At 58.7% G+C, this 51,424-nt stretch carries 46 protein-coding genes and 3 pseudogenes; 11 read left to right on the top strand and 38 right to left on the bottom strand.

Annotation, left to right across the window (positions count from 1 at the left end; genetic code table 11):
• The 7 genes and pseudogenes from M0D66_RS35225 to M0D66_RS35195 form a co-directional block, all read right to left on the bottom strand.
• Nucleotides 1-971, bottom strand: a 971-nt coding sequence (locus M0D66_RS35225; protein WP_266212700.1) for an ESPR domain-containing protein, incomplete at its 3' end; no start/stop codon positions are given.
• A gap of 789 nt (nt 972-1,760) precedes the next feature.
• A pseudogene (locus M0D66_RS35220) lies at nt 1,761-3,304 on the bottom strand (IS3 family transposase).
• 260 nt (nt 3,305-3,564) lie between these two features.
• The gene (locus M0D66_RS35215; RefSeq protein WP_266212699.1) at nt 3,565-3,912 is read right to left on the bottom strand and encodes a hypothetical protein; all 348 of its coding nucleotides are present in this window, start codon (nt 3,910-3,912) and stop codon (nt 3,565-3,567) included.
• A gap of 401 nt (nt 3,913-4,313) precedes the next feature.
• A complete protein-coding gene (locus M0D66_RS35210) occupies nt 4,314-4,478 on the bottom strand; it encodes a DUF3563 family protein (protein WP_266212704.1) in 165 nt (54 codons plus the stop codon).
• A 1,371-nt stretch (nt 4,479-5,849) separates the two neighbouring features.
• On the bottom strand, nt 5,850-7,172 hold the full coding sequence (locus M0D66_RS35205) for an ATP-binding protein (protein ID WP_266212698.1): 1,323 nt from the start codon (nt 7,170-7,172) through the stop codon (nt 5,850-5,852).
• Nucleotides 7,169-7,882 carry a response regulator gene (locus tag M0D66_RS35200; protein ID WP_266212697.1) on the bottom strand — a complete coding sequence of 238 codons (714 nt, stop codon included), beginning with the start codon at nt 7,880-7,882 and terminating at the stop codon, nt 7,169-7,171. Before M0D66_RS35200 ends, M0D66_RS35205 begins: the two co-directional genes overlap by 4 nt.
• Before the next feature lie 1,176 nt (nt 7,883-9,058).
• Nucleotides 9,059-11,980: an AIDA repeat-containing protein gene (locus M0D66_RS35195; protein ID WP_266212696.1), complete on the bottom strand. Its 2,922-nt coding sequence runs from the start codon at nt 11,978-11,980 to the stop codon at nt 9,059-9,061.
• Nucleotides 11,981-12,505: 525 nt separating this feature from the next.
• On the opposite strand from M0D66_RS35195, the pseudogene M0D66_RS35190 reads away from it, so the two are divergent.
• A pseudogene (locus M0D66_RS35190) lies at nt 12,506-12,985 on the top strand (IS5 family transposase); the annotation flags it as partial.
• A gap of 80 nt (nt 12,986-13,065) precedes the next feature.
• Here the strand turns inward: M0D66_RS35190 and M0D66_RS35185 are convergent.
• The 8 genes from M0D66_RS35185 to virB11 form a co-directional block, all read right to left on the bottom strand.
• Entirely contained in the window at nt 13,066-14,367 is a 1,302-nt protein-coding gene (locus M0D66_RS35185) for a DUF1173 domain-containing protein (RefSeq protein WP_266212695.1), read from the bottom strand.
• Between the two features lie 22 nt (nt 14,368-14,389).
• Nucleotides 14,390-16,060 carry a type IV secretion system DNA-binding domain-containing protein gene (locus M0D66_RS35180; protein ID WP_266212694.1) on the bottom strand — a complete coding sequence of 557 codons (1,671 nt, stop codon included), beginning with the start codon at nt 16,058-16,060 and terminating at the stop codon, nt 14,390-14,392.
• Between the two features lie 2 nt (nt 16,061-16,062).
• Nucleotides 16,063-17,523 carry a hypothetical protein gene (locus M0D66_RS35175; protein ID WP_266212693.1) on the bottom strand — a complete coding sequence of 487 codons (1,461 nt, stop codon included), beginning with the start codon at nt 17,521-17,523 and terminating at the stop codon, nt 16,063-16,065.
• Nucleotides 17,524-17,534: 11 nt separating this feature from the next.
• Nucleotides 17,535-18,134 (bottom strand): phospholipase D family protein, encoded by a 600-nt coding sequence (locus M0D66_RS35170; protein ID WP_266212692.1) that lies wholly within the window; start codon nt 18,132-18,134, stop codon nt 17,535-17,537.
• Nucleotides 18,135-18,356: 222 nt separating this feature from the next.
• On the bottom strand, nt 18,357-19,010 hold the full coding sequence (locus M0D66_RS35165; protein WP_266212691.1) for a hypothetical protein: 654 nt from the start codon (nt 19,008-19,010) through the stop codon (nt 18,357-18,359).
• Nucleotides 19,007-19,348: a hypothetical protein gene (locus M0D66_RS35160; protein WP_007182899.1), complete on the bottom strand. Its 342-nt coding sequence runs from the start codon at nt 19,346-19,348 to the stop codon at nt 19,007-19,009. Before M0D66_RS35160 ends, M0D66_RS35165 begins: the two co-directional genes overlap by 4 nt.
• On the bottom strand, nt 19,338-20,108 hold the full coding sequence (locus M0D66_RS35155; protein WP_266212689.1) for a lytic transglycosylase domain-containing protein: 771 nt from the start codon (nt 20,106-20,108) through the stop codon (nt 19,338-19,340). Before M0D66_RS35155 ends, M0D66_RS35160 begins: the two co-directional genes overlap by 11 nt.
• Nucleotides 20,095-21,066: a P-type DNA transfer ATPase VirB11 gene (gene virB11, locus M0D66_RS35150; protein WP_266212703.1), complete on the bottom strand. Its 972-nt coding sequence runs from the start codon at nt 21,064-21,066 to the stop codon at nt 20,095-20,097. The genes M0D66_RS35155 and virB11 overlap by 14 nt, the downstream gene beginning before the upstream one ends.
• Between virB11 and M0D66_RS35145 the strand changes: the two genes are divergently transcribed.
• Complete coding sequence (locus M0D66_RS35145; protein ID WP_266212705.1) at nt 20,975-21,319, top strand: hypothetical protein; 345 nt, start codon at nt 20,975-20,977, stop codon at nt 21,317-21,319. The genes virB11 and M0D66_RS35145 overlap by 92 nt on opposite strands.
• 47 nt (nt 21,320-21,366) lie before the next feature.
• On the opposite strand, the gene M0D66_RS35140 is transcribed toward M0D66_RS35145, so the two are convergent.
• From M0D66_RS35140 to M0D66_RS35095, 10 genes are all read right to left on the bottom strand, one after another.
• Nucleotides 21,367-22,620 (bottom strand): TrbI/VirB10 family protein, encoded by a 1,254-nt coding sequence (locus M0D66_RS35140; protein WP_266212688.1) that lies wholly within the window; start codon nt 22,618-22,620, stop codon nt 21,367-21,369.
• Nucleotides 22,617-23,393, bottom strand: coding sequence for a TrbG/VirB9 family P-type conjugative transfer protein (locus M0D66_RS35135; RefSeq protein ID WP_266212687.1), 777 nt, complete (start codon nt 23,391-23,393; stop codon nt 22,617-22,619). Before M0D66_RS35135 ends, M0D66_RS35140 begins: the two co-directional genes overlap by 4 nt.
• Before the next feature lie 17 nt (nt 23,394-23,410).
• On the bottom strand, nt 23,411-23,821 hold the full coding sequence (locus M0D66_RS35130; protein ID WP_266212686.1) for a TrbG/VirB9 family P-type conjugative transfer protein: 411 nt from the start codon (nt 23,819-23,821) through the stop codon (nt 23,411-23,413).
• A 1-nt stretch (nt 23,822) separates the two neighbouring features.
• Entirely contained in the window at nt 23,823-24,530 is a 708-nt protein-coding gene (locus tag M0D66_RS35125; protein ID WP_091810190.1) for a type IV secretion system protein, read from the bottom strand.
• Nucleotides 24,524-25,486, bottom strand: coding sequence for a type IV secretion system protein (locus M0D66_RS35120; RefSeq protein WP_266212702.1), 963 nt, complete (start codon nt 25,484-25,486; stop codon nt 24,524-24,526). The genes M0D66_RS35125 and M0D66_RS35120 overlap by 7 nt, the downstream gene beginning before the upstream one ends.
• A 625-nt stretch (nt 25,487-26,111) precedes the next feature.
• On the bottom strand, nt 26,112-26,762 hold the full coding sequence (locus tag M0D66_RS35115; protein WP_266212685.1) for a type IV secretion system protein: 651 nt from the start codon (nt 26,760-26,762) through the stop codon (nt 26,112-26,114).
• Complete coding sequence (locus M0D66_RS35110; protein WP_200653566.1) at nt 26,759-27,043, bottom strand: hypothetical protein; 285 nt, start codon at nt 27,041-27,043, stop codon at nt 26,759-26,761. The genes M0D66_RS35115 and M0D66_RS35110 overlap by 4 nt, the downstream gene beginning before the upstream one ends.
• 21 nt (nt 27,044-27,064) lie before the next feature.
• Complete coding sequence (locus M0D66_RS35105) at nt 27,065-29,584, bottom strand: hypothetical protein (protein WP_266212683.1); 2,520 nt, start codon at nt 29,582-29,584, stop codon at nt 27,065-27,067.
• Between the two features lie 199 nt (nt 29,585-29,783).
• Nucleotides 29,784-30,068 carry a VirB3 family type IV secretion system protein gene (locus M0D66_RS35100; RefSeq protein ID WP_266212682.1) on the bottom strand — a complete coding sequence of 95 codons (285 nt, stop codon included), beginning with the start codon at nt 30,066-30,068 and terminating at the stop codon, nt 29,784-29,786.
• A 14-nt stretch (nt 30,069-30,082) separates the two neighbouring features.
• Complete coding sequence (locus M0D66_RS35095) at nt 30,083-30,466, bottom strand: mating pair formation protein (RefSeq protein ID WP_266212681.1); 384 nt, start codon at nt 30,464-30,466, stop codon at nt 30,083-30,085.
• A gap of 435 nt (nt 30,467-30,901) precedes the next feature.
• Here M0D66_RS35095 and M0D66_RS35090 point away from each other — a divergent pair, with 435 nt between their 5' ends.
• On the top strand, nt 30,902-31,189 hold the full coding sequence (locus M0D66_RS35090) for an Arc family DNA-binding protein (protein WP_266212680.1): 288 nt from the start codon (nt 30,902-30,904) through the stop codon (nt 31,187-31,189).
• Nucleotides 31,190-31,255: 66 nt separating this feature from the next.
• Here M0D66_RS35090 and M0D66_RS35085 read toward each other — a convergent pair whose 3' ends face one another.
• The 8 genes from M0D66_RS35085 to M0D66_RS35050 all read right to left on the bottom strand — a co-directional run bounded on the left by M0D66_RS35085 (nt 31,256) and on the right by M0D66_RS35050 (nt 39,187).
• On the bottom strand, nt 31,256-32,251 hold the full coding sequence (locus M0D66_RS35085) for a fatty acid desaturase (RefSeq protein WP_266212679.1): 996 nt from the start codon (nt 32,249-32,251) through the stop codon (nt 31,256-31,258).
• The gene (locus M0D66_RS35080) at nt 32,217-32,936 is read right to left on the bottom strand and encodes an autoinducer binding domain-containing protein (protein ID WP_266212678.1); all 720 of its coding nucleotides are present in this window, start codon (nt 32,934-32,936) and stop codon (nt 32,217-32,219) included. Before M0D66_RS35080 ends, M0D66_RS35085 begins: the two co-directional genes overlap by 35 nt.
• A 14-nt stretch (nt 32,937-32,950) precedes the next feature.
• Complete coding sequence (locus M0D66_RS35075; protein WP_266212677.1) at nt 32,951-33,214, bottom strand: hypothetical protein; 264 nt, start codon at nt 33,212-33,214, stop codon at nt 32,951-32,953.
• Nucleotides 33,215-33,514: 300 nt separating this feature from the next.
• Nucleotides 33,515-34,591: a hypothetical protein gene (locus M0D66_RS35070; protein WP_266212676.1), complete on the bottom strand. Its 1,077-nt coding sequence runs from the start codon at nt 34,589-34,591 to the stop codon at nt 33,515-33,517.
• A gap of 585 nt (nt 34,592-35,176) precedes the next feature.
• Nucleotides 35,177-35,878 (bottom strand): tRNA 2-selenouridine(34) synthase MnmH, encoded by a 702-nt coding sequence (gene mnmH, locus M0D66_RS35065; RefSeq protein ID WP_266212675.1) that lies wholly within the window; start codon nt 35,876-35,878, stop codon nt 35,177-35,179.
• Between the two features lie 266 nt (nt 35,879-36,144).
• Complete coding sequence (locus tag M0D66_RS35060) at nt 36,145-37,323, bottom strand: YhcG family protein (protein ID WP_266212674.1); 1,179 nt, start codon at nt 37,321-37,323, stop codon at nt 36,145-36,147.
• Nucleotides 37,320-37,586: an HU family DNA-binding protein gene (locus M0D66_RS35055; RefSeq protein WP_266212673.1), complete on the bottom strand. Its 267-nt coding sequence runs from the start codon at nt 37,584-37,586 to the stop codon at nt 37,320-37,322. The genes M0D66_RS35060 and M0D66_RS35055 overlap by 4 nt, the downstream gene beginning before the upstream one ends.
• A gap of 194 nt (nt 37,587-37,780) precedes the next feature.
• On the bottom strand, nt 37,781-39,187 hold the full coding sequence (locus M0D66_RS35050; protein ID WP_266212672.1) for a replication initiation protein: 1,407 nt from the start codon (nt 39,185-39,187) through the stop codon (nt 37,781-37,783).
• Between the two features lie 1,066 nt (nt 39,188-40,253).
• Between M0D66_RS35050 and M0D66_RS35045 the strand changes: the two genes are divergently transcribed.
• Together M0D66_RS35045 and M0D66_RS35040 are read left to right on the top strand one after the other, a co-directional pair.
• Complete coding sequence (locus tag M0D66_RS35045; RefSeq protein WP_266212671.1) at nt 40,254-41,465, top strand: ParA family protein; 1,212 nt, start codon at nt 40,254-40,256, stop codon at nt 41,463-41,465.
• Nucleotides 41,462-42,439, top strand: coding sequence for a ParB/RepB/Spo0J family partition protein (locus M0D66_RS35040; protein ID WP_266212670.1), 978 nt, complete (start codon nt 41,462-41,464; stop codon nt 42,437-42,439). The genes M0D66_RS35045 and M0D66_RS35040 overlap by 4 nt, the downstream gene beginning before the upstream one ends.
• 1,127 nt (nt 42,440-43,566) lie before the next feature.
• On the opposite strand, the gene M0D66_RS35035 is transcribed toward M0D66_RS35040, so the two are convergent.
• From M0D66_RS35035 to M0D66_RS35025, 3 genes are all read right to left on the bottom strand, one after another.
• On the bottom strand, nt 43,567-44,691 hold the full coding sequence (locus M0D66_RS35035) for a hypothetical protein (protein ID WP_266212669.1): 1,125 nt from the start codon (nt 44,689-44,691) through the stop codon (nt 43,567-43,569).
• A gap of 142 nt (nt 44,692-44,833) precedes the next feature.
• Complete coding sequence (locus tag M0D66_RS35030) at nt 44,834-45,283, bottom strand: hypothetical protein (RefSeq protein ID WP_266212668.1); 450 nt, start codon at nt 45,281-45,283, stop codon at nt 44,834-44,836.
• A complete protein-coding gene (locus tag M0D66_RS35025; RefSeq protein WP_266212667.1) occupies nt 45,280-45,447 on the bottom strand; it encodes a hypothetical protein in 168 nt (55 codons plus the stop codon). The genes M0D66_RS35030 and M0D66_RS35025 overlap by 4 nt, the downstream gene beginning before the upstream one ends.
• A 636-nt stretch (nt 45,448-46,083) precedes the next feature.
• On the opposite strand from M0D66_RS35025, the gene M0D66_RS35020 reads away from it, so the two are divergent.
• The 6 genes from M0D66_RS35020 to M0D66_RS34995 all read left to right on the top strand — a co-directional run bounded on the left by M0D66_RS35020 (nt 46,084) and on the right by M0D66_RS34995 (nt 49,719).
• Entirely contained in the window at nt 46,084-46,725 is a 642-nt protein-coding gene (locus M0D66_RS35020; protein ID WP_266212666.1) for a hypothetical protein, read from the top strand.
• Complete coding sequence (locus M0D66_RS35015; protein WP_266212665.1) at nt 46,722-47,141, top strand: hypothetical protein; 420 nt, start codon at nt 46,722-46,724, stop codon at nt 47,139-47,141. Before M0D66_RS35020 ends, M0D66_RS35015 begins: the two co-directional genes overlap by 4 nt.
• A complete protein-coding gene (locus tag M0D66_RS35010; protein WP_266212664.1) occupies nt 47,077-47,988 on the top strand; it encodes a hypothetical protein in 912 nt (303 codons plus the stop codon). Before M0D66_RS35015 ends, M0D66_RS35010 begins: the two co-directional genes overlap by 65 nt.
• Nucleotides 47,943-48,368, top strand: a complete 426-nt coding sequence (locus M0D66_RS35005; RefSeq protein ID WP_266212663.1) for a hypothetical protein — start codon at nt 47,943-47,945, stop codon at nt 48,366-48,368. The genes M0D66_RS35010 and M0D66_RS35005 overlap by 46 nt, the downstream gene beginning before the upstream one ends.
• A 267-nt stretch (nt 48,369-48,635) precedes the next feature.
• Nucleotides 48,636-49,064, top strand: coding sequence for a hypothetical protein (locus M0D66_RS35000; protein ID WP_266212662.1), 429 nt, complete (start codon nt 48,636-48,638; stop codon nt 49,062-49,064).
• The gene (locus tag M0D66_RS34995; RefSeq protein ID WP_266212661.1) at nt 49,012-49,719 is read left to right on the top strand and encodes an ATP-binding protein; all 708 of its coding nucleotides are present in this window, start codon (nt 49,012-49,014) and stop codon (nt 49,717-49,719) included. Before M0D66_RS35000 ends, M0D66_RS34995 begins: the two co-directional genes overlap by 53 nt.
• Here M0D66_RS34995 and istB read toward each other — a convergent pair.
• Nucleotides 49,625-50,395 carry an IS21-like element helper ATPase IstB gene (gene istB / locus M0D66_RS34990; protein WP_266212660.1) on the bottom strand — a complete coding sequence of 257 codons (771 nt, stop codon included), beginning with the start codon at nt 50,393-50,395 and terminating at the stop codon, nt 49,625-49,627. The two genes, M0D66_RS34995 and istB, sit on opposite strands and share 95 nt — an antisense overlap.
• Nucleotides 50,392-51,369: pseudogene (locus tag M0D66_RS34985) on the bottom strand (IS21 family transposase); the annotation flags it as partial. The gene istB and the pseudogene M0D66_RS34985, both read right to left, overlap by 4 nt.
• Between the last annotated feature and the right edge of the window lie 55 nt (nt 51,370-51,424).

Genomic DNA, 51,424 nt, shown 5'->3' with positions numbered 1-51,424 from the left:
GCGTCGATCGAAAAGGCACCCAAGGCGTTGGTGCCAGTCACGTTGGTATCCGTGTTCGCGACGAGCGCCCCCCCCGCGTTCTGCGTGACTGCCGTCGCCGTGCCGCCCGCGGACACGGACAGCGTGCCGCCGTTGTTGATCTTGGCATCCGAGGCTATGCCGCCGGCCGATACCACCTGCAGGCCCCCTGCATTGATCACCATGCTGCGGGTCACACCACCATTCAGGACCTGCGACACGCCACCGTTGTTGATCGTTGTCCCGACAACCGTCCCTCCCAGCACCTGCTGCAACCCCTGCTCTATCGTGGTTCCTGAGACGTTCCCGCCAGACACCACCTGCACACCGCCATCGCCGATATCCGTGTAATCGACATTCCCCGCATAGACGTATTGCCTCCCACCCCAAATCCTGGCGTTGCTGACGCTCCCTCCAGACACATTCATCACACCATCTGCATTTCTTCTGTCATACGCGTTAGTCACGGTCGCATATTCAACTTTTCCCCCGTACACATTCAGGACACCGTTGTCCATGACCACGGTGTCATAGGCGCTTCCGTTATATACGTTTTGCACTGCATATTGCGGTGGCACACCAAGATATGAGGTTCCCCGCAAAATGGTACCACTTGCGGCGTTATAGTCACCAACAGTACTACGTATCGTTTGAGTTCCCCATGAGATCGTTGTACTAATGGCAGTTCCACACATACCGGCATACTGGCAGTCCACAAGCTGCACCCCGCCGTCGTCTATTGACTCGTTGTATACCGTTCCGCTGAAGACGTCAGAAGTGTAGTTCGCAAAGGCCGGCTCCCCGGTCAGGATCACGATTCCAAGTGGCACCAACGCTGTCATAGCGCGAAGTTTTTTTCCTTTTCCGCTTCTACTCCGACCTCGTACAGTTTCCGCCACCGCTATCCATGTTCTCCGATTAGCATTCCATATGATCTTATGAATGACATTCATGTTTTTCTTCCTCGAACTCGTTAACGGGTGCCGTGGACTTCACGGCAAACACCCCGTCGAAAGCTCTGCGCGACTGGGAATCGCCGGAACAGGACCCACTCCTGCCGTATCGCGCTATGCGACATGGATACAGTGGTATTTATAACGGAATCGAAAGCTCTGCGTAAGCAGAACATTGTTTCGCGATGTGTCGCCGAGCCTGTCGGGCGGGTGCCAACGCATCGAGAGTGGTACGCCGGAATCGACATCGCGATGCAAAGTGACTCTGGCCAGTCACGACTCTTCCCGTTGACTGGCTGGGTCTTGCGGATTTATGGTGTCGCCGACCCAACAGCAGTCGATGTAAGAATCGCGAGTTCAACTCCCCCGTCGACCGAATTTGGGGTAATGCACACATAGCCACCACAAGTGCCTGTGATGATCAGCCTTTACCCCGCAAGGCTTTCAACTGGTTCTCTCTCGATTGGCAAAGGTCAAGTGAGGGCGTCGTGCCGTGGCCGAAAACCCGATCAATGGACCCGATTCTGGATTTTGACAGGACGCTTTCCGGACATCAGAAGCCCCATTGACCGAGTAGCTCGAGCCAGATGACACTTTCGGCGCCTACGTGCGCCCTACCCCAGACAGGGGAGCGACGCGAACACAGCGCGGCCACAGTCGGTGGTATACGAAATCGGCTTAGCGTGGTTTAAATTCCGTTTCCTGAGGCCGCCTCTATAATGATTATAGGTATCCTCCCGAACCGTTGCCGGCGGTTGTCAACGTACTTGTCGCGTCACTTCATGCGGACTACTTTAGTTCTTCCGGCTGCATGCGCTCCGGATTGAGCCAGACTTCATCCTTCAATTTCCAGTTGCGCGTCGATCGGGACCAACGCCGTGGATTGCGCTGCCTGGCCTCTGCATAAACGACCTCACGTTGCGCAAGCACTGCGGTCGCCACACCGTTATGGCGCTGCACCGGCGTGACGAATTTCAGACCGCTGTGTTTGTGCTCATGGTTGTACCAGCGCACGAACTGCTGCGTCCAGGCCCGTGCCTCATCCCCGTTGCCGAACGCCTTGCGTGGGTAGTCGGGCCGGTACTTGCAGGTCCGGAACAACGACTCCGCGTACGGGCTGTCGTTACTCACACGCGGCCGGCTAAACGAGGCCACGACTCCCAGGTTTTCCAGGGTGGCGAGCATCGTCGCACCCTTCATCGGGCTGCCGTTATCCGAGTGCAGCACCAGGGGACGTCCTGCCAGGCCCTCAGCCAGGCTGGCACGCTGCATCAGCAACGCGGCCAGTTCCGCCGATTCGGCTTCATGCACTTCGTGAGCAACAATCTTGCGGCTGAACACGTCCAGAATCATGTACCAGTAGTAGTACTGGCCCTTGACCGCCGCCGGCATCCACGTGATGTCCCACGACCAGACCTGGTTCGGTGCCGTCGCACAATGACTGGTAACCACCCGGGCCGAGGGCTTGCGCGCACGGCCCCGGTGGTGCTGCTGCGAATCGCTGCGCAGCACGCGGTAAAAGCTCGATTCCGACGCCACATACACGCCGCGATCCGCCAGGCTCGGCACGATCTGGCTGGGTGGCAGGCTGGCAAACTCCGCACAGTTTGCGACTTCCAGAATCTGCTGCCGTTCGGCCTCACTCAGTTTGTTTCGCGGCGGCAGCCGCCCGGTCATCGTGCGGCCATCGGCGAGCACCGCGTCGCCGTTACCTACCCAGCGCCGAAACGTGCGCAGGCTCAGGCCCAGCTCGTCGCAGGCCTGCTCCAGCCGGCAGCCTGACTGCGCCGCCTCTCGTATCAACGATATGCATAACAGGCGATCCGGGACGTTGATCAATCGTCCTCTTGGTCTCCCCAGATCGCCTGGGTTTTTTTTCTCAGAATCTGCAGCGCAGCCGCTTCCGCCAGCGCCTTCTCCTTGTGCTGCAATTCCTTTTCGAGCTGCTGGATGCGCTTTTTGTCGTTCTTCGACTGCTGGCGCTGCTCGCGTGCCTGCTCCGTGGCATTCGCATTGGCCGAACAACAAGCGGCCCGCCAGGCGGCTATCTGTTCGGGATAAAGACCCTTTCGACGGCAATACTCGGCCAGCTCCGCTGCATTGAGCGGCGCGCTCTCCAGCACTACTGCAAACTTGTCCTCCGAAGACCATCCTTCGGAATTCTTCCCATCGCCAGGTACGACCTACCCTTGTCCTTTCGCCTGTCGGCGCCACGTGTACAACGTCTGTTCGGTAATTCCCGTTTCCTTGGCCAGCGTCGACACCAGCGCGTTTTCCGGCGGCATCATGCGCCGCACTAGCGCTTCTTTTCTTTCTGCTGAGTAGGCTTTCATTCACCCTGATTTTACCGCCCCCGGACCATGTCTATAGGAATCAGATAACACGACAAGTAGTTTGACGCCGGGAGGCGACGCTGCTGGTTGAATGAATTTTACAAAGTAACCTGAATAAAAGCGGTCGCCGTACTTCCACACGTCGAAAATGCTGAATAAGATACGCCGCTTGCGAAGGTACCCTTTCTAAATGCATCTTCCCGAAACTTTCGGACTTTCAACGGCCACGTCTGGGCACACATCAAACTCTCCTCCTTAATCTAGCGATCGCTCGACCTCGCCAGCATGGCAAGCACTTGTTGGTTGACAAGGGTTACGCCGTAACCACGTAACTCCCCCGTCATCGGCTCACGTTTCCGTGCAGCTGCGGCATTGTCACCGGCACAGCCCGTAACCGCGATCGGGTCAGAAATTGACGTTTTTTTGTACAAGTTGGCCCTATTGGTGATCCGGCGCATCGTAACCTGCCCAGCAGCCGTCATTTTCTTCAGCACGGTACGCACTTCTGCTAATTGTCCAACAACGAGTTCCACCAACATGCGGAGCGTGTATTCCCGGTCGTCCTGCATACGCTCCAGCAATCGCTGCTCTGATAACACGCGTTTCATAATTCATCACTGAAATAAAGCGCAGACAGTAAGGCTACGCTGATGTGGATCGACGGCCGCCTTATTCAACGGAGCCAGCCGGCAAGCCGAAGCCACCGACACAAAGCGGGCCAAGAGTTTGACGCGCTGTGAACCACTGCGCTGGTGAAGAGGTCGCGGGCGGCCCGCCACGTGACAATCTCGGAACAATATCTGGATCGGAATGGCACGTGACATCGCTTGTCCTGATTCGCGGGTAGACGTGCATCCGCCTAGCGGCTCGGCGGCAACCACGTTATCACGTTGTTTTATTGTATGTTGACTAGTGACGCCTAGGCCTGACGATATTGTTTCTCGTCATTTCACCGGCGATCGCATTGGCCGAGCGTTGTCGACGCTCAAGCCACGCTCCGATTCGCCGCTCATAGGTCATGTCCGCTCCCCACCGGATAGCCGTTTCTTTCAAGCCAGCGCATACGACGCTCGAGTTCAACCAAGTCAGCCGACGCTGCAAGAAATTCCTCACGGCGCCGACGCTCTGAGCGTTCAATCCAGTCACCTATTGGTGTCAAGAGACTGACGGACAGCACGCGTTCTAAAAGCGCTTTGACGGATCGTGCTGTGTTGCGTATCAGCCCTGCCCGACTGTTATCACCCACTTGTGTCACCCCGCGCATCCCTGAATCGCGGGGCGCGGCCTTTTGGCGCACCAGACGAGCGTGCGCACAGACAAGCAGTGAATGTGAGTAGTACCGAAAGCGACGGCTGGGCACCAGCGGTGAAACACCTCCAAGCCGACCTGATTTCTGATGGATACGTCCAATGTTCCCGAGCGATATTCGACGGGAGTATTCGTAGCCTTCACGTACACGCCAAGCCTCCCACGCCGCTAGCGTATCGGGTTCATCCTCGACATAAAGTACTATTTTCATAGCACCCCCAATGAAACATAATTGACACGGCACTTCAAGCGCCTGCGGAAAGCGGTGATTCGCATACGCCGCCACACATCGTGTGTGGCAAATTATTCGGCAGCGTCAAGCCAACGACAACTAGTAGATCGAACAGGTCAGCCCGGTGTTCTGCCTGGCTTGTACGATACTGGACGGTATCCAGCGAGCCACCTCCGCCCCACTCTCCCCTGTCTGACCGGTCAGGCATCCTTTGAGCACGCGACTCACCATGAGGATGTCCACCTACTACTTTCTGAGATGCTCTTAACCCTCTTTGTCCATCCCGATTTGCAAAAAATCCGCGAATCGGATGATGGTCAATCTCCAAACCATAGGTAACTCCAGAAGGCGCGGAGTCAGTCGCACATCGCGAGGCACAAAGCGAATCAGCCTTGTTTTTGGTGGGTGGTTCCGGGCCGGGAGATGAGAATATGACAAGAGACTGGGCGCTCGCCTAAAGTGGCGTTTAAATTCTGAGTTTGGAATGTTGTTTCATCTCACTTCGCCGGACCGAACTCTCTCTAATTGACTCACTTGAAACGGTCGAGAGCAATGATCAGGAAAACGGTCGATTCGAGCTCGGTCGGCGCTACCTTCTGGTTACAAGGCTTGCGTCAGGTAGTACTGGTTTGGCACAGAGAAGACCGCAAATTCCGTCGACCCGTACAGCGCCGATGGCGACAGGTTCAGCCGGAATCGCGAATGGCTTTACGGGGATGGCGAAGAATAAAAATTGGCAGGCTTCCATAATTTGCGCCCCAGGTCATGGATGACCAGACCCGCGATTTATCAATATCGGTCGCGTTATTTCTGACTTCTGTCGACGCATACCGTAAGAGCGCAATGCACAGGGTAGCCGCCCTTTTTGCCAAGGCTTTGCCCAAAGATCCTCTTGATGCGGTCGAGACTTTCGGCGACTGTGTCGCCTCACTGGCCAGAATTGTCCGATCGGCACAAGTCGATGACCCGACCTGCAAAACTTTTCAGCGGCGCACTATAAGCGCATCAACGCCCAAGTGGCAAAACCACCCACACCTCTAACCCGCCGCCCTCGCGGGCATGAAACTGCAGCATGCCACCGTGCAACCGCGCAAACCGTTCGGCGATTGCCAGACCAAGGCCTGTACCCCCTGAATGCCCGCGCGCGTTCGCGCCGCGTTGGAACGGCGCTTTTAGTTGTTCGAGTTCCTGCGCGGTAATGCCCTTGCCTCGGTCTCCTACCGCAACATATGCTGCACCCGCTTCGGTCCACGTCCTCACCGACAGCCCCGTGCGGCCGTAGACGACCGCGTTCTGCATCAGATTCATCAACAGCCGCATCATGCTGATCGGGCGAAAAGCGAACTCCGGCAGGTTGCCGAGCGACAGTTCAAAGTCATGCCCCAATCCCGCAAAATCCGCGGCGAGTTGACCGATCAGCGCGTTAAGGTCGCCCGGCTGCGCCGCCTCCCGTTCGCCACTGCCCGCGTAGTCCATGAACTGCTGGAGGATCGTGTCAATCTGGTCGAGATACGATTCCGCGGTACAAACGAACGCGCTGTCCGCCCCGGATGGAATTGCCATGGCCATTGCCAGACGCAGCTTGGTCAGGGGCGTACGGATATCGTGTGAGACGCCTGCCAGCATCAGCGCCCGAGTCGCTTCAGACTGCTGCAGCGCCTGCGTCATCTGATTGAACGCCATGCTCACCTCGGCGATTTCGGTCGGCCCCTCAGTCGGCAAAGGTGCGGGGGCTTCGCCGGCGCTCACCCGCCTCGTCGCAGAAGCAAGATCCTGCAACGGCCGGTTGATGTGGCGCTGGAGCAGGTAACCGGTGAGCGCCGCCAGCAAGGCAAGACCCAGCGTCAGCAACAACGCCGTACCTAGCCCGCCACCTTGTACATCGTCGGGAAGCTCGAGCGCCATCCAGTAAGGCGTGCCTCCCGCGTGCATTCGGATCCATATGCGTTGCACCGCATCATCCTGCCAACGCACCGCCATGTCCGCGGGCAAGTAATGACGCAGACTATCCAGAAACACATCTCGCTGATAGCTACGGTAGGCACGCCACAGGGTCGGCAGCGGCTCAACGGCGGCATCGACAGGCACGTGCGCACGCAGATCGATGCGGGTTGCAAGCGCTTCACGCTCGCTGGACGGCACGCTGGCCAGCAGCCCGTCCAGAGTCTCCACGTAGGAAGCAAACACCGCTGCTGCGCGTTCGACGCGTGGCCTCTGCATGTAGTGCAGAAGTACCACCAACGAACACACCTGCGATAGCACGACGAGCACAATCAGCAGTGCGATATTTCGCGTGAGCAGCGACTTCGGAAATGCAATGCCTCTCATGACTTAATATCGGCCAGCAGCATATACCCGATACCCCACACGGTCTTGATGAAACGTGGTTTTGATGGATCGTCCTCGATAATTTGACGCAGCCGTAGAATTTGCACGTCGATGCTACGATCTTGCGCATCGTGGTCTCGGCCACGAGTGCGTGCGATCAGGTTATCGCGACTGACAGGCTGGTTCGGCGATGATGCTAGCGCATTGAGCAGGAGCATCTGCGCCGAGTGAATATCGAACGGCTCCCCCGCCCGGTAGAGTCGCTGCTTGCCGACGTTCAGAGTGAAGGTGCCAAAACTAACCGTTTCATTCCTGACGGTCGGTTCGCCGGACGCAATCTTCTGCCGGCGCAGCAATGCCCGAATACGCGCAACCAGTTCGCGCGGGAGAAAAGGTTTGGCGAGGTAATCATCGGCGCCCGTTTCGAGGCCTACAACCCTGTCGACCGGATCACCCTTCGCCGTAAGCATCAAAATTGGTAACGTCTGCCCATCGGCGCGCAGACGCCGGCATACCGACAGGCCGTCCTCCTCACCTATCATCAGGTCAAGCACCAGCAAATCGAACGGCTCCCGTTGCAGATAGCGCTCAAGTCTGACGCTATCCGCAACGACACGCACCTCGAAGCCTTGTTCCGTCAAAAAGCGCTGCAGCATGTTGCGTAACTCAACTTCATCGTCGAGCACGATGATTTTCTCTTCACGCCTCATGGGTGCGCTCCTTCAACACTCCGGCTTCGATACGCGTGCGACGCGCAAATAAACGATAGCACGCCTGACGCCTGTTGCCCAAATCTGCCCGCATAGTCGCATCCTGCCCGCAACCCACGATCTGGAACGGGTCGAAAGTAGAGGTAATACCGTCGCCCATGCGCCAATACTACTTGCCTTTCTGATTCCCCTCACCGGACCCTCGCAGGTTTCTGCAACCCCGGCATTCTGGCGAAACCCAATCTGCCTGGGTGCAGATCCGATAATTGTTTCACCTATGAATTAACGCGATTCCCCATTCCCTGAAATCAAGCCTTTGCGACGCTGTGTGAAGATCCCGATCTGCGACATCGACACAACGATTGCGTGCGTCGGCACACCCAAACCTGTACCGACGCCGTGCGAAGCGAAGCGACGCGACAGGTCACTTGCACGCGACCCCGCCAGTCTGCAGCAGCGCTCGATGTGTCCGCACACGCGGATCTTCCCAGTTTGACCTGTTGCTTGTGTGCAGCGTCAGACCGGAATTTTTGTTTCGTCTCTTTCGTCTCTTTCGTCTCTTTCGTCTCTTTCGTCTCTTTCGTCTCTTTCGTCTCATTTCGCGACGCCACCCGATATCCCCAGCCTCCTTTGCGCATCTGACAGGCGCAAACGTCCCGTGCGAAAGGGCACGTACAGGTGCGACCTCAGCGATCAAATTCAGCCGCATACCCATTCACGCGAGTCATGCTACCGACCGCACCTACATCGACTTTCCTTACGGCCATTGACTGACAATCGTGACGAGTTCGCCTGCTCGTGAAAACGTGGCGATGTCCCATGTCTCGTGGGGAATTTCTGAAATTTTCACGTCTCTCGTCCATGCCGATATCACGTAGCAAGCATGGTTCGATTGCCGATACTGTCGACCCGATCTAAACGGGTGTTCTATGCCACCTGGCGACGGGCAGACGTCGGTGATGCGCCCGTATCGCAAGGCAGCGGGAATCGACCTGCGTAGGCGTCGCACCGGAAATGATGAACGACTGCACCGATACATGGTTGACCAGATAGCACGTGCCTACGCGACATTTTCGGCCCATGTCCTCCAGGGCGGACGGCGTAACGTACCTCGCACCGCTGACCGAGTGCATTGCCGCAGGATGTCGTGCGGTAACACCCAGCACGAGAGGTTGGTTAGAAAATCTTCTTCGCACCCAGTCGTACGCCGAGCCCTTCGACCGGATTGCCAGACAGAGGCACCGCATAGTTCACTTGCAGGTTCAGCTCAATGTCTTTCTTAACCCAGCCATTCACACCACTGGCCAGCACCAGGCTCGCCCCACTGCGGTCAGATTTCACGGAAGTGCTGGCACCACCGGCCGTGAATGTTGTCTGCGCGGACGCGAGGAATTCGTAAGCAAATTCAGGCCTGAACCACGCAGTGAGTGTTCGGGCCGGTGCAATATCCCACGTTCTCGAAACCTTCGCTCCGAGACTCGTCACCATACTGTCGGTCCCCCCAAAGGTAATATCTGAGGTTACATCCTGAGTGTCGCGGAGCGCCAGATGCTGGAAGCTGAAGCGTACGGCCGGCTGGATAGCCACGACGTCCGTCAACGCTTTGCGCACTCCGCCTTCCACAGCGACCGCCGCCCCCCAGCCATTTGTATGCAGCGAATGATTGTTGGATGAACTCGCGTCCTCGGACTGCCAGCTCACCTGCATCTGCCCTTTCATGTACAGCCCTCTGTCCTCTATGTGCTTGAAATAGCCGCCAATCGCGTAGCTTCGCAGCAACATATCTCCTGCATTCCCGCCGTCGTAGTGTTCTACATCTGCCTTGGCGATGCCGAAAGATGCATAGAGTCCTGCAGCATGACTCACTCCTGGGTCGACCTGGGTATACAGATCCTTGCCGACGACGACGGAGTAGATCTCACCATGAAGCTTTGCGGCGTTGTCATAGAGTCCCCCACTCGCGCCGCTCCTCGGAAATTCACTGATAACCTTTCCCCAAAGACCCCTGTCGTTCACCAGCGGTGTGTCCTGGACCACCGCACTCATGAGAGTGTTGTTGTAGGCAAGGCCCAGAGTCGGAATGACTGAATAGAGTGACGCTTCTGCGGAATAGTTGGGTACGCCGCCACCGCCCGAGGTTTGCTCGGAAGTGAGGAACCAGTCATTCTGGTCAACCGTGCCCTGTCGCATTGAGTACTCGTAGGCGCCTGCGACAACCCGATGCTGCAATGTGAATGCGTTCTTCGCGGTTGGCCCGTTGGGAGATTCGACGACCGGAATACCGTCACCTGTCGTCTGCGCACCCAGCCCGCCTGCATTACGGATCCTAAGGTTCGTGGTGCCGGTTACCGCACCGTTGACAATCACTTTGTCCGACACGCTACCGCTGTCGGCGAGCGCCACGTTGAGCGTAACGAGCCCCCCGTTACCGCTGAGGTTTTGAAGGGTTAGCGTCCTGGGGGTGGCAAAAGGAAGAGCCGGCGCGGCGAAATCGACCTGGCCAGCAAGCGTCAGGTTATCTACTACGGAATTGCCCGTCATCGTCCAGCGCGATGCAGTATCGATATTCACATTGAGTGGCTCAATCCTGCCGGTCAGGACCGCGCCGTTCACGAGGTCAAGGCGGGAGCCATTCGCACCCCGGACGTCACCAGTCAACTGGCCGCCGCCGGAACTGCCATCAAGTCTCAGCGTGCCCCCACTCACGGTAGAGCCCCCCGTGTAGTCCAGGCGTCCCGTCAGGGTCAGCACATTGCCTCCGTCCTTCTCGAGGGATCCTGCCCCATGAATACTGGCGCCGACCACATTGTCCACCGAGGGATTAAACGTCAATTGCCCGTTGTTGATCACGTTTCCGCCGAGTTGCCCGGTTCCGATGACCTGGGTTGTACCAACGAGCACGCCACCGCCCTGCACGGTTAGCGCGCCACCGTCGCCAACCGTTGTTCCCTCCGCGGTGCCGTCGGAAAGTACACTCAGTACGCCCCCGTTCTCGAGCAGGACGTTGTTGGCGGAATGCAGGGCGCCATCGATAACGAAGGTACCCCGCGTGTTGCTCCCGGTAACGTTGGCACTGGTACTGGCCACCAGCGCCCCGCCGTCGTTTTGCGTCGAGTCGGTTGCCGTACCACCGTCCATGACCTGCAGAGTTCCGGAGCCGTTGATCGTGGTACCGCTCGCCGTCGCGCCCGACGACACAACCTGCCGACCACCACTCTCAAGAACCGTACCGCTCGCCCGTGCGCCGGCCTCAAGGCTTTCCTGACCGCCGGTGCTCACCGTGGTGCTGCTTGCGTATCCGCCGCTCTGGACAGTCTGCGTACCACCGTTGCCGATGGTTGTGGAGATCGCCCTCCCGCCGTCGAGAACCGTCAGTGCGCCTCCATTTTCGAGGAAGACATTGGTTGCAGTGTGATTGCCCTCCTGATTGATCGAGAAGCCATCGACACCCAGGGCGTTCGTTCCATTGACAGTCGCGTTTGTATCCGCGACAAGCGCGGCCCCCGAATTCTGTACAACACCATAGGCCGTGCCTCCGCCTTCGACCTGCAGCAGCCCTCCAGCATTCACCGTCGTCGTCGCGGCGACACCACCAGACAGAACGGACTGCACGCCACTACTGTTGATGAGTGTGTCGTCCGCGCGTCCAGACAAGGCCTGGCCCCCCCCCCCTTCAATTGTGGTGCTGCTTGTTGCCCCGCCGAGCTCGACGACCAGCCTGCCGCCGTCCCCCACTACGGTACGTACGGCTGAGCCGCCGAACTCCACGTTCTGCACCCCAGCGCTGGTGAGAACCGTATCTGACGCCACGCCTCCGTCAAAGACGTTCTGCGTCCCGCCAGCGTTGACGGTGGTGCTAATGGCGGTCCCGCCCGAGGACACGTCCTGAATGCCCGCATTATCGATGGTCGTGCTGGAGGTAGTTCCCCCGTCGTAGATGGTCTGCGTCCCCGCTTCGACCGTTTCGCCCGTGACGGTCATGCCTGAAGTAACCGATGGCGTGAACACCAACGAATTGACCGCGTATGCGTAGGCAGGCTGCGAGACGGTCGTCGCAGCACCGATACCCATGAAGGTGAACGCTACCGCAACGCTCATCCTGCTTCTTGCCGAGGAGCTTCTCGCGCACGCGACCATTGCACGGGAAGCCATCTGGCTCGCTTGAGATTTACACGACAGAAATCGACCATTGGTTTTCATAGTTCACCGATGCCCTTCATTTACATTTCGCACTACGAAATTACATATTCAGCATGATGAGTATGGATGCGTCTATCTGCTGCTATTGCGAGTCGTCACCCGTGATCCACCGGCCATGCTTCGACGACGGCATACCTGCCGTGGCGAGCACTCGATCAATTTCTCGGACCCTGGCACCTCCGAGCACCCAGATCACGGCAAACCTGTTCGCATGAAAACGCCCATCGCGTAATCGGGCTGCAGACTTCCTTTTTCAAACGACGCTACACGGCACCTAGCCAGCCTGTTCCGCCGGTTCGCGTTGTCTCACCGATCCGTCGCTTACCTCATCCCTTCAGGATCTGTACCCCGCGTGACTGAAATACGAATGTAAGCAAGACGGGTGAATTATGGAATTTGAATATTGTTTCGTCTGATTGCACGTCCACCTGCGAGAGCGGACCGCGCGCGGGTTACGACGGTCATAAGCGCAAGCGAGGCAGCAAGGTCCATATGGCTGTCGACACGTTAGGTTTGTTGCTTGCGGTGCACATCACGCCGGCCAACGAGCAGGAGCGCGCACAGGTTGCCGAGCTTGCCCGTCAGGTTCAGCAAGCAACCGGTCAGACGGTAAAGCTTGCATTCGCTGACCAAGGCTATACCGGTGATACGGCTCGACAGGCTGCGCATGACGAAGGCATCGAACTGCAGATTATCAAACTGCCAGAGGCAAAGAAGGGCTTCGTGCTACTGCCGCGTCGATGGGTTGTCGAGCGTAGTTTCGGCTGGCTCAACCGGTTCCGGCGACTGGCGCGAGACTACGAGCGTCTGCCCGAAACGTTAGCAGGCCTGCACTTTGTTGTCTTCGCCATGCTCATGCTTGTACATGTCGCGCCGGCTGTCCAGGTGCCTAACACCCTCTAGACAGAGAGTAAAAATTTCCACTCGACGCGGCTGATGTTGCTTTGAAGCAATAACAGCGAGCCGGGCCAGTCAACCTTGCCTCACCATGCAGACTTGTCGCCCGCTGACGATGCGGCCGCATCTGCCGCAGCTGCATTAACTTCATCCAACGTATAGACGGCACGCGTCCATGGTCTCGCAGCACGGGCCAACGTTGGCGCTGGCAGCTCAGGCATCTCCTCACCAGCGCGCCAGATCCAAGACGGCATTTCGCTTTCCTCGATCAGACCTGACAGCGCGTCCTCGTCTTCCTGTTCAACACCGGGCGGCTGCACGTACAGGGCAACGGGCTTCGGCAACACGTCGGCCAGCACCACGCACGCGAGCGGCTTGTTCTCAGCCAGGTTGTATCGCAGCCCCTTTACGAAGCGGCGTTTGTGCGCCGTGAGCGCATCGAGCATCAGTTTGTCGTACGCGTGCTCGAACGGAATCCAGTTAGCTGACACGACCATGACAGCCAGCGTCTCGATCGACGCGATGCCGGTAGATACGAGGCCGAAGGTTGCGATGAACACCAGGTGCGAATCTTCAATGCTGTCCCACAGCGCCAGCTCGTTCACAAAACGCTTCTGGAGCCGCCGATGCAGATCCTCGCTCAGCATGAACGGAAAGTCTGGAAGGTGTTTCGCGACGATCTTGAAGCCGTAGCGCGACTCGGCGATCTCCTTCGCTTCGCCGATCGCAATCATCAGCTTGCGTGTCTTCTTGCTGGCTGCTAGCTCGGCCATGTGCGCGATGCGGCGCTGTGTGATACCCGCTGCGTGTTCAGCGGAAAACGACTCCGGCACGTACAGCCAACGGCCGAGCGGTTCGCCCCTGGATACCTTGCCGGCCGCCGCCTGTAGTACGTATTTCCGCACGATGTACCAGCTGCGTTTGCCCGTCATCGCCGGATACCAACGATTCAGGCCCGCCTCTTCCCAGAGATAGTGCAATGTGCCACGCAGCGTCAGCTTCGCGCCGTTCGTTCGCACCGCGTCCGCCGCTTCGCCCGAGGGCGCTGGCGCTGCTCTTGTACCTGCCTTCGACAGGCTGAAATCGAGCTTAAGCGTGGTAATACCGTCTTCAATGTTCTCCCGAATAGCCTCACCTTTCACCTCACCCAGGCCGGAGAGTTCTGCCGGCGGCTCGTACGACGCACAGTCCGGCGCATGTATGCCGCCCGTGTTTGGCATACGCTTGATCACATAGTGTTCCCCGACTTTCGCGACATACATCGAGACGCCAACCGGCGTACACATGCACAGCGGTCGAAATTTCTCGCCGTGCGCATCGGCAAGATACGCCTGCAGATCAGCGGCATTTGCCGCAACAATCACGTCATCGAATCGAAACTCGCTCATGGCGTTACCTCTACCGATGTAGCTACGGCTGCGTTGAAGGAAGGACCGTGCCGATGATAATTGCGGCTGCCCCAGGTTCGCCCTGCGGAGCAGGCGCTCGATTAACAGGTGCAGGCACAGCGATTGACGGAAACACCTCACAAGGCGTTGCCTCGATGTAGGCAGGCACGCGCACCGGATAGTCACGCGCGCCGAATCTGATCTTCGCGAGCGGCCAGTCCTTGCCGTATTTCAGATAACCGTTCAGGTCGGGCAGGTTCGAGAGTTGCGACGACGTGACGACCAGCTCCGGATCGCGCTTGCGCTCGCGTGTGTTGATACGCCACTGACCCTGCACGCCGATCGGATGGCGCTCTACTTCGTGCCAGCCGATCATCTCCGCAACGCTTTTGGTTGTCAGTGCGTTGGCCCCTCCCAACGCAAGCAGACTGCGAAAACACGAAAGCGTCGCTTTCGCCGGTAGATCTCCCAGTTGCTGATGCAACTGAACCAGATCCTGCAGGTCCCCCACCACACACAGGCCATGCTTGCGGCCCTTCGATACTGCAGCCTCGAAACTGTAGAGGCGGCCAAGGGATGCCAGTTCGTTCTTGAATACCCACAGCCGCCGGTCGAATGTGGGCGCCTCGCTCAGAATCATCGCGTAGATCAGGTCGAGCCAGACGGGGATCGTCGGGCCCAGAGCCGTGCGCTGATCCTCACGCCACGTAATCCAGATGTTCCCTGCGTTTTCGTCGCCCATCCAGCGCCGGATCGAGAAATCGCCATCAGGAATGCGACGTAGCGGCCGGATGTACTTGTTCAGCGTAAAGATGATGCTGGCCGTCGCCCTATCCGCATCCTTTGCGAAGAAACCCACTGAATCCGTATCCTCAAGGTACTTTTGCAAGACCGGGCGCTGCTCGCGCACCAGCAAATCAGTTAGCGTCACCATGTCGCGCATGTCGTCGACGGCGAGCTTGTTCATCGTGTCCGCGAGCAGCGCGCGTGCATAGCCCGCCCACTCTTCGGCCTGATCGCCGTTCTGCGGTGGAATCGCCGAATGTGCGAGCCGTTCGAAGTCGAAACCGTGATCGACTTCGTTGAACAGCGACCAGCCGACGCACCGGGCGTCGTACGGGTTGATCACGATGTCGCCTGGCAAATAGAAGCGCGACATGAGCGAGCCGTTCGGATCAACCACCACCATGCGATCATCGCGGCGCAGTGCCGATGCGATCAATCCATTAATCGCCTGACTCTTGCCAGAGCCTGGCGCACCCACGACTATCAGGTTCTGCGTTTCGAGATCCGTCGGCATCTCGACGCCACAAACGGCGACTGGCACGCGCGGCGCATCGCCATGTTTCACGGCCTGTTTGCGGTACTGATTGTTATGTCGCGCGATGCGGCTGCTCAGCTGGTGCCGGTTTTCCATCTTCGTGCCACGAATGAATTTGGCGTACCGGTAGCCTTCGAAGCCATTGAACAGGTATTCGTGGTATGCCCATGCGGCACCCGCTGCAAGCACCGCACCCGGCACCACGCCCCAGAAAAGCAGGGGATCATGCACGGCGGCCGTGAAGCCGTGAATGATCCCAGCAGGAAACGGCAGCGGCGGATAACCTGCCAAAGTGAAGGACACGCAAAGGCCAAGAACGAGCGCGAGCACCGCTCCCGTCCACTGCATCATCACAATTTCGTGCTTTTGCATGATCAGCCGATCCCGTGCCCTTCACGTTGCTTTCCCGGCCTGACGGCCTCCTTGGCCCGCTCCGAGACTGCCTGCTTGCCATCGCGCGTAAAGCCGGCCGACTCGCGCAGGTTCCCGAAGAACTCGGCGCGACGCTCAAGCTTTTCATGTGCATTCAGCTCGGAAAATTTCTTACGCGGCCCCGTCTCTACACGCACGACGCTGGCGCCTTCCGCCTGCTGCGTCTTGCCCGCGTCAGCCGAATTGCCGGCACCTGGAGCCCCCCTGTCGGCGGCATCCTTCGTTTTGTTTCGACCAAGTTTCTTGAAACCCGCAACCCCGTCGACGGACTTCTTTGCCTCGGGTGTCTGGCCACTGTTCTCAACTGACGCAGCTGACGGCGTTCGCTTGCCGGTTCCCATTTCGATGACATTGGACTTTTCCGCCGCCGGTTTCACCGCTGCCTTCTCTGCTACCTTCTCGACCGGCGCCGTGCTTTTCCCACTGCCGCGCGAGAAGAACGCATTGCGCGCGGCTTCAATCGCGGCCTTGTCAGACGCCGCCGCATCCGGCGCCCTGCCGGCGTTTGCCTCTTTCGTTTCACGCAGCATTTCGAGTGTGGCTTTGGCCTGTTCAGCACTAACTCCAGTGGTCTTCGCGACCGTGTCGACTGTCGCTGCAAATTTGGCCGGATCCTTCAATGTCTCCAGAGACGTATCAATACTGACGCTCTCTTTCGCGGCTGCTCCCGCCCCTACCTCTACCGCGCGTTCTGCGCCCTTCTGCACGAGCTCCGCGACGGGCTGCGCCGCGGTCTTCTCCGGCGCCTCGATCGAGCGGCGCACCTGCGCCCGTAATGCCTGCTCCTGTGCATCGAGCTTGATCTCCGCAAGGTCCAGTTCCCGGCTACGGGCTTCCAGCGATTTCGCCCAGCCGTCGAGGGTCTTGGGATAGGTCCGCGTGGCGCCCTTGTCGTCGACGCGCGACTGCGCCTTTGCGAACATGTCGGCGATTTCCTGCAGACTCCATTCGCGCGGCACATTCAGATCCTTGTTCGCATGCAGGATCTCGGCAGTCTTCTTCGCATCGATCAACGCCAGCTTGTTCAGACCCGACAGCAGCGACGCCCGATCGGTAATCTGCTCGGCCCGCTGTGCCTGCTCGACCTCTTTTTCTGCTAACGCCTGCTCAAGCGCACCGCGCATCGCGGCCGTGTCGATCAGCTCACCTTCTTTCAGGCCGAAGCGTGTCTTGAGCGCTTTGGCATCGGTCGCAAGCAGTTTGTCTTCACGGCGCTGCTCGTCCTCGCGCTCGACCGCCTGCGCGACTGCGTTTGGCTCCCTTTTAAGCCAGTCCTGCCGGTATGCGAGATTCTTCTGGCGTGCCTCGAGACTCGCACGGCGCTGGGCAAGCGCCTGCTCCTGTTCCGCGAGCTGTTGCTGACGCTCCTTGTCGCTAAACCGCAATACGGTGTCTTCAAACATAAAAACCTCCGTCAGTTCGACGCCTGCCCGGACCAGGGGCGCCCTTGGTTAAACCGGCTTTGCCAGTGCTGCTGATACGCTTGTGCGACCACCGGCACATGCCACATCACCACAGCGTTTTCGCTGTTGTACCTGGCGGCCGACGTCGTGTAATTGAAGCTGCCCGTCTCGACTGATTCACCGTCGATCACCATGAATTTGTCGTGATGGATCGGATACACGTCGATCGTCCGGACGCCGACGCCCGCACCCGACAGCAGATCAAGTGCGATGCGGCCTTTGCAGCTGCGATCCTCAACCAGATTGCTCTTCCGATCGGCAACGACCGCTACGTCAACGCCGCGCCGATGCGCGTCGATCAGCGCCTGCACGATCGCCGGCGAAGTGAAGCTGTACGCCGACAGGTGGACAGAGTGCCGGGCCGTGCAAATGGCTTTAAGTACGAGACGTTCGGCAGAACCTTCCGGCGAAAAACCCGTGTCAATCGCGGGACCGTCAGGGGCTACGCATGCGGCCTGGGCACCGCTCGAGTACGTCAGAAGGGGAAAGCCAACGACCGTCAGCGCCGCCGTGACGACCGCAGACATGAGAGGACGATGGAGTTTGATCATCCTTGCCCTCACCGGCCCTGACCCAATAACTCGACGTGCTTCGCGACGGCGACGTCAACACTGGGAAAATTGCCCTGCGTCTCGGCACCGTGCCAGAGAATGTGTCTAGGCTTACCCTGAATAATGCAGCTGGCAATTCGCCATCCAGTCGGATGAACCAGTTCATACGGACCAACCCGTGTCCAGCCATGCGCTGCCGCGTAAGTCATCCCCGCCACCCTGTTAGTAATGAATTCGTGTCTGGAACTGGCCGGCCTCGTACACGTCGACCGCATTCGACGATTGCGGCTGCTGCCAGACGATGTGGTCATACACCGTGACGGTGACTGGATCGCCGTCGTAGCCACCACCGTCACGCCCATTTCGCCAGCTCACCGCTGACGCATCGACCGAGGGATCGCCATACACCTGATACGCACCGACCTGGCTGCCCACACAGGCCTGCGGCCCGTAATACGCGTAACCGCTATTGAGATCCGCCACGGAAGGCTTCGGCGTTCCGACAAGTGCGAAACCACCCATGCCGCTGTACGGACGAGCTCCGACCTTACGTTGCCCTTCGGCCACCCAGGCGCCAGCCGCCGCGGCCGTTGTGCCAGCAGGGCATGGATCGTACGGCGTGTTGTTCTGACGGACGGTCATGTCCGAGTCTTTACACTGCGGCCAGCCACGCCCGTGGCGGAGATCGTCCATCAGATGATCCATTGCCGGCCCGCAGGTAGACGGCGCCCACGGTCCGCCATTCGATGAGGGGTTGCCCAGACAGATCACCATGCGGCATCCGTAGTCGTCATCGGCACGGGCCATGCCGGCGTGACCGCCAGCAGCGAGCACCGACATGACCAGCATCAGCCTGACTCCGTTTCTCATCGTCATACCCCACCCCCTTTCCAAGTAAGCGCGCTGCGCCCGCCCTTCATGTATCGCCAGGCACTCCACGTATTGCGCACGGCCAGACCCAACAGACAGAACGGCGACGCAGCCACCGCACCCAACCACATCAAGGTAAGCACGGGCGGCAGCAGGACCCAGCCACCGCTCTCCCGCACCAGCCGGGCTACCAGATAAAAAGACATAGGCACCATGAGCGACGCGAATTGCACTCCGGCCCCAGGCTGGTGATGCCACCATTGCGATGCCGCCACGCCCGCCGTGACGGCATAGACGTCCAGCACCAGAGCCGCAGCAAGCATGCGAAATTGGTCACTGGTCATCGACGGCTCCAGACGCCTTTACTGCCTTGCGCGAATCGCTGCTCTGGCCATTGACCTGACCGTCTTCGTCGTCGTCCCCATAGGTCGTGAACCAGTCGTCTTTGGTCGCAGACTTTGCAGCGCGCTCCGGCCGTGCCGCCGCGCGTCGTGCGGGTCCACCTGCAGGGCGAACGTCCGGAACAACCTCGATCGGCTGCGCCCCCTGCACACCGGACGCCGGGACGGCAGCCGCCACCTTTTGTGCATAGGCGGCGCCCCGCGTCAGATCGCCGCTGTAATAACAGGAGAGCGCCGCACGTACCGCGTCATCAGCCTGCGCAAATTGCGGCTTCGCCCGGGCGTAGCACGCCTTAAGAATCGCAGCACCGGTCTTGAGGTTCGTGCAGGGTTCGAAGATGCTCTCTGCGGTCTGTCCGTAGCGCGCCAGATTGTGTACGTTGACCTGCACCAAACCCATGCTGTAATTCCAGCCGCCGGCGTCGAGCGCCTTGACGGTGGCCAGCGCTTCCGGAAGGTTCTTTGGCTGTCGCGCAAGATGGCCGACGACGACGCCGATCGCGAACGGATTTCCGCTGCTCTCGACTGTCGCCACGCGCCCCAACAGCGCGTGATGAACATCAGGGGCGCACTCCTGAGCCAGCGAGACAAAGGTGGATGCAACCGGTGGGGGCGCGACCTGCATATCCGCTTGTGACGCTTGAGCGGAAAGCAGCATCAGACTCAGCACCAGAGGCGCGAAGGGCAATTTAATGCGGGACATAGAGCACCTTGCTGATTCCCCGCACCCCATCGTCATAACGATGCATCTGCACCACGACGTCGATGAGACTGCGGGCATAGTCGATAATCTCGGCACGCTGCAAGGTCGAACCGAAGCGCATGACCATCTGCGCGAGCCGTTCGAACATGTGCTCGGGGCTAGTCGCGTGCAGCGTCGTCATCCACCCACCGTGTCCGGAATTGAGCATTTCGAGCGCGACGTATGCTTCAGCGCCGCGCAGTTCGCCCGGAATCACACGATCAGGCGACAGCCGCAATGACGTTTCCATCAGTTCAACCGGCGTTACCTGTGCCGTGCCCTGATTGCCACGCGAATACACCAGGTGCACAACGTTTTGTTGCGGCGGCCGTAGCTCGAGCGCATCCTGAATGGTGACGATCCGTTCGTGCGGCGAGATCTCCTTGAGGAGCATGTTGATGAGCTCCGTCTTGCCTGCGAAAGTCGGAGCACTCACCACAATGTTCTTTTTGGTCTGGACCGCAAGCCGCAGGAAGGCCGGCCAGTCCCCGTCGCGGTACAGCATTGCCAGCTTCCTCGCCGTGTCCTCCGCTTCGGGCAACGGCTCATTGACCCGATCAAAGGCCCCCGTGTCGATGTAGTGCTGCATCGTCAGGTCGAGCGTCGACGGTTTGCGGATCGCGATCGCGATCGTGCCGGGCGGCACTGCGGGCGGCTGGACCACCTGAATCCGGAAGTCGCGATTGCCTGCTCCCGTCAGTTCCGACGGGATCGAGGCCGCAAGCAGCGGGCGCTTAGCATCAGTTTCCTGATCAGAGTGATGCGCCACCAGTTCAGCAAAGTCCCGCAACGTACTTCCAGAAAGTGCGGGCGTGTCCACGCGCTCCATGAAGCGCTTACCTCGCCTGGACACCCAGACGATGCCTGGACCATTCACCGCGATCTCCGAAACGTCGGCGTCATCGAAAAGCGGCCTGATGGACTCGGTGCGGTTGAAGAATGCCGGCACGATCGACATGTCAGCGCCCCCGGATGCGTTCGGCGCGAGCCACCGCGCCGGCCTGCTGCACGGACGGACGATCGAGGCACACCTGCGCATCGAAACACTGGCGGGCAACGGCCTTAAGCTTTGCCTGCGCGAGCATCAGATACCGTCCGTCATCCCGGGCGAAATCCCTGAATATCTGTGCCTGCAACGCGTCGGCAACCGCGTCGTCCAGCTGGCGGCGTAGTTCGCCTGCGGCGACTTCGCATTGAACGTGCGAGTTATCCGTTGTCATCATTCCTCCCCGTCGCCCGATTTGCAGTAGTCGGAGAAGTCCAGCTCGTGTTCGACCTGAACGCGCACGCGCGTGCCCTGGTCGTTTTTGAGTGTCGGCGGGATGTTGACGTAGCCGCCCAGCAGCTGCTGCGAAGACTGCGCCATCGACTGCTGCACGCCCGCGCGGTACATCGCCATCGAGTTGTTCTGGTCTGACGACGACACGCCGTAGGTCGATGAACCCGCGCCGAGCAGCGACAGCGCCGCGCTCATGCCGAGGATCTGGCCAACGTGGTTATCAACTTCGGCGTCGATGCCCGCCGATCCGAGCTGATCGGCAACCGGTGAGTCGACATGGATCTTGACGCCATCCGGACGCAAGGCGACGGCGCTTGCAATGAAGGTTCGTTCCTGCCCCTTGCGCACAGACGAATTCGGTTTGCCTGTAATACGCGTGCCCCACGGCAGCAGCGGAATCCGGCCCTGCTCCCCATAAGCGTCCCGATCCAGCATGATCGTGATGGAACCAGGCAGGTCCGAGATAATGCGCGGCACCAGGTGGCCCTCGAGGATTGCCCCCGGCTCCATCTTGCATTGCAGGTTGTCGATCTTTTGCGCCTTGGACGTGGAGTCGTCGGCGCTCGCAACGCTACGCGCAAAGGCCGAATTCGGATCATTCTGACCGTCGCCGCCAGAACGGCGGCCCAAGCCTGCCTCACCCTGCTGAGCATCAGCGGAAGCGGCACCTGCATCGTCTGAGCCATCCGCTCCCGTGTCAGAACCAAAGATGCCTGATTTCATCCGCGCCTCGTGCATTGCCTCGGCTTTTCTGCGTGCCTGCTCAGCTGCTGCGGCCGCCTGACGTTGACGCTCCGCAGCCCGTCGCGCTTCGTCCGGATCGACGCCCGAGCTTGCAGCTGGTGCCGACGCAGCTGCCGCCATCGACGCCGGAAGTTTCTGCCGGCCAGCATCCAGCGGCGCCGCCTTCGCCGTGTCTTCGTCGATCTTCGGCTTGTCGGAACTGCCCGATGGCGCCGGCGCATCATGCTTCATCGCGTAGAATCCACCGGCACACAGCAGGAACAGAATCGCGCCGGCGACCGTGAAAAAGGTTTGACGCCGGCCGCGCCCCGGATCGGCTGCGAGCGACGTCTGCCGCAGCGCATCAGCCGCGCGCCGACGCTCGTTCAGGCTGTCGCCTACGTTGCCCGGCTCGCCCCCTGGCTGCCCGCCGTCATGAGGCAGATCATTCGGGTTATCAGGCGTATTCAATTTCCGCCTCCCCAGGGTGAGCGCTGCGCCTGTGTCGCCGTACCCTGTTGCGACCGGCTCACACACAAGGTGCGATCGCCATCGCGCAGCGTAAAGCGGTCAGCCATCTGCTCGATCACCAGGTATGGCCCTTCCCTGCGCATGGGCGCAAGCGCCTCGGTGCCGTCCCGGTCAACGACATAAATGCTCGGCTTGGGCTTGCCGATCGTGGTCAGAAAGTAAGTGAACTGCCCGTCGTCAAAAACGCGCTGCAGACCGAACGAATTTTCGTCACCCGACACCTGATAATTCTTGTTGACCATGCGCGGCTGCGAATAGGATGTGTCGGAGATACCGCCCGAATCGTCTCTCCATCCATCGTTTCCATCTGCCGGATAGATAAAGCGCACCGCATAGGTCGCTCGTTCCGGATTCTTCGAACTGGATAGCCGGAAGTAATAGACGTGATTGCTGGTCGTGACCGTCAGATTGGTTCTTGCATCCGGCTCGACCGGCTTAAGCACGAGATGATTGCGAAACTTCAGGACCTGCCAGCCGATTGAATCGCCGATCGCCTTGTTGAGGATCTTTTCCCCAGGCGCGAATTCGATCGTCGTCGCGTAACCATAGACGCCCGTGATTTCGTAGACCTGATTCGGATCGAACTGAAGCTGGCATACCCGGTTGTCCGTAATCACGCAGCGCGGATTTTTGGCCGCTTGCGCATTCACACCCATAACGGCGCACGCAATACCCACTGACCATGCCAGCATGCCGTGGCGAATCGTTTTCATGTCGTTCCCTCTCCTGGTTAGTACGCCGAGGGCGTCACGAAATGCACGATATGCGCGGCCTGCAATGCATCGTCAATCGACGCTATCTGCAGGTGGTAGGTGCCGCGCGTCGTCGTGACATTCAGCCCCATCTTTTCGCCCGGCCTGTCGGCCGTCACCTGCAGCGTGTCGCCCGTTCGCTGAACATGAAAGACCGGTGCCGTGCTCTGCGCGATGGCCTTGATATGTTCGTCGCGCGGAAAGTCAATCGCCAGCAAGGTCCTGTCAGCAACTGTCAGGTCGTAGATCTGGTCCGGCATGTACGGCAGGCGCTGCACATTGCCTTCCGTTCCCCGCAGGACCGGATCAGCAGCCGTTACTGCGTGAGCCACGGCCGACAACGCCACTGCTATCGCTACTGCCGTCAAGGCACTCCTGACTGTTCGCATCTCAACCTCCAGATGGGGCCGGCGCACCCGGCTCTGTGTTTGGCTCGAAGCCGGTCACCATGAAACCCGTACCGTTGATGTAGCGGTTCTGCGGCGTTAGCGCCTGCTTCACGAAGTCGTAGCGGAACAGCACATGCCAGTACACCGTCTTGTTGTCGCCGTTGCCGTCGTTGTAGGTCGTGAAGGTTGCTTCGGCCTTGTGGTCGTCACGGTCGAGAATGCGGATGCGCTGATCCTTCACGCGACGAACCGTCGTCTCTGCGATCGCGTAGTACGGGTTGTCCTTGTTCTTCGCGTCCATCTCGTGATTGAAGCGGTCTGCCACGTCCGATGCTGAATGCAGCCTGACGTAATCAATATGGTCCTGGCGAAACGCGCGATCCAGCGTGTAGCGTTCAGTCACGTAACGGGCAAGTTCGCTCTCGATCACGGCATCCTTCGAGCTGAGCACCGCAGGTGTGCCGATCTCGCTTTTTGCGACGTGGTTGTTTCTGTCAAGAGTCAGCACCACAGGTGGCACATACTCCTGATTGGCCTTGTCGTAGGCCATTGAAGCCAGTGCGAGGCCCGCGATCGGCCACGCTACCAACGCGAGCAGATATGCGCGATTCCGGGATAAGCGAATCGCCTCATAGGATTCGGCTGGCGGTGCGTCAGGCGCTGCCGCCTGACGAACCTTGGAAGATTTCTGGAAAATCGCGCTCACCATTGACCTCCATCAGATGTGCCGCTCGACGGCGCTGTGCCGCCAGGGCCGCCCGGTTGACCGGCACCCGATGGGCTCGACATGCTTGAAGGGCTCGTAGCGCCGCCCGAGGAAAGCGCCCGCTCGATCCGGGCAAGCTGATTACCGTGAGCAGTTTGGGTGTTGCTGATACTGTTCAGCGCAGTCGCCGCGCCCGGATTTGCGCCGGCGCCGCCTCGCCCACCGCCGGAAAACTTCGACATGATCTGGGACATCATGAAGCCGCCGATCATGTCCGCCATGCCGCTGCCGGCGGCACCACTCGATGTCAGCGCGGACGCCAGCGGGCGAATGGTAAAGGCCATGAAAAGTGTGATGGCGCCTGCAAGGATGATTGCAGAAAAGGCATCGTTCGCCGTCATTGCGTTGGGGTCCATCTTCGATACAAACTGGTCAGTGATATCGAAGCTGAATTTCACAATGACGCCCAGCAGGATGCCGACCAGTGCAAACTTCGCCATCGCCGCAAACCAGCTCATGCCGAATCCACGCGTGCTGTTCCACATCAACGTCGGCACGAACAGCGGAAAGAGCAGCATCGTGACTGCAAAGCCCATGTCAGAACCGACCTTCAGAACAAGCGCGACCAGGACCATCGCTGTATTGACCATCTGCAACACAAGCCCAAGAAGCACGATGCCGATCTTGAGCATCGACTGCTTCATCATCTGGCCAGATGCATCGGAAAACTTGTTGTAGGCGTTCTCCAGGTATTGCGTCATGGACTGCCCGCCCATCAACGCATTTACGGTGTCGTCGCGCAGTTCCTGGAATGAATGAAAAATCTGTCCGGCAAGCCCGCCCCAGTTCAATGCCGCGAACACGAACATGATCGTCAAAAGCATTCTCACGAGAGGCCACACGTCCGCAGGATCTCGCCCGGAATGAACCCGGATTACCTTCACTGCCACCCAGATCATCGCGAGGTAGAGCGCCGGTTGCGTGACTGCGTGCCCCAGCACCGGGTAATTGGTCGACAGAAACGATTCCGTTCGCGACGGGATGCTGTCGAACAATGTCTGGATGAATTGATCTACCGGATCAGCCATGTCACTTCCCTGGGCCAAAAAATATCTGCTTGGATGCCTCCGCGGCAGCGTTGCAGTCGCGTGCTTCCGGGGTGTCAGCAAAGGGGCTAATGCCGCGGTTTGTGCAATCGTCTTCGCGCGCTTTCATCTCAGCGCGATGCGCAAGGTAATATGCTTCCGTCTTCGGCTCGAACGTCGGCACAGTCTGCGCAGGGGGTTCGACAGTGCCGCCTCCCGTGCTGCTCGTATGCACGACGTAAACGATCAATCCGCCGCTTCCAACAACTGCGATTGCGAGAAGGAACCAACTGAGTTTGCCTGTCCACGTCATATGCCTTTCTCCAGTTTCTTCACCCGTGAGCCAGCAGGCCCACGGCGCGCTGTCACGCCTGCTGCCCGATAGGATGAAAATCGCACGCGCACGGCGATTTCGATATCGCGCCGGAATGTGCACAGCCAGCCAGACACGTAGCGCCGGCGAGCAGGAGATAAAAAACGACGCTTCGCATGTCGATCCTCACTTCAATACGTTGCTGAAAAACTTCTCACGCTCTGCGGTGGCCTGGTTACTCTCGTTGAGCTGGTTCGCCGTCAGATTCGCGTTGATGGCCTGCAATTTCGTTTGCGCGGACTGGGCCATCCCCAGCTCAGCCGACATGCGGTTCTGCAGATCCGCGGCGTCCTTTACGTTCTGGGTCGTGTCGACCTGCTGCGAAAGGCTTTGGAAGTTCTGCAGGTGGGTTTGGGCCTCGTCGTACAGCGACTCTCCGCCGGCCAGTGCCGAGCGAACCGAGTCGGTACTCATCTTGTAGTTCGCGCCCGCGCCCTTGTCCGCGAAGTCATCGGGTGACATCGTGTTCATCACCTTTTCGTACGTCGCCTGTCGGCTGCCGTAGATACCGCTCTTCTGCTGCGATACAACGTCCTGCCAGCTGCCCGGCACAATGGACGACGCGTCAATTGCATCGGTCAGCCCCTGCCCACCCCGCCCGTACGACCCGGTTACCGCGCCGTATTGCTGCTTGAGCGTGTCGTATTCCTGCTTGAACTGAGCGAGTTGCGCGGCCAGCGCTGTCCAGGTCCCGGCATCGCCAACCGGAACGCCCGTTGCGAACGCTGACGTCGATATGGCCATCACTGCGATGGCCGCTACGAATGGTCCTTTCATTTCTGCACCTCCACTTCCGGTTGTAAGGTCGATTCCGCCAATCGCGCTGCGCTCCCTGGCTTGCCCATCCAGTACAGCCTGATGCCGCGCGACCACGACCACGCATACACAAAACAAAGCGCGAGCACGCCGTACTGCTGCGATTCCCACGCCATCCAGAACCAGAAAGGTTGCCCTGCAAGCCCACAGATACAAGCCCACTTACGCCAGTGTTCGCGTCGGTCCTGCGACAGGAAAATGCTCGCCGCACCGAGTACACCGATTGCAATCTGTCCGATCACAGGTTCACCTCACCACTCAACTCAAAGGTTGTGCGTCCGTTCAGATAGCGCACGTCTCATGAACACTGGAACCCATCGACTCGGGTCCGTTGTGCCCAACTCGGCGCGGACACGGTTCATCAGCTCAACCGACTTGTCATTCGACGACAGCACGGCCACGAGCTCAGGCATGTCCGACATATCAAACGAGGCGCGCACACTGACTCCGCTGCCCTTCTTGATAAGTACCTTGTAGTCAGTAGGCGCAGCGCGCTCGATGAATTCGAACTCGCTCTGCGAAAAGTCCAGGTTATCGACGTAGTCCCGTCGATCAGCCTTGTCATTCGCGAAATAGAAGCTCGTCACCGCCTGATTTTTGACGGCCGCCACCGGCCGATAGAGAGCGCTCGGCTCGGGCGTAATGAAGAGCGTTACGCAGTTGCGCCGACGGAATGTCTCGCGGTACAACTCGACCTTCTGTTGCCAGAATGAATTGCGAATGTACGTCTGGGCTTCGTCCCACACGATGATCGCGGGCGAGCCATCAAGCGATTGCTCGATGCGGTGCGTCAGGTAGTTGAGCAGGATGGGAAGCTCTGGCCTTCCCTCCTTGTCTTTCATCAGCTCCCGCATCTCGTAGCGATAGTGACGATGCGTTGTCACATCGAGCGTGTCGTGTTCGTTGTCGAAAACTGCAGCATTCGCGCCATCGCCATGCCACACGGCAATCGCCCGATACAGATCCGAATTCTTCGCGCCGAAACGCCAGGCCAGATTCCGCAGGCGCCGGTCCTCGAACTTCGTCTTGCTGTCATCGAAGTTGTCATTAACCGATGTGGCAATGCGTTCGATATCGTCGACAGTGAGCGTGTAGCCATAGCACGTCGCCATCATCTGCAGCAGCTCGCGCAGCATCGCGCGGTTCTGTTCCGTGTCGGGCATCTTGCAGGGGTTGCCAAGCGAGCGTGACAGGCTGAGTACGATATCGGCGCCGTTCATTGCCTGTATGAACACGGTCGCGCCGTTCTCACGGTCAAACCAGTGCACCCGGGGCTCCACCTTATCGGCCTGACTGGTGACCAACGCAACAAACAACGTCTTGCCCACGCCCGTTTTCGCCGCGAAATTGCCATGCCCAGGCACCATCCCGGCGCGTTCCTCATGAAAGTTCAGGTAGTAGCCGGTCTGACCTTCAGTTGGCAGAACCATGAGGCATTCACCCCACAGGTTTCCGTCAAAACGCCCTTGCGGAAAGCTGTGCAGCGATGCAAAGGAAGCGAACTGGAGCGCCTCGACCTTGCCGACCCGGCCGTTGTGCCGCTTTCTGGCACCCGGTATCTGCGACCATACGGCACGCTCCATGCCGGTCGTCTCGACAACCGGTTTCACGCCCCAGCTCTTGAAGCACTCGCCCGTTTTACCCACGGCATCATCCAGCGCTTCAAGCGCCTTGAGCGCCGCCTCTTGCGAGCGCCCTTCGACCGGCACATGAACGAGGACGCTCATGTGATGCGTGCCGAGCACTGCCTTGTTAGCCGCCTGTCGCATACGCAGTGCCGTAATTTCCGCCGACATACCGGCAGTCGTCCGGTCATGCGACAGTCGGGCCTCACTTGTCGACGTCGCCATGCTGGCGTCAAGTTTGTCGATCGGGAAAAACTTCTGTGTGACGATCAGTTCGGCGGGCAGACGCTGGAACCGGTCAGCCATGCCGGCGACTGCGCCATCGGGCCAGCGTGACATGGCGAGCACCTGCCCGATGCGGCGGTGGTTGAGCCCGTTGATCTCAAAAACGTCTTTCCCTAGGATCGGATTGCGGCCGAAATGCAGATACGAGCTCGCGATCGCCTGGGCCAGGTTGAATGAATCAGCCAGCACGGGACCATCTTCCTGCGTGAGCAGATAACGCAGGAAACGCGCCATCTCACAACAGGGTCCGATTTCCGTTTCGACGCGGCCCAGCCGGCGAGGCGCGTAATGCGCCAGCGATTTCATCAGCGAATTGACATTCTCTTCAAGGTCACGCGCCTGTCTCGACTCCGTTTCAAGTTTGTCGTTGGTGCCGGAGGGATTGAACGCATTGAATACGCGATCGAGCCGCCCCACTACCCCGCTGTAGTGCCGGTAGCGCACGACGGCAATATAGATTTCGTGCTGATACAACGACCGCGTCTGAAATCGCGCTTTCAGTTTTTCATTAAGTAGATTCGGAAACCAGTTCGAATACTTGCCGGCGGGCCACCGGTTGACCTTGCGCCGGATCTCGTACACGTAGATGCCCACGTTGCTGTCAGCGATGGACTCCAGCGCGGTGTTCCGCTGATGCTTGTACGCATCGACGCCGGTGTCATCGAGCATTTCCGCGTAGAGGCCCTGGAGACGCACAATCTGCACCAGTCCACTGTCGAGCGTGCGCAACGTATGGCCGTTGTAGTACGCGTTCAGGCCAAACGGAAGTTCGCGCGAGGCGTGCAGATCGGCTGCATCATCCTTGTCTGACTCGCTCCGCTGAACGAATGGCGACGCGCCGAAATGACGGTCGAGAAAGGTGGAGAGAGACATAGTGACGTGCTCCTCCTATCGCTTCGGGCCGCGAGAGCCGCCCGCCCGCATGAGCAGCCCCGTCACGAAGAACGTCTTGCCAGTGCCACCCTCTGCCCAAAGGTTCGTGTGTCCCACACGGCGCGACGACATCGACAGAGCCGGAAAATTGTCCGTCGGCTGCGAGACAGACGACACACGCCGGCGAGAGCGTGAAGATTTATCGTGGCGCATAGGTCTTGGCTCCGCCCCAGTATTTGAGGCTACGTGGCTTCGCCGTCGCGCCAAAGCTCTGGTACGCGACCGAAAACGCGAACATGTCTTTCGCGGTAATCAGATAGGAGCCGATGACCAGGAAGGGCACGGCGAGCATCACCGGCCACCATTTGAGGAACATGAAGACAGCTGCGGGTAAAACGAATGAGCCGAGGAACAGTTCAGCCAGGCAGCCCCATATCATCCACGGCTGCACCATGCCTTTCGGGATTTCGTGAACTTCACGCATGGCATCACCTCACCTCAGATCTGCGATGCGCCAGTTGTCGCGGCATAGCGAACGATCGCGGGGATTGCGAAGAAGACGAATGACACGATCACCGCGATAACGGCCGACTTCATCGGAACCCAGCCCTTCGGCACACCCAGCGTGCAAACTCCGAGAATGGCCATGAAAAGGTAGGGTCCGGCGTCGACGAAAAGCCAGCTGACGAAATCACGCGCCAACCCTGTGAAGGTGCTGTAATCCATTGCGTAGGCGCATTCGGGGAACACTGCGGCAACGAACATCAGAGTCAGCGTGGCCGCCGATTTTGTTTGCGAACGTGTCAGCGAGGGTGTCTTGCGGAGCAAGAAATGCTGAATTGCAGGGGCAAGCGTGACCGCGCCTATAATGGCGGTAGCCATAGTTAGTCCTCACAGGGTTGCGAAATGGTCAGGTTGGTGCCAGTGTTGGTAGCACTGGCACCAACCGCTCTTATCGCTCTCCGGGTGCTATCAACAACCTGGCCGGATCGCGGTGCGAACCAATTTAATCTCCTTCTGACACCTCCTCCTGTCGCGACGTTGGCGAAGCGGGTGGGGCATCCGACGCCCACCCCTTGCAGACCGCCTCATCTTCCAGTTCGGCCCGACGAGTCGAAGCTCAACAACCAGCTGCGCATTTTTCGACCGCGCCTCCTGCTTTGCCCGCTCGATGAGCCACTCGTTTAGCTCTCGGGGAAGTCGACACTGCGAGCGAACGATGTCACCCATTCCCTCTCCTCCAGTGCTTGTTAGTCACTACGATATAGTGACATCTTGTCACTATATTCCGGCGCCGCCATAGTGTCAAATGTCACTATGAAAGACAGCTACCGCTCACAATTCCGGCTACCGTGGTCCCTCTACCACCAGTTGAAGGAATCCGCCGCAAAGAATCAGCGCCCACTCAACGCTGAGCTGGTCGCTCGTTTAGAGTCGACCTACCCCCAACTCAGCGTCCCAAAGGGCATCGGTGTCGACGAATTACGCGAAACCGTTACTACAATGTCTCTCGCCGAGCTCATGACGCCAGACGAGATAACAATGTTCGCCGAACGCATGCTCGTTCTTGCCGCACGCAAGCGCACTACCAAAACAACACCGTAGTGACACTTTCCAACAGTTGATGTGACGAATTCAAGAGACTCGCTTAGTCTTGCGGCCGTCGGTGTTTTATGCTAGACATTTGACTGGCAGCCTTTGGTTCATGACCGAGAACCATAGCGGTGGAATTAATGCCAGGCCGAACATGTGCAGATAGCCACCAGGAAGCGCTCTCCCGGCGTGGACCAGGTGATCATAGGCGCGCGTCTGCTCCAGATGGTGGTGGGTGTGAAGCCCGTTATTTACGAATAACCGGTTGGACAACCAGAAGTTAATATCCCACGCAACCTGGTTACCCAATTCATCAGTACTACCGCACAAGCCATAGTGCTGCAGGTAGCCAACCGCTTCTACGACAAAAACGGAGACTATGCCCTGCCCGACGTAGAAGACGACTCCACGCCACCCACCAGTCCACGCGAAAAGAGCCACTACCGCTATGCTGACCGGGACGATCTGCAGGAGCCGGCTTTCCCTCCAACTGTGGATCTGACCTAACTCGTAAGCGATTGCGGATCTCAGCGCCGAGAAAAAGGAGCGGCCAACGTGACACCAAACCGACAGGCCGATATGGGCCGTTGAGCCAAATCGCGGATCGCCGACGTGTCCGTGGTGGAGTTGATGTACGACTCGATAGTGAGGGTATCCAGCGACTGCTAGCGCTACGTCGGAGATCAACCTGAACCGACGCCCGCCCCTGTGCATTACCTCATGAATGTGCGCCATCGCGAAAGCACTTACGATGCCGGACGCAATCACCAGTCCGGCAAACTCCAGCTGCCTCGCGCTCATCGCTCTTTCGAGGGCAACAAGCACCGCGGCGCCCCACACGCAAATGTAAGTGACTGGAACTACAGGCACGCTCGGCGCTTGGCTCGCCTTCTGGTTTGTGACCCCCACGTCCTGGCCGATAAGCGCGTCGGCGGCCGGGACCACCGCGACCAGGAGCAGCAAATACAGCCAAGGATGCCGATAATAGAACAATGCCGTCGCGGTCGCTGGTAATAGCGTCGACAGCCAGAACCCGCCATTACTGTTGCGCAAAGATGTCATTTTCTTCAGCAAACCGGACCGCCGCGGTAATGTGCGATACGCCAATCTTTTCGTTGATCCGCTGGAACTGCCTGTAGACAGTCGTCGAAGACACCTTCAGCTCGTCGGCGATTGCGCCTGCATTGAAGCCAGATCGCACGAAGCCAATCAACTGCACCTCCAGCTGCGAAAGGCCGCACTTTCTGATGGCATCTTCTCGCACAGCTCGTGATGACCAATCGAGAAGCTCCAGTGCCAAGGCCCGGAAAAATGCCCTCCCCTCCCTGAGCTTCGGTTCACCTTCCTCACGCTTCGTGCTCGAGCCAAGGTAAAGAGCTCCAATCCGCCCTTTCTCGCTAGCGTGCGCAGGGATGAGGAATGTGCTGAGAAACCCGTGTTCCGCGGCCACCTCAAGCATCCGTTTTTGCCCGGTAGTCCGAATTGGCAACTCCGAGCCCAGAACTGGCGCCGTGTTCGATCGCGCGTAGTCGAGACAAGGGTCCGTCAGATACCATCTGTTCGCGTTATACAGTTGACACCATTCGGGGCGACAACCGATCAGGAATCGATGGGTGGAGCGACTGGCTGAATGATCGGTAGGATGCAACGAAACGAACACGAACCATTCAGCGCCCTTCGATCGAATTGCGTCCCTCACAAGCGGTATCAATTCCAATTCATCGGCTGCGTTTATAACGGCATCAAAGCTCAGTTCCATTACGATCTATCCGTCTAGATTACGTCATCAACCCCATCCACCCAGACAATGTTTCGCACTTCCATATAAATTTTCCGCATCACCGAATGATGCGGGTCCGAAAGCGCGAACGTTTCAAACTCGCCTTTTGATGAAACCGGCAAAATCTGAACTAGCGTCAATTCGTCACCCTGAATCAAATACCTTTCTGCAATGAAACCGCCGGGCACCTGATAGAGACGAATACCCACCTTCTCTACACCTGCGCTGACGGCTCGTTCATAGACAAGGTTCTTCATAATCCTCGCCTTCGATCTCAGGGCGATGTCCACAAGCACGACACGTCCTGTCCTTGACATCCTGCTCAGACAGAGACGAAATCACATTGTCTGCCACACATCTTTCGCACTCGAAGATCGAAACGAAAAATTCCGCGCGGCACACTTCGCACCTCATCCGATGGACTTCGTTTTCTTGCAAGACTTCCCATCCATCATCACCGTGATCGGCCCCACAAGATGGACACACAATGCTGATACAGTCGCTCATAGTTCCCAATCCAACAAATCATCTTCACTCCGGCGAATCACCGGGCAATCTCATGCACCCGAGTGCAACGCCAACCTTCCGCCCGTCCGAGCTGGATATGAATCGCGCGGTCGACTCGAACGCAGGCGTCGCACGTAATTGACGAACCGGTCTATCTCAGACTCGGCCATTCCGAGCCACGCGAATCGTATGGTTCCGGGCTCCGACGGGAAAATTAACTTTCGGTCGATGCCGTGATGCTCGAGATACTGAAAGAACACAGACAGGTCATCGTCCCGCAGTCTCTTCAGCCAGGTTTGCAGGCGCTCCAACTCCTCGCCAGTTAACTCAGCCGGCAACGTGTTTAGAAGGCTCAATGCGAAGCGCGTTGGACAGGGCGATCGCGGGACGTAATAAAGATCGCAGTGGTCCTGGTGCGCTGTGCGGAGATCGCCCCGCAGTACCGGAAACGAAAGGGCCTGTTCCTTTGCATCTTTGGCAGGCTGAACCCGCGGCCGATCGTCAGGCGATGTTGGCCAAATGCGTTTCAGGTCATTGACTCTGCACTTCTCGCGGGACATCCAGATCTCACGCAGCTCGTAGTACTCTGTCGATTGAGATATCCGGTAAGCCGCATCGACAAGCGGGCTGTCGTGCCAGTGAGCGAGCGGCCTAGTGCGCTGCGCTGCATACATGCGCTGATGGTCATCTTCCAGATTGACGCCCGACTCTTCGAACAGTCGGCGAAATAGAATCAGCGATTTGCGGAAATACTGGGATGCGCCATCTGACTGCGCATACAGACGCTCCGGAAATGTTTGTGCGTTGTCCGGCGCAACATGGCCATTGGCCGCGTCTGTAATGCCAGTGACAAGCCAGAAAGCATAGTGTGGGAAAAGACGCGCCAGCGCCTCAATCATGTCCGGCGTGGCTCGTTGTCGGCGATGAAATACCTTACGCCAGCGCTGAACGGAAATACGGGTGTACGCCGCCAGCCGCTCCATGTAGCCCCGGCCAGGGTCAGGCCGCAGGAGCAGAGAACCGGACGATCTACGTTGTTCCCCACTCGCCCTGTTGTCTTCACGTGGCGCGAGGCGTGCCCGCTCATTCAGGAGCAAGATCATGCGGTCTTCGATCGTCGTGGCCATATTTTGAAGCAATCCAAATCAGTCAATCTGTCCCGATTAGATCAATTCATAAGATATGACCATACTCGCCCTACCTTCCCATCCACCAATTCAGTTACAAACGGAAACACGCAGAAAGGTACCTACTGCTACAAGCCGGAAATTTCTCTGGATGTCTATGCTTATTGCATAGATTATGTGGAAAATATGCCCTATCCCACCCGTATCGCGAGAGTGATTGGCGATGAAACCGTTTGAATGAACTTTAGATAACAGCCGTTTAGCCGAAGCGCTGAATGAGCGCAAGTGCCACGACGCGGAGACTGTCTGGCGACAGTTCCTGCAATTCAATGACTGGTGCATCTGCAAGTGAGGGATGACTTCGCCTTGTTGAACGCGCATAAGCAGGATCGTAGTGCGTGGCCATGACTCGCTCAAACAACTCAGGTATTTGCCGTGATCTGGCCATTTCTTCCCACACCTCAAACTCTTTGCCTCCGACATAGCTCCGTAGAGAGGCGAGCTGCGATACGAAGGCGCCCGGATCTTGCTCGAAATGGTGATAGTCCTCTCGCCACAATAGGACTCGCTGGGCCATCGGCGTAGTCACGCAACAGGCTTACCCTTCGTATGCATCGTTTCGAGCAACGCTGGCGGTAACTGCACGTTTCCAATCTTTTTGCTCTCTGCTTCAACCCACACCGGGCGACTAGGCGAGAGGGCACAAAGCTTCTGTTGCAGCAGGCTATCGAAGTACTTCTGCGTCGGCTGCGGCGTGCCAGGTATCGCACCGATGACTGAGCCCCGATGCGATGCGAGCGCCTCCAGATTCAACACCTGCGCGCCGGCGGCTTCGAGTTGATTGAGCAAGCGAGTCTTTCCAGAACCAGTCGAGCCTGACAGGACTACATACGAGAACTCACGCGGCCGCGTTGCCAGTTGTTCGTTTACCCAACGTCGATAGCCCTTCCAGCCACCAGGCAGACGGTCCACCTTATAACCGATCGTATCGAGAGCATCGAACCAAAGGCGACTACGCTTACCGCCGCGAAAGCAATAGACAAGTACCCTTCCATGACGCGGACGGCCCGCAATTACTGTATCAAGATGGCGTGAAATGTTTTTCAGCGAATAGGACACGCCGATCAGATATGCCCGAATTTTGTCGGTCCGATGCAGGGTGCCGACCTCAACGTATTCGTCATTGCTGACCACGGGTAGGTTGATTGCCCCTGGGATGTGATCCACGGCGTATTCGCGTTCGCTGCGCGCGTCGATGATGAGGTCGTAATCTTCGAATCGGTACATGCGCACCTGCCGTCTGAGTGTTGGCGTGCAACGCGTGTTCTTTACGCCGTTTTGTCAAGCCTCAACACTTCGAACATTTGCGTGCCCGTGATGTGCGTGTACTGAGGCCCGTCGCGCATATCGCATGGCTTCAAGAATCCTTTAGGGCACTCTCGTCGTCTAAAACAAAAGAGAGGTCTGTCGTAACCGCAAAGTACAAGCCCACCACCGAGAATCTGCGTTGAAAGAATCACCTTGATCTACTTTTGCGGCGTCATCTCGCGGGCTCAGTCGACTTGAGGTGATCGTCCGGAGTCGACGCTACGCCTGTCCAGTTCGGCCCGCGTACGCTCCAGTTCATGCGCGATCAGTTTCTCGTCCGGCAGCACGGTTTGGTACTCCGAGGCGAGAATTTTGTTCGGTAGGTTATCGAGTGCATAGTGCGCTTCGGCAGCGCCCTTCTCGGCACACAGAATCAGACCTACTGGCGGATTTTCACCAGGCTTCATCCAGTGTTCACGCGCGTAGTTCAGATAGAGGTGCATCTGTCCGGCATCTGCATAGCTGAACCGGCCGACCTTCAGGTCGATCACCACGAGACATCTGAGCCGCCGGTGAAAAAACAGCAGATCCACCCTGAACCAAGCGTCGTCGATCCGCAACCGTCGCTGTCGACCGAGAAAGGCGAAGTCGTCACCAAGCTCCAACAGGAAGTCAGTCAGATGACGGATCAGGCCGTCTTCGAGGTCGGATTCCGAGTACTCGTCCTTCAGGTCCAGAAACTCCAGCACGAACGGATCCCGAATGGCCTGTTCAGGCGTAGGAGCGTCGTCAGCATCGGCCTGCCCTGCCTTTCGCAGCATCGCCGCCTTGTTGTGCGAGAGGGCGACGCGCTCGTAGAACTGACTGCCGATCTGCCGATCAAGCTGCCGGACTGACCAGCCGCAGCGCAGCGCTTCGGCTTCGTAGAAGCTGCGGGCCGCGGGATTCCTGAGCGACAGCAGGCGCACGTAGGCCGACCAAGGCAAGGGAAACGCCTGTGCCACGGCGGTCAGGTCAGGAGAATTCCGCGCAGGTGATTCAGAAAAGTGTCGTCCGGCAGAAATTGCATACAGTGTCGGGACTATTTTTGAGGACGGGGATTTTGCAGACAGCGTCTGCAAAATCTGCTCCGCCGGTCTGCTCAGATAAAACGCGCGCATCTGCGAAAGGTTGCGCCAGCCGAAACCTCGCCCGAACCTCTGGGACAGATCGGCGCCGAGTCGCTTGATCAGTGCTTCGCCGTAAGCGGCCCGGCCCTCACCACCCTGCTCGAATTCCACGATGCGTCGGCCAATCTCCCAATAGGTTGCCGTCATCAACGCGTTGATACTGCGGGCCGTCGCTTCGCGCGTGGACTCCACCACGTCAGCAATTTCGCGTTGCAGGCCCGCATAAACGGCTGCCGCGATGTCGGACTTCGTCATGACGCGTTCACCGCCTCCCCGAACATCTTGCAGGCCGTGAACTTGGCCGTCTTCGCAGCTGGAATCTGGATTGCTTTGCCGCTTGCCGGCCTACGCCCCACGCGCGGAGCGCGCTCACCACTCGAGAACGAACCGAAACCGATCAGTTGCACGATTCCGCTCCCTGCCACCGCAGTGGTCACCGCATCGATAAGCAAGTCGATCGCCATCTTGCTTTCACTTTTCGCGGCGACGACCGTATCAACCAGTTCCTGCTCAGTCATCGTTTATCCCTGTCGAGTCGTAATGGACCGTTCCCGCGGACCGCAGCCGCCGGTTACGCCCACCCTACCGCATGGCGCCGCATCCGCGCAAACGGGACGCTTCCTTTAGCCCCAGATATTCCAGAGGCTGCCGGTGATTCAAAAAGGTAGTGAGCGCGGACCGCTTGGAAACGCGCAGATGCCCATGCAGACACTCACGCCGATGAACGAGACGAATTCATGCGCCCAAATACGAATTGCCCTAGGTACCAAACCAGTTCCGTATTCGCAACGATGTCCTCCTCCACTACAGCTGCGGCCTCGAGCTTCATACGACGCAGCATCAGCTTGCCCTCCCTCGACGCAACCCACGCGCGGACCAGTTCCCTGCGGGTTTTTGCGTCCGCCGCGTTGAAGTGTTCGCGGCCCTTACGCGACTCCTCATTCATGCGTGCACGGACTTCTTCTTCGCGCGAAGCGAGGCTGCGTGCGACCGAACTCTGGGTTTCGGTTTTTACGACATCCGCTTCAGTCTCTTCGGTAAGTAGCTTCGCCTGAACCTCGACCATCTTGCGCTCGGCTTCAGACATCTTCCAGTTATCGCGGAGGGCTCGCATCAGGTAGCCGGCTGGACTCCGTTTTATCTGTCCACGATTGAGCTTGAATCGCGTGTATTCGACAGCCTGCTGGATGTGCGCATCGGTCCAGACTTCGCGGTTCTCGGAAATCTCGCTAAACTGCTTGGTAGACAGGTTGAATTCTTCTTTGAGAATTTTGTACAGATGACTGGCGTCAGCCAAGCTGGCCAGCGCAGCGTCGGCGGTATCCTTGCGCTTGAGCAGGAACCTTATACGGTCGATTTTTTTCGACGTGCTGGACTCGGTCCTGGTCTCGTAGGACAGCTCGATGTCCGACACCTCATTGATTTCACGCACAGCTGGTTCTAGCCAGTCGCGCTTGAAGTATTTAAAGATGGCGGCGTTCGCTCCCATTCTGCCGGGCCAATTTCGCATGTCTTCCAGCGGTATCCATTCGGTTCGGCCATTTGGGACACTGGGGAGGACCTGGTCATAGATCGCGCGCGCTAGGCTGCGTGTAAAAGCCGTCGATATGCGTAGGCTCAACCAGTGGGATTTTTTTGGGTCACGGATTTGCGGGACCAGCCGAGGGTGCACGTCGAATCGAATGCGCCCCCTGTGGAAGCCGACCATGCCCATCAACTGGACTGATACCCACAGATCGTTTTCGTTGGGGTCCCGATCGATCGGTGTATCGGTAACCTGGATTTTCGCGTCTTGCGCTTCTTCCGCGATAGTGCGCAAGTGCTTGAGATTGCGGCTGTCATAGCGCATTAACCACTTGAAGTAGTTCAGCTCAACGTCGTACTGGTCTCGTGCTTCCTGCTCCTGGGCGACAATGAAATACGCGGCGTCAAGAAAGCGCCGAGCTGGCAGCCCCATGTTAACGACTTGTGTGAAGAAGTTGTTACGCTGGTATCCGATTTCACGATTGGCTTCGCTGATGGGCAAGCCCAAGTCGAACATGTCCTCGAACAGCGCGAGCGCCATCTGTCGCGGTGTCACCTTCGACTTGCCTTCCTCCGGATTGTCCTCCGCCGCCATATTCTCGTCCGCTCTTCATTTTCGCTTTCGGAAATGTAGCATTCGTGGGTGAGCTGTCAACACATACAACCTCACCATCATCCGATCGTACTGGCTGTCTGTCGGCTTAGTTGATCTACCATGCACAATGAACCTCACCTCAGCACAATCAACCTCACCACGATGAACCGTATTTCCCCTCAAACCCTTACCCCGTGTGATTGGAGTTAGATCCTGCGCGACTACGCACAACTAACCTCACCTTGGTACGCGCGAGCGAATCTCGCACATCTGACCTCACCTTCGTGTGGAACCGGCCTCACCTTGCCGACATAACGAAACTCACCTTCGTGCACATCTGACCTCACCTTTGTCACAACGAACCTCACCTTTTGAAGGTTAAGTGTTTGAAAATAAACTAAGTCGCATGCCTCTGTTGGTTTGTTGGTTTGTTTGATTTTTAAAAAAACAAACCAACCCATTACCAAGAGGTAACTTGGCGACCGTCCCTTTAGGTGAGGTTGATTGTGCGGAGGATCAGTTTCGCTCCAGCTTGTGTTCCGCTTCAGCAGAAACACGTTTTCGATTGGCAAGGAAACATTCGATTGAAGGTGAGGTTCATTGTGCAAGCTTGTACACAGATACCAGTATAAAAACCTCTGCTCGTGCGAGGCGGTGAAAATTGGAGAGGAAGGTGAGGTCAATTGTGCTGGGTGAGAAAGCTCGTAACGCGCCGATGTGTTCGCAGCACAATGAACCTCACCATGTGCCGTATCTTTGTGCAAAGGCCGTTTTGCGGGGCGATGCTGCTTGCAGAATTAGCACAAGCGACCTCACCATGAACGACCGTCTGGCGACCGGCTCGGGAATTACAGTGCCCTATCGGCGACAATGCGGCAGAGTGACAGCGGTCGCGGAAGAGCAGGAAATGCCTCCTCTAAGTTTGTCGGCCGCACTCCAGTCAACCGGAAACGTGCAATGACGCGCGGTTTTTCAGAAAGTCTTCATGAAAACAGTCGTTTATAGAGTAATTTTCATGTAATTCATGTATTCTGAGGTTCATCGAAATTTACGGACAAACCTCAGAATGGTGAAAACGAGCCAACTTCCCGCTGTAGACCGAACGGTCCCTCTTGAGCAGATTAGCCAGTTCGCTGAAAAGGTCTCAATTTTTACGGATGAGCTGCGTAACACCATTCTTGCACCTCGCCCGCGAAAAGCCGCTCCTGTTTTCAAAACAGGGGAAATTGCTGAAATGTGCAACATCTCTCATTCCCAGGTCCAATACCTCGCAACCAAGAGCGACGGAGAGTTGCCGGCAGGTACTGCTGCCGGTACCGGCAGGACCCGCACATTCACTCTGGAGGAAGCACGCCTTTGGGTCCAGAAAGTCTCCGACATCTATCAGACTCCACTCGTTACGGGAACGCGTGAACCGGAAGGGAAAATCGTCATTACGGCCCAATTGAAGGGCGGCTCGGCCAAGACAACCACAACTATGTGTCTCGCACAAGGGCTGACGCTGCGCGGGCGCGAGGTGCTTGTCATCGACCTCGACCCTCAGGCCTCGCTTTCCGAACTATGCGGCTTGTACGCGGAAAAGGATGTGACGCCGGACGACACCGTGTTGCCTTATATCTACGACCAAGACGTCGAGGGTGGCCTGGAAACAAGGGTTCAGTCGACTTACTGGGATGGGCTTGACGTGATCCCTGCTCACACCGAATTGATTGGTGCGGAGTTCCATCTGCCGGCGATGCAGAAGATGCGGCCTGGCTTCCGGTTCTGGACGGTGCTTCGGCAAGGTCTCGAGCCATTACGCAAGCGCTACGACTACATCCTCATGGACACGTCGCCTTCGCTGTCCTACCTCAACCTGAATGCACTGTTGGCGGCGGATGCCATGGTCATGCCGATGGTTCCCGAAAATCTGGACTTCATCAGCTCGCTATCGTTCTGGCGACTGTTTTCAGATGTATCCAAGAGTTTCATCAAGTATGAGCAGGACAAGAAGTACGACTTTATTTCGCTCATGCTTTCGAGGGTCGACTACGGGCGCACCTCGTCCGCACCTATCGTGCGTGCATGGGCACAGAGCGCATACGAGAGTTGGCTGCATTCGATTGAAGTGCCGGCCAGTTCAGTGATGAGCACAGGAGCGCTGGCATTTTCGACGGTATTCGACGTAAGCAGTACCCATAGTGCGGCTAAGTCGTTGCAGCGTGTACGACAGCCCCTTGTCGATTACTGCCGATGGGTGGACGAAATCTATGCAGAAAAATGGAGGAACGCGCAATGAGCAACATGCGAGAGCAGCTGCTGGCCAAGACGTCCGGTATCCGGACGACCTCATCTATCAAGGAAGAAGAGGTCAAGCGTAGCAACCGAACGCAGACGGCACCTGGCCTTGCGGGTGCGCTCGCGGTAGCGCAACTACGTGTCCAAGAGTTGGAGTCCACTGGCGCCGCGTCGCAATTGTCTGTGTCTGACATCGTACCGAACCCCTGGCAGCCGCGGAGAGTATTCAACGAGGCAAAGCTGTCGGAACTGGCCGAGTCCATTCGCGAAGTCGGGCTTATGCAGCCAATCGTGGTCCGCCGAGCAGACGATATCTATCAGATTGTGGCGGGCGAACGTCGATGGCGCGCACATAAGATGGTGGGACTCGATGCCATCAAGGCTGTCGTGGTCGAGTGCTCCGACGAAGACATGGCTGTGCTAGCCCTAGTGGAAAATGTTAGTCGTGACGACCTATCCGATTATGAAGTTGCAATGTCCATGAGGCAGACGGAGAAGGAGTTTCCTGACCGTAAGCGGATGGCCGAGGCCCTAGGTATGTCCCGCAGCGGGCTGTACCAGTTCCTCTCGTTTGAAAATCTGCCGGACTTCATCAGGAAGGACCTCGACATACAGCCGCGGCTGCTTGGCGGGACTGCTGCTCAAGCGATTGTCGCGGCCATCAAGAAACACGGCGAAGACGGTGTTAACGCAGCAATGGAACTCTGGCCGCTGGTTGTGAAGGGCGACATGGACCAGGGGAAGGTGGCCGCGGCGATTAAGGCGTTGGCAACTCGCCGAGCGACAACGTCGGATTCTGCAAGCGAGCGGAGCATCGACAAATTTTTCTCTGGCAAGGAACACGCCGGTTCCATTACCAAGGACATCAGTGGTATCACGGTGAAAATTAAGGCCGGCGCGCTCACCGACGCGCAGGAGACGCAGATCCGGGAGCTTATCAGCCAGATGTTCCACGCTCAGCCGAAAACAAATTAAGGAGCGCTTCACCCTTAATTAAGCCCGCCTTGCGCGGGCTTTTTTTCGTCCAGCCGTTCCTAAAGTGTCTAGAGTCTAGACACACCAGCCGGCTGGGTCGCTGTCCTTCCCAGAGCATGCGTGTCTAGACTCTAGACACGCATCCGATGGAATCAGATAGGCAGGAGCTAAGCTGCTATAGAGCAGCGTGGCACTAAAGTCAGCGCTGGCGCCACAGCCTGTCAATTTGAATGCGAAAAGACTGGAACTCAGACGCTCTTCGTGCCAGACCCAAAAGCCCGCGACAAGCATTCATCGCAGCGGCAAGTAAGCATCCCTGTTCACCTTCGGCCTGAAAAATCGCTGCTTGTTAAGCATAACTAGCTCTAATAACAGGCGTCAGATACGAGAAGGTGCACCAGTGCGAACATCCATTACAACATGCACGTCCGGTACTCTTGTACCTTTTGGCGGACGAAACCTCGCCTCACGGCAGCCCCTACGGTCGAGGCGAATCGGACCGCAGGGGGCACCAATGTGACTAGTATTTCCGCGGCACGCGCGACCGTCTTCCTGATTTGTTCCATGTCATGGTATTTCCTCTTGCAATTGCGTCCCTCGCCAGTGTGGTCCACGGAGGCGTGATCGTTTGGCGATGTGTCAATATCTCGGCGTGCTCAAGTGGCATCGCGCTAGAACTCCCCTACTTCCTCTCGCCGCCGCTACCTGACAGCTCACCTCACACAGGGTCTATACGCCAATCAACTTCCTCTCGAAGCACAGCCGATTTCAGTCATCAGGTACGGCCGGGCAGATTGCTGCCCAACAGGCGAGGCGCCAGCAGCAGGAAGCTTCCGCGGTTTTCAGCGCACTGGCTAGTTGCGCGGGGGGACGGTTTCTTCGACGGAAGCGGTGAGCGCCGGATCGTGATCGGCGAGGGCACGCGGCAATGACAGTTCGTGACTGCCCTGCGTGCCAGCGGTGTTCGCAGCGCTGATCATCGCGATGAGGAGACCTTGATCGGCGCGACGGCACCCGGCAGTCGCAGACGCGCCGAACATTAGCGTGTCACGCGCGTACGGGCCAGTTGCGTCGCCAGCGCGCGTCTCAGTGGTTCGTCGTCGACGTACTGGCGAAAGGTACGCAGATCAATGTGGCCCATGTTCTCGGGCGCCGCAGAGGCGTCCAGACCATCGCGGACCGCCTGCGCGAGCCCTTTGGCGTAGGTATGGCGCAGCCAGTGCGTGGACGCGCCGGCCGTGAGCGCGGGCGTAGGCGAGTGCCTCGCTGCACAGCCCAGTGACCAGTTTCCAGATCGCAGTGCGGCTGCGGATGCCCTTGAGTTCACCCCAGCGGGAGCGTCGCACCGACAGCAGCAGCGGTAGGTCTTCGTCCGGCAGCGGCACAGGTGGCAGGCCAAACGCGATCCGGTAGGCTTGCAGCGACAGTGAAATCTCGTCGCATGGTACCCAGCGGGCCTTGCCGCCCTTGCCGCCCTTGCCGCGCTCGACGCGCAGCAGCCACTGGAAGGGCGGGGCGTCCGGAAACTCGCGGCGCAGTGCCTGCGGCACCGGTTCGATGCGTATATGGCCCATCCGGCATTGCACCACCTCGGTGGTGCGCAGGCCGGTCCGTTCAAACAGGTCCACCGCGAACAGGTCGCGCGCATTCGTCAGGCGCACCTCGCGGCCGGACTCGACGCCCGGGCGGGCAGCAATCGCCTCGCACAGCAGCGCCGTGTCGTCTGGGGACGGAAGACGCGCATGCTTTTCCGGCTCGCGCCGGCCGACCTTCGGCAGCCCGGTGGCCGGATTCAGTTGCAGGTAGCCGACGTCGCGCAGCCAGTCGAACAGCGATGTGACGATTTTCTGGGTCTGGCCGGCCGAGCGGTCGCTGAGTGGTCGGAGAAAAGGTCGCCAGTCGGGTGAGCCGCGCCGTACGCTAGGCCTGCGAATCGCCCACGGGGCCGGCGCCTGCAGGAAGCCGATGTAGGCGGAAAACTCATCCAGCCCCCAGCACGAGATCGGCGTGCCGGTCTGTCGCGCAAACCAGAACAGACGCTCGGCCTCGGTGCGGTACTGCGCAAGTGTGGTTGTGGCAAGCCGCCCGCGACCGGTCGCCTTGGCCGCAAGCCAGCGGCCGACCACCTCCTCGTCGGACAGGCACGGCGGCAGGATCGGGCTCTCGAGCCGATTGGGCCGGTGGCCGACGACCGCCTGCGGAACGTTGGCCGGGACGACGGAGTCCGGCTCGATGCGGCCCACCGCGTTCATCGGAATCCTCCTACGCGAGCATGAGTGCCGCGCACGACGCAACTAACGGTCTGCAAACAATCCGCCCGCCCTTGCCCGCTCGCGCGGGCCGGCGACGATTTGTAGGGGAGGGCGGTTGGTTCGGGCCGCGGGACACAAGCGCTCACGACGCGTCCTCCGGCGTGGTGGCGGTGAGATACACCTGCAGTGAGTTCGCCAACGGCGGACTGCAGAGAATCCCGAAGAAGCCGCACACGGTGTACGGATGCACGAGAAAACGCCGCGGCCGTTCGTTCGACGGCAGTGTCACGTCAAGCATCCGGCCGAGCATGGTCAGCACGACCGAGTGGGCGACGAAGCGATAGGGGCGGTGCGTGTTCGGATCGCCCCCGGCATCGAGCAGCCAGCCGCGCAGAACCAAGTCGCCCCGGTGATCGTTCAGCCAGTGGTCGGCATTGTCGTGGCACTGGTTCGGCACAGGATGGAAACCGAGCAGTTGGTCGCCGCACAGCATCGCAAAATCCGCCTGCTCCATAGCCAGCCTGGCGAGCAGGGCGGCGCCCAGCGCGTCGAACGGATTGCCGGGCGGGGTGGTGCGTAGGAGAGGGGTCACGGCGATTCCCCGCTCGCGGGCGCCGCGCCGACGTTGTCGTCAAGCTCGAGTGGCAGCTGTCGGTCGTCGGTGACCTCGACCTCGATCGAGGCGAGTGCTTCGGCGTTCAGGGACGTAATGCAGGCATTCGCGGCGAGCTGCTTCTGCTGCAGGGTTGTCAGCAATGCAGTCCCCCGGCGTCGAGTGACGCAAAAGTGATAGCCCCGCCGGAGACGAAACTCCTTCAGTTCTCGGCCTCCGCCGCCCGACCGCTTCCAGATTCACTTCGACCTCAAGGAGGCGAAAGTCTGAATCTTCGGAGTACTGAACTGAATGTTGGAAACTTCGGATAATGTCGGATCCGCGGCCATGCTGCGAGTCCTGGATTCGAGCTTTGGCGACGGTCTGTTACTGGCGCAGGGAGTCAAGACGGCCGTGAAACATCCGGCGTTGAACGGCGCACGCCCGGAAGTCTATGTGTGGTGTGGACTTCCGGCAATTTAAAAGGGAATGTTTCACGAAAATGGGCAGGTTCCGCCAGCGAGACGCATTTCTTAAGCCCATTTTTCGTTTGCAGCAGGCTACGCACCGATCTCAACATGTAGTCTGTATTGATTGGAACGTAAAACGTATTGATCGTTACGAAACGGACTGGAGGCGTTACTGGCTTTGGCATCAAACGGAGGTCCGCTGGGGATGCTCCACCCCGTCATGTTCTCCCGGCGCTGAACCGGCACGGCCCCCGCCCGGTCACTGTCCGCGTCGTTTCTTTCGTTTTTGTACTACAACTGGGTAATTGTGTTGGAAGACGGAGAGCGGCGATGGCCAACCTGCGGTTCGTCCGTGCAATTGACGATATGCGCCCCTATGGGACGCATCGCTACGATGTCTATGGACCCAAAGTCGACCGGCGACTCATCCTGTTCGGTTATCGGGCTTTGAACGCCTGGCTGCAGCTCGAGTTCAATCCCAATGTCGTCGCTTACTGCGAACGCCCGCTTCGCGTTCCCGATCTCCGGCCCGCTCGGATGGTCGATTTTTGGGTGCGCGGACGTGATGGCGAACGCTTCCTGATCGTATTGCGCGGTTCCGAACTGCAGTCGTTCGCGGCGCAACCCCCGCAATTCGCGGCATTCGACGCATGGGCACGGAAAACCGGGATAAAGGTTTGCTTGATTGGTGCGGAAGAAGGTGCGCCAGTGGGTGTCTTGCAGCGGAATCAGGCCACCATACTTCACCACGTTGCAGCCGATCACACTTTCGTAACCGACGAAATCAAGCAGCGTGCATTGGCCGCATGCGGGGAGGGCGCAACGGTGGGCGAACTCGAAAGCCGGTTATCTCCCGTGGACGGTACGCTGGTGCGGTCTGCCGCCTTCATGTTGGTGCTGGATGGCAGCCTAAGGTGTCCGACACTTGCTCGTGAGCCACTCTGCCGACAGACCCAGTTGGCGTGCTCATGAAGATGCTGGCCTGCGGCGAACTCCGGTTTGACCGGGCATCGATCCCGGCCGAACTGCGCGATGTCGCGAACTGGCCCGGCGCCGATGACGGCGCGTTGTCGAGGGACGCGCGCAACGTCTTGCTGCGACGCATTCAGGCCATGGCGCTGTTTGTCGACGGACACACGTCCTCGCGCGAAATCGGTCGCGTGACAGGACTGCGGTTCAACGATCTGTACCGGCTGTTCGAGCGCTGCGTCACGATGCACGAAGACGATCGGATCTTCGGCGTGCGTGCGCTGATGCCGTACACGCATACGCGCGCGTATCGGCGCAGCGCTGCCGTCACGCTTTCCCATGGCGGCGTCAAAGGTGGGACGAGCGGCGCCGTTCACCCAGCTTCTGCTCCGCTATCCGGAGATCGCGCGCTGGATTGAACGAAAGGTCGACGAGCGGCGACGAAAAAACGGTGGACAACGCGAGGCAGTGCGCGGCCTGCGACGCCTGCATCGCGACTTCCTCGATCAGTGCGGGCGGGCCGGCGTCGGGGCGCACGACTATCCGTTCTACCAGCAGTATCTGGGTGAGCGATCGCTGGCGACACATGTGCGGCATCTTGCAAACCGACACTTTGATGCGGCGGCGCAGACAGCCGGCGCCACTCAGATCGCGCATGTGTGGGACGACGCCGGCGAACATGTGCGCAAGCCTGCCATCGGACCGTTTGACGTCATCGAATTCGACGGTCACAAGATCGACCTGCGCGTCACGGTCAGGGTCGACGATCCGCTTGGCTTCGAAACCCTGTTCGCGTTGCACCGGATCTGGATATTGGTGCTGCTTGATGTTGCGACGCGCGCAGTGATCGGCTACAGCCTGGCATTGGGCCGGGAATACAGCAAGGACGATATCGCCAAAGCATTGCAGGCGACACTGACGCCGCACGCGAACCGAGCTCACCGGATTCCCGGACTGCGCGTCCGTTCGGGCGGTGGGTTCCCGTCAGAGGTCATACCAGACACCGCGTGGGCGTGCTGGAATAGGCTGCGCTTCGACGCCGCAAAGGCGCACTTCGCGAAAGCAACGCTCGAGCGGCTGACCGGCATCGTCGGCTGCTGGGCCGATAACGGACCGCTGTGTGAAAAAATGAGCGCGCATTCATCGAAAGGTTCTTTGACCAGATCGCCTCGCACTTTGCTCATCGCCTGCCCGGGACGACAGGTCGTGCGCCGCAGGCAGTGGAAAGAGCACTCAACGATGTCGGTGGAAATCTGTCGCTGCTGATGAGCCTTGATGAGCTTGAGGACGTGGTTGACGTGGTGCTCGCCGATTACAACGGTGAACCGCATACTGGACTGGGCGGCCGCACCTCACTCGAAGCGATGCACTTTTTCCTTGCGCGCGAGCCGAGTCTTATCCGGACACTGCCTGCCGCGCGACGCAGCACACTGTACCTGCTGCAGGAGGCGCCGGCGGTGGTGATACGCGGCAGCGTAAAACGCGGCGTGCGGCCCCACATCAATTTCGAGTATGTGCGGTACACCAGCAGCATCCTGTCGAGTAACGCGTCGCTGATTGGCCAGCAGCTGCGCATCTACTTCAATGTCAAGGACATTCGGCACGTGCATCCCTTTTCACGGATGGCTCTGAACTCGGCGTGCTGACCGCCGTACGGTCGTGGTGTTTTTCCCAGCACTCATTGCGCGTGCGGCAGGAGATCTTCAGACTCATCCACCGCAAGATTACGTATCGGGACGGCGAAGATCCGGTGGAGGCATGGTTTGTGTACAAGAAGACCGAAGCCGCGAGACACCAGCGCAGTGCGAACGATCTCGCCCGCATGCTGACAGATCGGGCGAAATCCCACGAGGACCCGCCGTCGGTACCCGGGCGGATGTCATCGCAAGCGCAAGCGCAACCCGCGGCCGAGGGTGAGCATCGGACGCGTAGTAGTCCTCAACCGTCGATCCGGCTGGCGCGGATTTTCACGTTTTCCTGACGCATTGCTCCGCTCGACGACGCGCCCCCTGGCGCCCGATGCCCGTCCCCTGCTGAACAAGGGCTACATGGTGCCCACACCCTCGATTGGCGCGATGTACACGCGCATTCTTCGGCGCGTCCGGCGCGGCGTATCAGGGGCGATCATCTATGGTCATATGCGCTGGGGAAAGACGTACGCGATCCGCTACTGCGTTCGCCTGCTCCGGGAGGAACTGCCCCGTACCGCCATCCTTCATCTTGGCATGCCGCAAAATCCGTCCCACTCGGAAAGCCACTTCTTCGGCATGCTGCTGGCAGCCACGAAGCATGATCGGCCGCGACAGCGGCTCGGCCTTGCAACGGCGCTTCCGTCTGTATAACAGGCTTGCTGAGATGGCGGAGCGCGCGTCTGGAAGATCACTGATCGTGTTTGTCGATGAAGCACAGCGTCTCGAGCTCGAACATTATGAATGGCTGCGCGATGTGCAGGACGAGATGGAACGTCGCGGCGTCCGGATGTATACATTGCTGGTCGGTCAGCCGGGCACCCTGAACCGCAAGACGTCGTTCAGACAAAGCATCGATACCTCGCAGATCGTGTCGCGGTTCATGATCGAGGAAATGCGCTTCGAGGGATTCCGGTCTGCCGCAGATCTGGAAGTGTCGCTCAGCGCGTACGACGATTCGGTATTTCCAGAAGGAAGCAACTGGACCTTTACGCGCTTCTTCTTCCAGCGGGCATACGACGCAGGATTCCGGTTCGGCCGGCAGAATGAGCTGGTGTGGGACGCTTTCAGCCAGGTTCATCGACAGGGGCGCTTTGACTTAACGATTGAGATTCCGATGGAGTTCGTGGCGCGTGCGCCCGGACGGTCACTTCAAACTCCTCCACTTGTGGTCGCGCAAACTCCTCCACCAGGCAGCAGGACAAGGTTGTTTTTTAGCTCGCTTTGGTTTTGCGCGCAAGGGTTTCAGCAGCCTCCTTCAGGCGGTAACTGCGGCCGTCGAATTCGAGCGAGTGGCAGTGGTGCATGAGTCGATCGAGAATGGTGCTGCTCATGGTGTTGTCGCCGAGATAGGCGCCCCAGTCCTGCACGACGCGGTTGGACGTGACCATGGTGCTGCGGCGTAGTTTGTATCGTTGATGAACGAGGGTTTGCAGTAGCGCACCAGCGGCATCCGGAATCGATCGTGACAGAAACAGGTCGTCGAGAATCAGCAGATCGCAGTCGAGAATGTTGCGCAGACGTTTCTCCTGCTGGTCGGGCTCGCTGAGACTGAAACGCGCAAAGAAGTCGTCGGTCTCAAGATACTGGACCTTATAGCCTTGCAGAACGGCCTGGTTGGCGACGGCCTTCGCGATGTGCGATTTGCCAGTACCAGGTTTGCCGATGAGAAGCGCGTTCTCGCCGGCCGAAACGAACTTCAGCGTTCGCAACTCCAGACACGCCTGACGCGGAAGTTTCGGATTGAAGGACCAGTCGAATTCGGCAAACGTGAGCTTCTCGTCAAGCCCCGACTGTTTATGCCGACGCTCGATCAGCCGGGACTGACGACGGTCCAGCTCGTCTTGCAGGATTATCGAGAAGGTTTCGAGGAACGGTTGATTTGCCGCCTGTGCCTGCAGTACGCGGGTCTCCAGCGTGTCGCGGACGCCAGACAGGTGGAGTTGTTTGAGCGAACGCTCGATTTCGGGCATCGACATGGTCATTCCTTGTTCTCTCCGGTGGTCAACGACGATTGGTTGAGTTGCTGTCGCGCGCCGAGACTGAACAGCTCGCCGTATTCGGCCGCTGGACGGATTAGCGCGTGATCCTGGGTAAGAGGCAAAGCGAGCTGGGACGCCTGATCAAGCTGTTCGAGCGCGCGCTCGAACAATCGCTCGACCAGTCTGCGAACCTGTTTGTAGGATTGCAGACGGTACTGCCGTGCCTGGCTGCAGGCTTGCTCAACGATGCGGGCCGGGTATCTCTTCGCCAGACCGACGATGCCCCACATGCCTCGCTGGCCAACGCGTCCCTGGGCGTCAAACATTTGCTGGCAAAGTGCCTTCGTTTGCGGCCCGATGTCGCCTGCGGCTGAGAGCAGGAAGGCCGTTTGCCGGGACGGGTTGAACGGACGCTCGTCCTCGGGCAGTAGCAATTGACTTGGCTCGGTGAAACGCGGGTGAATGCGTAGCAGCGCTTGCGTCTGTCGATCCCGAACTTCAATGGTTGAATCGAAGACGCGCACCAGCACCGTGCTGCCTATCGCAGCAGGACGGGCTGCGTACCAGCTGTGGTCGATCCGAACGGTTGTATCGTCGGAGACAGTGCGAACGACCTGTTTGAAGTAGCGGAATCCAGTCAGCGGCAATTCCCGCAGGTGCGGCTTCTCCTCCTCGAACATCGACTCGACCTGACGGCGGGCGCGCCCATGCAAGCGCTTCGATGCCCAGTTAGCCTCCCAGCGAACAAGGAACGCGTTCTGCTCTTCGATTGAATCGAAATTCCTGCCGCGCAGTGCGGTGCCCTGCGTATGCTGGATCGCGTTCTCAACCGTGCCCTTTCGATTCGGATCGCGGACGCGTGCAGGATCAGCGACCACGCCATAGTGCTCAAGCATCGCGGCGTAAAGATGATTGATCTCCGGCTCGTACAGGTCCGGTGTGATAACCCCTTCCTTGAGGTTATCGAGGACGACGTACTGAACTAATCAGCAGGTTCTGGTAATGCGAAGGAACGCAGCGGAATCCGCGCCG

The organism is Paraburkholderia sp. SECH2 (assembly GCF_030464795.1).
GTDB classification, from domain to species: Bacteria; Pseudomonadota; Gammaproteobacteria; order Burkholderiales; family Burkholderiaceae; genus Paraburkholderia; species Paraburkholderia aspalathi.
Note: the sequence above shows the minus strand (reverse complement) of the source record. Positions and strands in the feature narration are given on the sequence as shown.

Excerpts from the sequence above, each read along its gene's own strand:
- M0D66_RS35215 (WP_266212699.1), bottom strand. The coding sequence starts at position 3,912 with ATGAAACGCGTGTTATCAGAGCAGCGATTGCTGGAGCGTATGCAGGAC.
- M0D66_RS35205 (WP_266212698.1), bottom strand. The coding sequence starts at position 7,172 with ATGAGAGGCATTGCATTTCCGAAGTCGCTGCTCACGCGAAATATCGCA.
- M0D66_RS35200 (WP_266212697.1), bottom strand. The coding sequence starts at position 7,882 with ATGAGGCGTGAAGAGAAAATCATCGTGCTCGACGATGAAGTTGAGTTA.
- M0D66_RS35195 (WP_266212696.1), bottom strand. The coding sequence starts at position 11,980 with ATGAGCGTTGCGGTAGCGTTCACCTTCATGGGTATCGGTGCTGCGACG.
- M0D66_RS35185 (WP_266212695.1), bottom strand. The coding sequence starts at position 14,367 with ATGAGCGAGTTTCGATTCGATGACGTGATTGTTGCGGCAAATGCCGCT.
- M0D66_RS35180 (WP_266212694.1), bottom strand. The coding sequence starts at position 16,060 with ATGCAAAAGCACGAAATTGTGATGATGCAGTGGACGGGAGCGGTGCTC.
- M0D66_RS35175 (WP_266212693.1), bottom strand. The coding sequence starts at position 17,523 with ATGTTTGAAGACACCGTATTGCGGTTTAGCGACAAGGAGCGTCAGCAA.
- M0D66_RS35170 (WP_266212692.1), bottom strand. The coding sequence starts at position 18,134 with ATGATCAAACTCCATCGTCCTCTCATGTCTGCGGTCGTCACGGCGGCG.
- M0D66_RS35165 (WP_266212691.1), bottom strand. The coding sequence starts at position 19,010 with ATGACGATGAGAAACGGAGTCAGGCTGATGCTGGTCATGTCGGTGCTC.
- M0D66_RS35160 (WP_007182899.1), bottom strand. The coding sequence starts at position 19,348 with ATGACCAGTGACCAATTTCGCATGCTTGCTGCGGCTCTGGTGCTGGAC.
- M0D66_RS35155 (WP_266212689.1), bottom strand. The coding sequence starts at position 20,108 with ATGTCCCGCATTAAATTGCCCTTCGCGCCTCTGGTGCTGAGTCTGATG.
- M0D66_RS35145 (WP_266212705.1), top strand. The coding sequence starts at position 20,975 with ATGAAGCGCTTACCTCGCCTGGACACCCAGACGATGCCTGGACCATTC.
- M0D66_RS35135 (WP_266212687.1), bottom strand. The coding sequence starts at position 23,393 with ATGAAAACGATTCGCCACGGCATGCTGGCATGGTCAGTGGGTATTGCG.
- M0D66_RS35130 (WP_266212686.1), bottom strand. The coding sequence starts at position 23,821 with ATGCGAACAGTCAGGAGTGCCTTGACGGCAGTAGCGATAGCAGTGGCG.
- M0D66_RS35125 (WP_091810190.1), bottom strand. The coding sequence starts at position 24,530 with ATGGTGAGCGCGATTTTCCAGAAATCTTCCAAGGTTCGTCAGGCGGCA.
- M0D66_RS35120 (WP_266212702.1), bottom strand. The coding sequence starts at position 25,486 with ATGATCTGGGTGGCAGTGAAGGTAATCCGGGTTCATTCCGGGCGAGAT.
- M0D66_RS35115 (WP_266212685.1), bottom strand. The coding sequence starts at position 26,762 with ATGAAAGGACCATTCGTAGCGGCCATCGCAGTGATGGCCATATCGACG.
- M0D66_RS35105 (WP_266212683.1), bottom strand. The coding sequence starts at position 29,584 with ATGTCTCTCTCCACCTTTCTCGACCGTCATTTCGGCGCGTCGCCATTC.
- M0D66_RS35100 (WP_266212682.1), bottom strand. The coding sequence starts at position 30,068 with ATGCGTGAAGTTCACGAAATCCCGAAAGGCATGGTGCAGCCGTGGATG.
- M0D66_RS35095 (WP_266212681.1), bottom strand. The coding sequence starts at position 30,466 with ATGGCTACCGCCATTATAGGCGCGGTCACGCTTGCCCCTGCAATTCAG.
- M0D66_RS35090 (WP_266212680.1), top strand. The coding sequence starts at position 30,902 with ATGAAAGACAGCTACCGCTCACAATTCCGGCTACCGTGGTCCCTCTAC.
- M0D66_RS35080 (WP_266212678.1), bottom strand. The coding sequence starts at position 32,936 with ATGGAACTGAGCTTTGATGCCGTTATAAACGCAGCCGATGAATTGGAA.
- M0D66_RS35075 (WP_266212677.1), bottom strand. The coding sequence starts at position 33,214 with ATGAAGAACCTTGTCTATGAACGAGCCGTCAGCGCAGGTGTAGAGAAG.
- M0D66_RS35070 (WP_266212676.1), bottom strand. The coding sequence starts at position 34,591 with ATGGCCACGACGATCGAAGACCGCATGATCTTGCTCCTGAATGAGCGG.
- mnmH (WP_266212675.1), bottom strand. The coding sequence starts at position 35,878 with ATGTACCGATTCGAAGATTACGACCTCATCATCGACGCGCGCAGCGAA.
- M0D66_RS35060 (WP_266212674.1), bottom strand. The coding sequence starts at position 37,323 with ATGACGAAGTCCGACATCGCGGCAGCCGTTTATGCGGGCCTGCAACGC.
- M0D66_RS35055 (WP_266212673.1), bottom strand. The coding sequence starts at position 37,586 with ATGACTGAGCAGGAACTGGTTGATACGGTCGTCGCCGCGAAAAGTGAA.
- M0D66_RS35050 (WP_266212672.1), bottom strand. The coding sequence starts at position 39,187 with ATGGCGGCGGAGGACAATCCGGAGGAAGGCAAGTCGAAGGTGACACCG.
- M0D66_RS35045 (WP_266212671.1), top strand. The coding sequence starts at position 40,254 with ATGGTGAAAACGAGCCAACTTCCCGCTGTAGACCGAACGGTCCCTCTT.
- M0D66_RS35040 (WP_266212670.1), top strand. The coding sequence starts at position 41,462 with ATGAGCAACATGCGAGAGCAGCTGCTGGCCAAGACGTCCGGTATCCGG.
- M0D66_RS35035 (WP_266212669.1), bottom strand. The coding sequence starts at position 44,691 with ATGAACGCGGTGGGCCGCATCGAGCCGGACTCCGTCGTCCCGGCCAAC.
- M0D66_RS35020 (WP_266212666.1), top strand. The coding sequence starts at position 46,084 with ATGGCCAACCTGCGGTTCGTCCGTGCAATTGACGATATGCGCCCCTAT.
- M0D66_RS35015 (WP_266212665.1), top strand. The coding sequence starts at position 46,722 with ATGAAGATGCTGGCCTGCGGCGAACTCCGGTTTGACCGGGCATCGATC.
- M0D66_RS34995 (WP_266212661.1), top strand. The coding sequence starts at position 49,012 with ATGATCGGCCGCGACAGCGGCTCGGCCTTGCAACGGCGCTTCCGTCTG.
- istB (WP_266212660.1), bottom strand. The coding sequence starts at position 50,395 with ATGACCATGTCGATGCCCGAAATCGAGCGTTCGCTCAAACAACTCCAC.